Source organism: Nonomuraea sp. NPDC050451 (assembly GCF_044458585.1).
Genome location: NZ_JBITHZ010000009.1, coordinates 283,025 through 338,050, shown reverse-complemented (window position 1 = coordinate 338,050; position 55,026 = coordinate 283,025). Strand labels below are relative to the sequence as shown.

At 70.3% G+C, this 55,026-nt stretch carries 59 protein-coding genes (1 of these 59 running past the window's edge); 29 read left to right on the top strand and 30 right to left on the bottom strand.

The window, feature by feature from the left end:
* Together moeZ and ACIBI9_RS28415 are read right to left on the bottom strand one after the other, a co-directional pair.
* Positions 1-483, bottom strand: partial view of an adenylyltransferase/sulfurtransferase MoeZ gene (gene moeZ / locus ACIBI9_RS28420; RefSeq protein WP_397225980.1) — the beginning only. It extends 699 nt beyond the left edge of the window; only the first 483 of its 1,182 coding nucleotides appear in the window; its start codon is at positions 481-483; its stop codon lies off the left edge, out of view.
* Positions 484-526: 43 nt separating this feature from the next.
* Positions 527-1,429 (bottom strand): alpha/beta fold hydrolase, encoded by a 903-nt coding sequence (locus ACIBI9_RS28415; RefSeq protein WP_397225978.1) that lies wholly within the window; start codon positions 1,427-1,429, stop codon positions 527-529.
* An 844-nt stretch (positions 1,430-2,273) separates the two neighbouring features.
* On the opposite strand from ACIBI9_RS28415, the gene ACIBI9_RS28410 reads away from it, so the two are divergent.
* Together ACIBI9_RS28410 and ACIBI9_RS28405 are read left to right on the top strand one after the other, a co-directional pair.
* Positions 2,274-2,642: a hypothetical protein gene (locus tag ACIBI9_RS28410; RefSeq protein ID WP_397225976.1), complete on the top strand. Its 369-nt coding sequence runs from the start codon at positions 2,274-2,276 to the stop codon at positions 2,640-2,642.
* Positions 2,643-3,035: 393 nt separating this feature from the next.
* Positions 3,036-3,356 (top strand): hypothetical protein, encoded by a 321-nt coding sequence (locus ACIBI9_RS28405; protein ID WP_397225974.1) that lies wholly within the window; start codon positions 3,036-3,038, stop codon positions 3,354-3,356.
* Positions 3,357-3,820: 464 nt separating this feature from the next.
* Here the strand turns inward: ACIBI9_RS28405 and ACIBI9_RS28400 are convergent, their stop codons facing one another.
* From ACIBI9_RS28400 to ACIBI9_RS28390, 3 genes are all read right to left on the bottom strand, one after another.
* Entirely contained in the window at positions 3,821-4,111 is a 291-nt protein-coding gene (locus tag ACIBI9_RS28400; RefSeq protein ID WP_397225972.1) for a hypothetical protein, read from the bottom strand.
* A gap of 376 nt (positions 4,112-4,487) precedes the next feature.
* Positions 4,488-4,811: a hypothetical protein gene (locus tag ACIBI9_RS28395; protein WP_397225969.1), complete on the bottom strand. Its 324-nt coding sequence runs from the start codon at positions 4,809-4,811 to the stop codon at positions 4,488-4,490.
* A gap of 416 nt (positions 4,812-5,227) precedes the next feature.
* The gene (locus tag ACIBI9_RS28390) at positions 5,228-6,094 is read right to left on the bottom strand and encodes a Ku protein (RefSeq protein WP_397225966.1); all 867 of its coding nucleotides are present in this window, start codon (positions 6,092-6,094) and stop codon (positions 5,228-5,230) included.
* 59 nt (positions 6,095-6,153) lie between these two features.
* Between ACIBI9_RS28390 and ligD (ACIBI9_RS28385) the strand changes: the two genes are divergently transcribed.
* The 5 genes from ligD (ACIBI9_RS28385) (at position 6,154) to ACIBI9_RS28365 (ending at position 9,245) form a co-directional block, all read left to right on the top strand.
* Positions 6,154-7,056 carry a non-homologous end-joining DNA ligase gene (gene ligD, locus ACIBI9_RS28385; protein WP_397225964.1) on the top strand — a complete coding sequence of 301 codons (903 nt, stop codon included), beginning with the start codon at positions 6,154-6,156 and terminating at the stop codon, positions 7,054-7,056.
* Positions 7,053-7,937 carry a non-homologous end-joining DNA ligase gene (gene ligD / locus ACIBI9_RS28380; RefSeq protein ID WP_397225962.1) on the top strand — a complete coding sequence of 295 codons (885 nt, stop codon included), beginning with the start codon at positions 7,053-7,055 and terminating at the stop codon, positions 7,935-7,937. Before ligD (ACIBI9_RS28385) ends, ligD (ACIBI9_RS28380) begins: the two co-directional genes overlap by 4 nt.
* Before the next feature lie 44 nt (positions 7,938-7,981).
* Positions 7,982-8,188, top strand: coding sequence for a hypothetical protein (locus ACIBI9_RS28375; protein WP_397225960.1), 207 nt, complete (start codon positions 7,982-7,984; stop codon positions 8,186-8,188).
* Positions 8,189-8,305: 117 nt separating this feature from the next.
* Positions 8,306-8,926, top strand: coding sequence for a TetR/AcrR family transcriptional regulator (locus tag ACIBI9_RS28370; RefSeq protein ID WP_313043020.1), 621 nt, complete (start codon positions 8,306-8,308; stop codon positions 8,924-8,926).
* An 88-nt stretch (positions 8,927-9,014) separates the two neighbouring features.
* Complete coding sequence (locus tag ACIBI9_RS28365) at positions 9,015-9,245, top strand: DUF3107 domain-containing protein (RefSeq protein WP_397225958.1); 231 nt, start codon at positions 9,015-9,017, stop codon at positions 9,243-9,245.
* 491 nt (positions 9,246-9,736) lie between these two features.
* Here ACIBI9_RS28365 and ACIBI9_RS28360 read toward each other — a convergent pair whose 3' ends face one another.
* Positions 9,737-10,375, bottom strand: coding sequence for a ferritin-like fold-containing protein (locus ACIBI9_RS28360; RefSeq protein WP_397225956.1), 639 nt, complete (start codon positions 10,373-10,375; stop codon positions 9,737-9,739).
* A 137-nt stretch (positions 10,376-10,512) separates the two neighbouring features.
* Here ACIBI9_RS28360 and ACIBI9_RS28355 point away from each other — a divergent pair, with 137 nt between their 5' ends.
* From ACIBI9_RS28355 to ACIBI9_RS28335, 5 genes are all read left to right on the top strand, one after another.
* On the top strand, positions 10,513-11,742 hold the full coding sequence (locus ACIBI9_RS28355; protein ID WP_397225954.1) for an RNA-guided endonuclease InsQ/TnpB family protein: 1,230 nt from the start codon (positions 10,513-10,515) through the stop codon (positions 11,740-11,742).
* Positions 11,743-12,087: 345 nt separating this feature from the next.
* Complete coding sequence (locus ACIBI9_RS28350) at positions 12,088-13,902, top strand: DEAD/DEAH box helicase (protein ID WP_397225952.1); 1,815 nt, start codon at positions 12,088-12,090, stop codon at positions 13,900-13,902.
* A gap of 185 nt (positions 13,903-14,087) precedes the next feature.
* Positions 14,088-14,978 carry an alpha/beta fold hydrolase gene (locus tag ACIBI9_RS28345; RefSeq protein ID WP_397225950.1) on the top strand — a complete coding sequence of 297 codons (891 nt, stop codon included), beginning with the start codon at positions 14,088-14,090 and terminating at the stop codon, positions 14,976-14,978.
* Positions 14,979-14,991: 13 nt separating this feature from the next.
* Positions 14,992-15,903, top strand: coding sequence for an oxygenase MpaB family protein (locus ACIBI9_RS28340; RefSeq protein ID WP_397225948.1), 912 nt, complete (start codon positions 14,992-14,994; stop codon positions 15,901-15,903).
* A 509-nt stretch (positions 15,904-16,412) separates the two neighbouring features.
* Positions 16,413-18,086, top strand: coding sequence for an IS200/IS605 family accessory protein TnpB-related protein (locus ACIBI9_RS28335; protein ID WP_397225946.1), 1,674 nt, complete (start codon positions 16,413-16,415; stop codon positions 18,084-18,086).
* Positions 18,087-18,176: 90 nt separating this feature from the next.
* Here the strand turns inward: ACIBI9_RS28335 and ACIBI9_RS28330 are convergent, their stop codons facing one another.
* Genes ACIBI9_RS28330 through ACIBI9_RS28320 form a run of 3 tightly spaced genes read right to left on the bottom strand, consistent with a single transcriptional unit; the run spans position 18,177 to position 20,544 of the window.
* Positions 18,177-19,097, bottom strand: a complete 921-nt coding sequence (locus ACIBI9_RS28330) for a RecB family exonuclease (RefSeq protein WP_397225944.1) — start codon at positions 19,095-19,097, stop codon at positions 18,177-18,179.
* Between the two features lie 51 nt (positions 19,098-19,148).
* Entirely contained in the window at positions 19,149-19,859 is a 711-nt protein-coding gene (locus tag ACIBI9_RS28325) for an MBL fold metallo-hydrolase (RefSeq protein WP_397225942.1), read from the bottom strand.
* 58 nt (positions 19,860-19,917) lie between these two features.
* On the bottom strand, positions 19,918-20,544 hold the full coding sequence (locus ACIBI9_RS28320) for a DUF6758 family protein (RefSeq protein ID WP_397225940.1): 627 nt from the start codon (positions 20,542-20,544) through the stop codon (positions 19,918-19,920).
* Between the two features lie 74 nt (positions 20,545-20,618).
* On the opposite strand from ACIBI9_RS28320, the gene ACIBI9_RS28315 reads away from it, so the two are divergent.
* Entirely contained in the window at positions 20,619-21,014 is a 396-nt protein-coding gene (locus tag ACIBI9_RS28315) for an NUDIX hydrolase (RefSeq protein WP_397225938.1), read from the top strand.
* Positions 21,015-21,087: 73 nt separating this feature from the next.
* Here ACIBI9_RS28315 and ACIBI9_RS28310 read toward each other — a convergent pair whose 3' ends face one another.
* Together ACIBI9_RS28310 and ACIBI9_RS28305 are read right to left on the bottom strand one after the other, a co-directional pair.
* Complete coding sequence (locus ACIBI9_RS28310; protein WP_397225936.1) at positions 21,088-23,877, bottom strand: hypothetical protein; 2,790 nt, start codon at positions 23,875-23,877, stop codon at positions 21,088-21,090.
* A 304-nt stretch (positions 23,878-24,181) separates the two neighbouring features.
* Positions 24,182-25,165 (bottom strand): lysostaphin resistance A-like protein, encoded by a 984-nt coding sequence (locus tag ACIBI9_RS28305; RefSeq protein ID WP_397225934.1) that lies wholly within the window; start codon positions 25,163-25,165, stop codon positions 24,182-24,184.
* Positions 25,166-25,265: 100 nt separating this feature from the next.
* Between ACIBI9_RS28305 and ACIBI9_RS28300 the strand changes: the two genes are divergently transcribed.
* Complete coding sequence (locus ACIBI9_RS28300; protein WP_397225932.1) at positions 25,266-25,982, top strand: hypothetical protein; 717 nt, start codon at positions 25,266-25,268, stop codon at positions 25,980-25,982.
* Positions 25,979-26,521 carry a DUF6529 family protein gene (locus ACIBI9_RS28295; RefSeq protein WP_364850817.1) on the top strand — a complete coding sequence of 181 codons (543 nt, stop codon included), beginning with the start codon at positions 25,979-25,981 and terminating at the stop codon, positions 26,519-26,521. The genes ACIBI9_RS28300 and ACIBI9_RS28295 overlap by 4 nt, the downstream gene beginning before the upstream one ends.
* Here the strand turns inward: ACIBI9_RS28295 and ACIBI9_RS28290 are convergent.
* Positions 26,511-27,443 carry an HpcH/HpaI aldolase/citrate lyase family protein gene (locus ACIBI9_RS28290; RefSeq protein ID WP_397225930.1) on the bottom strand — a complete coding sequence of 311 codons (933 nt, stop codon included), beginning with the start codon at positions 27,441-27,443 and terminating at the stop codon, positions 26,511-26,513. The genes ACIBI9_RS28295 and ACIBI9_RS28290 overlap by 11 nt on opposite strands.
* A 9-nt stretch (positions 27,444-27,452) precedes the next feature.
* A complete protein-coding gene (locus tag ACIBI9_RS28285; RefSeq protein WP_397225928.1) occupies positions 27,453-27,872 on the bottom strand; it encodes a YbaB/EbfC family nucleoid-associated protein in 420 nt (139 codons plus the stop codon).
* Positions 27,873-27,968: 96 nt separating this feature from the next.
* On the opposite strand from ACIBI9_RS28285, the gene ACIBI9_RS28280 reads away from it, so the two are divergent.
* Genes ACIBI9_RS28280 through ACIBI9_RS28265 form a run of 4 tightly spaced genes read left to right on the top strand, consistent with a single transcriptional unit; the run spans position 27,969 to position 30,207 of the window.
* Positions 27,969-28,286, top strand: a complete 318-nt coding sequence (locus tag ACIBI9_RS28280) for a hypothetical protein (RefSeq protein ID WP_397225926.1) — start codon at positions 27,969-27,971, stop codon at positions 28,284-28,286.
* On the top strand, positions 28,283-29,158 hold the full coding sequence (locus ACIBI9_RS28275) for a hypothetical protein (RefSeq protein ID WP_397225924.1): 876 nt from the start codon (positions 28,283-28,285) through the stop codon (positions 29,156-29,158). Before ACIBI9_RS28280 ends, ACIBI9_RS28275 begins: the two co-directional genes overlap by 4 nt.
* Positions 29,136-29,816, top strand: a complete 681-nt coding sequence (locus tag ACIBI9_RS28270; protein ID WP_397225922.1) for a hypothetical protein — start codon at positions 29,136-29,138, stop codon at positions 29,814-29,816. The genes ACIBI9_RS28275 and ACIBI9_RS28270 overlap by 23 nt, the downstream gene beginning before the upstream one ends.
* 19 nt (positions 29,817-29,835) lie before the next feature.
* Positions 29,836-30,207 carry a hypothetical protein gene (locus tag ACIBI9_RS28265; protein ID WP_397225920.1) on the top strand — a complete coding sequence of 124 codons (372 nt, stop codon included), beginning with the start codon at positions 29,836-29,838 and terminating at the stop codon, positions 30,205-30,207.
* Between the two features lie 41 nt (positions 30,208-30,248).
* Here the strand turns inward: ACIBI9_RS28265 and ACIBI9_RS28260 are convergent, their stop codons facing one another.
* Positions 30,249-31,202, bottom strand: coding sequence for an EamA family transporter (locus tag ACIBI9_RS28260; protein ID WP_397225918.1), 954 nt, complete (start codon positions 31,200-31,202; stop codon positions 30,249-30,251).
* 96 nt (positions 31,203-31,298) lie between these two features.
* Between ACIBI9_RS28260 and ACIBI9_RS28255 the strand changes: the two genes are divergently transcribed.
* The gene (locus ACIBI9_RS28255) at positions 31,299-32,519 is read left to right on the top strand and encodes a magnesium transporter MgtE N-terminal domain-containing protein (RefSeq protein ID WP_397225916.1); all 1,221 of its coding nucleotides are present in this window, start codon (positions 31,299-31,301) and stop codon (positions 32,517-32,519) included.
* Positions 32,500-32,967, top strand: coding sequence for a DUF1003 domain-containing protein (locus tag ACIBI9_RS28250; RefSeq protein WP_397225914.1), 468 nt, complete (start codon positions 32,500-32,502; stop codon positions 32,965-32,967). The genes ACIBI9_RS28255 and ACIBI9_RS28250 overlap by 20 nt, the downstream gene beginning before the upstream one ends.
* On the opposite strand, the gene ACIBI9_RS28245 is transcribed toward ACIBI9_RS28250, so the two are convergent.
* Positions 32,951-33,412, bottom strand: coding sequence for a MarR family winged helix-turn-helix transcriptional regulator (locus ACIBI9_RS28245; protein WP_397225912.1), 462 nt, complete (start codon positions 33,410-33,412; stop codon positions 32,951-32,953). The two genes, ACIBI9_RS28250 and ACIBI9_RS28245, sit on opposite strands and share 17 nt — an antisense overlap.
* 160 nt (positions 33,413-33,572) lie before the next feature.
* Between ACIBI9_RS28245 and ACIBI9_RS28240 the strand changes: the two genes are divergently transcribed.
* On the top strand, positions 33,573-34,709 hold the full coding sequence (locus ACIBI9_RS28240) for an Mrp/NBP35 family ATP-binding protein (RefSeq protein ID WP_397225910.1): 1,137 nt from the start codon (positions 33,573-33,575) through the stop codon (positions 34,707-34,709).
* A 464-nt stretch (positions 34,710-35,173) separates the two neighbouring features.
* Here the strand turns inward: ACIBI9_RS28240 and ACIBI9_RS28235 are convergent, their stop codons facing one another.
* The 4 genes from ACIBI9_RS28235 to sigE all read right to left on the bottom strand — a co-directional run bounded on the left by ACIBI9_RS28235 (position 35,174) and on the right by sigE (position 39,141).
* Positions 35,174-35,542 carry a sec-independent translocase gene (locus tag ACIBI9_RS28235; RefSeq protein WP_397225908.1) on the bottom strand — a complete coding sequence of 123 codons (369 nt, stop codon included), beginning with the start codon at positions 35,540-35,542 and terminating at the stop codon, positions 35,174-35,176.
* A 502-nt stretch (positions 35,543-36,044) separates the two neighbouring features.
* The gene (locus ACIBI9_RS28230) at positions 36,045-37,805 is read right to left on the bottom strand and encodes a trypsin-like peptidase domain-containing protein (protein ID WP_397225906.1); all 1,761 of its coding nucleotides are present in this window, start codon (positions 37,803-37,805) and stop codon (positions 36,045-36,047) included.
* Positions 37,806-37,984: 179 nt separating this feature from the next.
* Complete coding sequence (locus ACIBI9_RS28225; RefSeq protein ID WP_397225904.1) at positions 37,985-38,509, bottom strand: anti-sigma factor family protein; 525 nt, start codon at positions 38,507-38,509, stop codon at positions 37,985-37,987.
* Positions 38,509-39,141: an RNA polymerase sigma factor SigE gene (gene sigE / locus ACIBI9_RS28220; RefSeq protein ID WP_192787922.1), complete on the bottom strand. Its 633-nt coding sequence runs from the start codon at positions 39,139-39,141 to the stop codon at positions 38,509-38,511. Before sigE ends, ACIBI9_RS28225 begins: the two co-directional genes overlap by 1 nt.
* A 173-nt stretch (positions 39,142-39,314) precedes the next feature.
* Here sigE and ACIBI9_RS28215 point away from each other — a divergent pair, with 173 nt between their 5' ends.
* On the top strand, positions 39,315-39,953 hold the full coding sequence (locus ACIBI9_RS28215) for an O-methyltransferase (protein WP_394498456.1): 639 nt from the start codon (positions 39,315-39,317) through the stop codon (positions 39,951-39,953).
* Positions 39,954-39,989: 36 nt separating this feature from the next.
* Here ACIBI9_RS28215 and ACIBI9_RS28210 read toward each other — a convergent pair whose 3' ends face one another.
* Positions 39,990-41,393: a leucyl aminopeptidase gene (locus ACIBI9_RS28210; RefSeq protein WP_397225902.1), complete on the bottom strand. Its 1,404-nt coding sequence runs from the start codon at positions 41,391-41,393 to the stop codon at positions 39,990-39,992.
* A 78-nt stretch (positions 41,394-41,471) separates the two neighbouring features.
* Complete coding sequence (locus ACIBI9_RS28205) at positions 41,472-41,639, bottom strand: DUF3117 domain-containing protein (RefSeq protein WP_020545024.1); 168 nt, start codon at positions 41,637-41,639, stop codon at positions 41,472-41,474.
* A gap of 159 nt (positions 41,640-41,798) precedes the next feature.
* Between ACIBI9_RS28205 and ACIBI9_RS28200 the strand changes: the two genes are divergently transcribed.
* The 3 genes from ACIBI9_RS28200 to ACIBI9_RS28190 are packed head-to-tail and all read left to right on the top strand — an operon-like array spanning position 41,799 to position 45,642.
* Complete coding sequence (locus ACIBI9_RS28200; RefSeq protein WP_397225900.1) at positions 41,799-42,596, top strand: PaaX family transcriptional regulator C-terminal domain-containing protein; 798 nt, start codon at positions 41,799-41,801, stop codon at positions 42,594-42,596.
* Positions 42,593-43,369 (top strand): enoyl-CoA hydratase-related protein, encoded by a 777-nt coding sequence (locus ACIBI9_RS28195; protein ID WP_397225898.1) that lies wholly within the window; start codon positions 42,593-42,595, stop codon positions 43,367-43,369. Before ACIBI9_RS28200 ends, ACIBI9_RS28195 begins: the two co-directional genes overlap by 4 nt.
* On the top strand, positions 43,366-45,642 hold the full coding sequence (locus ACIBI9_RS28190; RefSeq protein WP_397225896.1) for a polysaccharide lyase 8 family protein: 2,277 nt from the start codon (positions 43,366-43,368) through the stop codon (positions 45,640-45,642). The genes ACIBI9_RS28195 and ACIBI9_RS28190 overlap by 4 nt, the downstream gene beginning before the upstream one ends.
* Here the strand turns inward: ACIBI9_RS28190 and ACIBI9_RS28185 are convergent.
* The 6 genes from ACIBI9_RS28185 to ACIBI9_RS28160 form a co-directional block, all read right to left on the bottom strand.
* On the bottom strand, positions 45,602-46,123 hold the full coding sequence (locus ACIBI9_RS28185; RefSeq protein WP_397226073.1) for a DNA-3-methyladenine glycosylase I: 522 nt from the start codon (positions 46,121-46,123) through the stop codon (positions 45,602-45,604). The two genes, ACIBI9_RS28190 and ACIBI9_RS28185, sit on opposite strands and share 41 nt — an antisense overlap.
* A 29-nt stretch (positions 46,124-46,152) precedes the next feature.
* Positions 46,153-46,902: a hypothetical protein gene (locus ACIBI9_RS28180; RefSeq protein ID WP_397225894.1), complete on the bottom strand. Its 750-nt coding sequence runs from the start codon at positions 46,900-46,902 to the stop codon at positions 46,153-46,155.
* Between the two features lie 82 nt (positions 46,903-46,984).
* On the bottom strand, positions 46,985-47,569 hold the full coding sequence (locus ACIBI9_RS28175) for a TIGR00730 family Rossman fold protein (RefSeq protein WP_397225892.1): 585 nt from the start codon (positions 47,567-47,569) through the stop codon (positions 46,985-46,987).
* Between the two features lie 11 nt (positions 47,570-47,580).
* A complete protein-coding gene (locus ACIBI9_RS28170) occupies positions 47,581-48,378 on the bottom strand; it encodes a TIGR00730 family Rossman fold protein (protein ID WP_397225890.1) in 798 nt (265 codons plus the stop codon).
* A 201-nt stretch (positions 48,379-48,579) separates the two neighbouring features.
* Positions 48,580-49,635: a succinyl-diaminopimelate desuccinylase gene (gene dapE, locus ACIBI9_RS28165; protein WP_397225888.1), complete on the bottom strand. Its 1,056-nt coding sequence runs from the start codon at positions 49,633-49,635 to the stop codon at positions 48,580-48,582.
* The gene (locus tag ACIBI9_RS28160) at positions 49,635-50,468 is read right to left on the bottom strand and encodes a 2,3,4,5-tetrahydropyridine-2,6-dicarboxylate N-succinyltransferase (protein ID WP_397225886.1); all 834 of its coding nucleotides are present in this window, start codon (positions 50,466-50,468) and stop codon (positions 49,635-49,637) included. The genes dapE and ACIBI9_RS28160 overlap by 1 nt, the downstream gene beginning before the upstream one ends.
* 38 nt (positions 50,469-50,506) lie before the next feature.
* Here ACIBI9_RS28160 and ACIBI9_RS28155 point away from each other — a divergent pair, with 38 nt between their 5' ends.
* Positions 50,507-51,325, top strand: a complete 819-nt coding sequence (locus tag ACIBI9_RS28155) for a hypothetical protein (protein ID WP_397225884.1) — start codon at positions 50,507-50,509, stop codon at positions 51,323-51,325.
* Between the two features lie 7 nt (positions 51,326-51,332).
* Here the strand turns inward: ACIBI9_RS28155 and ACIBI9_RS28150 are convergent, their stop codons facing one another.
* The 3 genes from ACIBI9_RS28150 to fdxA all read right to left on the bottom strand — a co-directional run bounded on the left by ACIBI9_RS28150 (position 51,333) and on the right by fdxA (position 53,573).
* Entirely contained in the window at positions 51,333-51,989 is a 657-nt protein-coding gene (locus tag ACIBI9_RS28150) for a DUF4178 domain-containing protein (RefSeq protein ID WP_397225882.1), read from the bottom strand.
* Between the two features lie 91 nt (positions 51,990-52,080).
* Entirely contained in the window at positions 52,081-53,151 is a 1,071-nt protein-coding gene (dapC, locus tag ACIBI9_RS28145) for a succinyldiaminopimelate transaminase (RefSeq protein WP_397225880.1), read from the bottom strand.
* Positions 53,152-53,246: 95 nt separating this feature from the next.
* Entirely contained in the window at positions 53,247-53,573 is a 327-nt protein-coding gene (fdxA, locus tag ACIBI9_RS28140) for a ferredoxin (RefSeq protein WP_080047500.1), read from the bottom strand.
* Positions 53,574-53,678: 105 nt separating this feature from the next.
* Here fdxA and ACIBI9_RS28135 point away from each other — a divergent pair, with 105 nt between their 5' ends.
* Both ACIBI9_RS28135 and ACIBI9_RS28130 read left to right on the top strand, forming a co-directional pair.
* A complete protein-coding gene (locus ACIBI9_RS28135; RefSeq protein WP_192787934.1) occupies positions 53,679-53,909 on the top strand; it encodes a hypothetical protein in 231 nt (76 codons plus the stop codon).
* Positions 53,910-53,926: 17 nt separating this feature from the next.
* Positions 53,927-54,997 (top strand): ABC transporter substrate-binding protein, encoded by a 1,071-nt coding sequence (locus ACIBI9_RS28130; protein ID WP_397225877.1) that lies wholly within the window; start codon positions 53,927-53,929, stop codon positions 54,995-54,997.
* Positions 54,998-55,026: the final 29 nt, after the last annotated feature.

The window sequence follows — 55,026 nt, the reverse complement described above, 5'->3', positions numbered from 1 at the left end:
GCCCCAGACGTACGGCTTGCCGAGCAGCACAGCGGCGTCGTTCACCATGTAGCGCGTGGCGAAGTTGTCGGTGCCGTCGACGATGAGGTCGTAGCCGGAGAAGATCTCCATGACGTTCTCTGTGGTCAGCGCCGTGTTGTGGATGACGACGTCGACCAGGGGGTTGATCTCGCGGACGGACGCCGCGGCGCTCTCGGCCTTCAGCCTGCCCACGTCGGACTGGCCGTGGATGATCTGGCGCTGCAGGTTGGACTCATCGACGACATCGAAGTCGATGATGCCGAGGGTGCCGACGCCCGCCGCCGCGAGGTACATCAGCGCGGGCGAGCCCAGGCCCCCGGCGCCCACACACAGCACCTTGGCGTTCTTCAGCCGCTTCTGCCCCGCCATGCCCACATCGGGGATGATCAGGTGGCGCGAGTAGCGGCGCACTTCGTCGACGGTCAGCTCTGCGGCCGGCTCGACCAGCGGTGGCAACGACACTTTCTACGCTCCCGTTCCAGGGGGTCCTATCTCACCTTGAAACCTAGCTGGCGAGTGGGGCATTCCCCAATCGAGTCTCACGGATCAGACGGCGTGCTTCCGCCGCCACTACCTGCGGCATCTCCATCATCGCCACGTGACCCGCCGTCGGCAGCAAGACAAGCCGGACCTGGGGGAACGTACGGTATGCCTTCGCGGCCATGGCAGGCCGGACCAAGCGGTCGTGCCTGCCGTGCACGATCAGGGTCGGGGCCTCGACCTTGGCCGCCTGGCGCCACAGATTGTCCTCGCCGCGGCGGAAGTATTCGACAACGATGCCCCTGGCCGACTCGATCATGGCCTCGCCGGAGTAGGGAAGGTCGTCGCGCCTGCGGAGCTCGTCGATCGCGTCGCGCAGGCGTACGGGATGGACGCCGTTGGTGTTGGCCCAGACCATGGACATGGAGGCGTTGATGCGGTGCTCGGCCGGCACCAGGCGGAGCCTGCTCGCCACCCATTCGCCCAGTACGGGCACCGCGGCGGCGGCCACCCGGACCGGACCGTACCTGGGGAGCAGGTCGGGCAGGGCCGGGGAGACCAGGGTGAGCGAGCGGACCAGGTCGGGGCGGGTGGCGGCCACCCGGACGGCGACCGCGCCCCCGAGCGAGTTGCCGAACAGGTGGGCCGGGCCCGTGTGCTCCATCAGCTCGGTCACGGCCCTGGCGTGGCCGGCGACGGTGTAGTCGCCGTCGGCCGGGACGGGCGAGAAGCCCGCGCCGGGGAGGTCGAGGGCATGGCCGGTGACGGTGTCCTTGAGCTCGTCCATGAGGTCGGTCCAGTTGGTGGCCGACCCGGCCAGGCCGTGCACGAAGACGGCCTGCTCGCGTTGTCCCTGGTGGTCACCCGTCGATCGGACGTACACCGAGCCGACCATGCGGCCCGGCCAGTGCGGGACCGGCTCCGCCATAATGCGTCCTCCCTGCCGTTCCTTCTCGTTCCCTCAACGATAACCAGCGCGTCTGGATGGGGTCTGGATTCCATACAGAACCGCTCTTTTCCGACATCAGGTACATACGACCACACAGACCTCATACGTCCCACCGCTGCACCTCGGCGCTCTGCGCGGCACCCGGACCCGGATCGCCGGCGAACATCGCCCGGTTCGGACATATCGCCCTATATCGCCGCTTAGATGTCTAATCGATCTCATGGCATGCCAAGAGTGTGGCAAAAGCCACCGTTCATCGTTTATGGCGCACCAAGGTCGGAAAGCATGACAACCAGCAGCACTTAGCGTGACGCTTGAGGTACACACCGTTAATGGCGGGACTCAGCAACCTCGAACGCACCACCGCCGGGTGCCGCAAAAAGCGGGAGACATTGTTCGGAGGACGCCCAATGGCGCCCTCCGAACAATGACGCCGGGCGTCGGCGAAGCGTCCGGCGTAATGGCCATGGACATGTTCGCGGACTTTCATCGGTCCGAGGGCGGCACCGCAGGCAAGTAATCACCACTCGCAGAACCGGCACGGCCGACGACGACGGGCCAGGCCGGGGCGCGAGCATTGCCATGCGTGGCCACCCTATCAATTGCACCACAATCGGACATATCATGCCATTTCATTGGATAGATCTTTAATGCGAGCAATAAGATTCTTAATGCATAGCAAAATAGGGTCTCTCCAGTTTGCCCGCCCGTCGCCCCGGAAATGACATTCAATGGATGACTCTTCAGCAGCCGTCCAAGACCTGTTTTCAGGTACCCGGAAACGTCGAGAACGGGGCAATCGATCCTTTAGGGGGAAAACGCAATGCCCAAGCTCAAGAGTGTTATCGCAGGCCTCGCCGTCAGCACGGCGCTGACCGGCGGCATGGTCAGCGCGGGCGCGGCCACCACTGCGGTCAGCGCCGACGCCATCAAGCTCAACACCTCATCCATCCTCACCGGCATCGACGACGACTTCGACGACGGCCTCGGCATCGATGACGGCCTCACCAACGGCATCGTCATCGACCGTCGCGACCGCCGTCGCCACCAGCGCTGCCACCGCCGCCACCACGGCGGCGGCTGGGGCGGCTGGGGCTGGGGTCGTCACCGTCGCGGCGGCGAGGTCTGCGTCGTCATCCGCAACGACAACTTCAACGACAACAGGCCCGAGCGCCGGCAGCGTACCTGGTGACAAAACCGTGTGTTAATGGCGGGAGGATGAGCGTCCGCACCTTCGGGTAGGTCCTATCTTCTCGTCTTCCGCGGGGGGTTTAGTGAGGGCTCTCCCGGCCTTATGGCCGGGGGAGCCCTCACTGCGTTGCACGGCGGGACGGGTGCCGACGGAGTCATTCCTGTACGGCGGGCGTACGGGGGTTATATGGGGTGGAATCTTTTGTTTCGACCATGAGGGAGTCTGTGGTCAGCCAAATCAAGGTAGTTCCGGTTTGCTGGTGATTCGTCCGGAAATATGCATCGTGCGGGAGATTCTCTAAGAATCGCCCGTAGCGTTTCCCGTTCCGGCCGGATCTGTATCCGCCGGTCCGGGGGCGTGAAACAGGGCAATCGAACCTTTAGGGGGAAAACAATGCCCAAGCTCAAGAGTTTCATCGCAGGACTCGCGGTCAGCTCGGCGCTGACCGGTGGCGTGGTAGCCGCGGGCGCGGCCACGTCGCCGGCCGGTGCGGCCGTCGAGGTCCAGTCCGCCGCCCCCGTCCTCGCCGGCCGCTGCAACGGCGGTGGCTGGCGCCGGTGCGGCTGGGGCGGCCGCTGGGGCTGGGGCGGTCGCGGCTGGGGCCCCTGGGCCGGAGGCCGCGGCTGGCACCGCCACAACAGGTCGCCGCGGGTCCGGATCGTCATCGTCAACCAGAACCACAACATCAACGGTGGCCACCGTGGCGAGTGGTAAGACTCAGACCTTGAGCTGAGCATTGGCGCGCCCCTGAGGCCGCCGCATCGGCCGGAGTCCCCGAGCGACGAAACTCCGGCCACGCCGAACGAGTGTCCGTATTCATCGGGACCGGCGCCACCCCCGACCGGCGCCACCCAGCGAATACGGGCACTCACTTCTGTTCTCGACGGTCATCGCTCCGTCTCGAGCGGGCCCGAGCACCCACGTCTCCCGCGTCACCGTCCCGTTCCCCGAGAAGAGGGCGGTCCCGGCCCTGGAAGATCTCTTTGGCCGCGTCCGTCTTCGGGCGCCGGCGGTGGAAGACATGTCGAGTGCCCGTATTCGGTGGGCGGACGTCGTCACCGTCGGGGTGGACGTCGGTCCCGGTGAATACGGGCACTCGATCGGCGTGGCCTTCATCGTTCAGGGGACTCCTGGTGCGGCGCGTCCCGCGCCCCGGGTTCACCTGTGCGATGAGCTCTCTACTGCCACGTGGTCTGGTTGTTGTCGTCGTGGTGTTCCATCTCGCGGAGCTCGCGAAGCTGCTCGTTGCGGTTGCGGTTCCGGTTGATGATGATGATCTTGATGCGGGGCATGCGGTGGTGGCGCCACCAGCGGCCGCCGCCCCAGCCGCCCCAGCCGCAGCCGCGACCGCCCCAATTGCCACAGCCGTGGGCCAGGACGGAGGTAGCGGAGCCGACCTGGATCGCCGCCTCGGCCGCGGACGTGGCCGCGCCCACGCCGACCACGCCGCCGGAGACGGCCGTACTCATGGCGAGGCCCGCGATAACACTTTTGAGCTTGGGCATTGCGTTTTCCCCCTACAGGTTCGATTGCCCCGTTCCTCACGTTCCCGACCAATCAGCGAAAACCCGATCGACTGGGAAACGCCCCGGATGATCCTTAACGAATCATCCGCATCATGCATATTTCCGGTTGAAACAGCCAGCAAACTGGAATTGCCGTCATTTGGCCCACCACAGACATCCTCATGATTCGGCGCAAACGCCGCACCTCATATAGAGCCGGACACAACAAGGGCTCCCCAGCCCTAAGGTCTGGAGAGCCCTCGTCGGAAACCTGCCGTGGAGGCGTGGAGAAAGCCCCCTACCGCGAAAGCGCGGTCATCTCCACGCCGTCAGCACACGGTTAAGACCAGGTGTCGTTGTTGTGGTGGTTGTCGTGGTGATCGTGGTGGTGCTCCCGCTCGTGGCGGTTGATGTTGATGTTCCGGTTGTGGACGTTGACGCGGACGCGGGTCTTCTGGTGGTGTCGACGCCAGCCCCAGCCGCCCCAGCCGCAGCGGCGCCAGCCCCAGCTGCCGCAGCCATTGGCGAGGACGGAGGCGGCGGACTTGACCTGAGTGGCGGCGCCGGCACTGGCCGAAGTCGTGGCCGCGCCCGCGGCTACCACGCCACCGGTCAGGGCCGTGCTGACGGCGAGACCCGCGAAAACACTCTTGAGCTTGGGCATTGCGTTTTCCCCCTAAAGGATCGATTGCCCCGTTCTAAGACCATTTCCGGTTATCCCGGAAAGAGGTCCTGGACGTCTGCCGAAGAAGTCATCCACGGAGTGTCATTTCCAGACAGCAGCCCAACAAACGGCACCTAGCCGGTTTTGCTATGCATTAACAATCTTATTGCTTGCATTACAGACTTATAGAACGAAATACCACGACTTATCCGGATATGTCCTATTCGGTGATCGCGACAACCGCGCGCGGAATCGGTCAGGAGGGCAGCACAAAAAATCCCACCTCGCGGTGGGATTCAAGGGACTGGATGCCGAGAGACGAAGTCCAGGGCTCGTCGTAAGAAGCGTCGGCGAGGCCGTCGAAGCGCCTCACCTCACGGAGGCATGCGGAACCGCTGAGAGAGGTTCTGCCGCTGTCAGGCCGTCTTGCGGGTCTTGCGCTTGGCGGGGGCCTTCTCCTCGTCCTTGGACTTGCCGGCCGCCTTCTTGGGCTTGGCTGCCCCGCCCTCCCGCTCCCGCTTGGCGGCCTCCACGCTCGCACGCAGCGCCGCCATGAGGTCCACCGCCGGTCCGGCTTCCTCTTCCTCCCGGGCCGGGATGACCTCCTTGCCCGCCACCTTCGCCTCGATCACCTGCTGCAGCGCCTCGCGGTACGTGTCGTGGTACTCGCCGGGGTCGAAGTCCGACTCCATGGTGCTGATCAGGGACTCGGCCATCTGGAGCTCCTGAGCCCGTACCTCGATGTCCTCCTCGAGGAAGCCGAAGTCCGGCGTGCGGATCTCGTCGGGCCAGAGCATGGTCTCCAGGACGAAGACGCCGTCCCGTACCCGCAGCGTGGCCAGGGACTCGCGCTGGCGCAGCGCCACCTTGACCACCGCCACCTGGCCCGAGCTCTCCAGGGCGTTGCGAAGCAGCACGTACGGCTTCGCTCCCTGCGCGTCGGGCTCCAGGTAGTACGACTTCGCGAAGTAGATCGGGTCGATCTGTTCGGCCGGGGCGAACTGCAGGACGTCGATCCTGCGGGACGTGCTCAGCGGCAGGTCCTCGAAGTCCTCGTCGGTGAGCACGACGATCTCGCCCGTCGGCAGCTCGTACCCCTTGGCGATGTCGGAGTACGGCACCTCTTCGCCGTCCTGCGTGCACACGCGCTTGTAGCGGATCCGGCCGCCGTCCTCGCGATGGACCTGGTGGAACGTCACGTCCTTCTGCTCGGTGGCGGAGTAGAGCTTGACGGGTATCGTGACCAGGCCAAAGGAGATCGCACCTTTCCAGATGCTGCGCATGGTCACTCCTCAGCTGTCATTGGCTCGCCAATGGGCACATACCCGTCATGGGGCAACCAATGCCATACCCCGTCGAACCGATGCTGGCCGTACCTGGGGAACTACCCTCCGATCGCGAGAGGTACGGGCTGGAGGTCAAGTGGGACGGCATCCGCGCCGTCGTCCATCTTGACGGCGGGCTGAGGGTGACGGGGCGGCACGGGGCCGAATACACGCGGAGGTATCCGGAAATATCAGGTTTCGGGATCAAGAACGCGATCATCGACGGGGAGGTCGTCGCACTCGACAGGCGCGGCAGGCCCAGCTTCGAGCGGTTGCAGCACAGGATGCACCTGACCGATCCCGAGCCGGTCATCCTGGAGCTGTACCCCATCACGTACATGCCGTTCGACCTGCTCTATCTCGACGGCACGCCGCTGTTCGACCTGCCCTACCGCGACCGGCGAGCGCTGCTCGACGAGCTGGACGTCGGCGCGCCCCCGTACTTCCCGGGCGACTCCGACCTGCTCACGGCCACCTCCGAGCAGGGCCTGGAGGGTGTGGTCGCCAAGCGGCTGGACTCGCCCTACCGGCCGGGCACCCGGTCCCCTTGGTGGATCAAGGTGAAGCACCTGCGTACCAGGGAGGTCGTGATCGGCGGCTGGAAGCCGGGCAAGGGGCGCCGGGCGGGCGGGGTCGGCTCGCTGGTGATGGGGGCGTTCACCGATCGAGGGCTCGCGTACGTGGGACACGTCGGGACCGGGTTCACCGACACCGTGCTCGACGAGCTCTACCAGCGGATGCGGCCGCTGGAGATCTCGCACAGCCCGTTCAGCAACGCGGTTCCGTGGCGAAATCGGTGGGTTAGGCCGGATCTGGTCGGGGAGGTGGCCTACACGATGTGGACCGACGAGCAGCGGCTGCGCCACCCCGTGTGGCGCGGCCTGCGCCCCGACAAGCTCCCCTCGGAGGTGACGCTGTGAACAGCCCGGCGAAGGTGCCGGTAAAGGTCGACGGGCGAGCGCTGACGCTGAGCAACCTGGACAAGGTCCTCTACCCCGAGTACGGCTTCACCAAGGCCGAGGTCATCGACTACTACAGCCGCGTGGCCCCCGTGCTCCTCCCCCACCTCCAGGGCCGGCCCCTGACCGTCAAGCGCTTCCCGAACGGCGTCGACGGCCAGTCCTTCTTCGAGAAGAACGCCCCCGAGCACACCCCGGACTGGGTCAGGCGGGTCAAGCTCCCCGTACCCGGCAGCACCAAGAACCGCGAGGAAATCGACTTCGCCGTCATCGAGGACCTGCCCACGCTCGTCTACTACGCCAACCTGGCCGCGCTCGAGCTGCACGTACCCCAGTGGCGCGTCGACGAGGACGGCGAGGCGCTGCCGCCCGACACGCTCGTGTTCGACCTCGACCCCGGCCCGCCCGCGACCATCGTCGAGTGCTGCCGGGTGGCCATCATGCTGCGCGAGGTGCTGGCGGCCGACGGGCTCACCGCCCTGCCGAAGACCAGCGGGAACAAGGGCATGCAGCTGTACGCCGACTGGGACTGCCGCGAGGAGCCCTCCGCGTACGCCAAGAGGCTGGCCCGGCTCCTGGAGAAGGCGCATCCCGAGCAGGTGGTCAGCGTGATGACGAAGAAGGCCAGGCCGGGCAAGGTGTTCATCGACTGGAGCCAGAACAACCCGGCCAAGACCACCGTGGCGCCCTACTCGCTGCGGGCCAGGGAGCTTCCGACCGTCTCGACACCGCTGAGGTGGACGGAGGTCGAAGGCTGCGAGCGACCCGAGGAGCTGGTGTTCGCCGCGGCCGACGTACTCGCCAGAGTGGAGAAACGCGGCGACCTTTTCGGCCGGGCGTAGGCTGGTGCCGTCCACACCAAGAGGGGGACCAGAAGATGTCGGAGATGGACATACGCGGTGACGAGCTCTCCTACGACCAGGAGGAGGCAGAGCTGTCGATCGAGACGCCCGAGGCGGACGCCGCCGAGCAGCATTTCGAGATCCGCCAGAGCGCCGGGAGGCAGCGCCGCGAGCTGCCGCTCGACGTCGATCCCGCCGACGCGGCCGACCAGGACCGCGTGGTGGATCTCGACGACGACGAATATCGCTGAGTACGGCTGCGCGACGACCCGTCGGCCTCGTGGAGTGAGGCGATGAACAAATGAACAACTGCCCTACCCGCACGTAGGATGTCCGCACAGCCCGCTGAGAGACCTATGGAGACCCGCGTGACCGCAACCCCGGACGCGAAGCCCCGGGGCACCCGGCTGCCCCGACTCGCCCGCCGCCGGCAGCTGCTGAGCGCCGCGCAGGAAGTGTTCGTGGAGAACGGCTATCACGCGGCCGCCATGGACGAGATCGCCGATCGTGCGGGGGTCAGCAAGCCGGTGCTCTACCAGCACTTCCCCGGCAAGCTCGAGCTCTATCTGGCGCTGCTCGACCTCCACGTCGACGACATGGTCAACCGCTGCCGGGAGGCGCTGGCCTCCACCCACGAGAACAAACTCCGCGTGCAGGCCACGTTCAGCGCGTTCTTCGACTTCGTCTCCACGCAGGGCGAGGCGTTCCGGCTGGTGTTCGAGTCCGACCTGCGCAACGTCGCGCCGGTGCGGCAGCGCGTCGAACGCTCGCTGCAGGAGTGCGCGGAGATGGTCAGCGTGCTCATCCAGGAGGACACCGGGTGCACCAGCGACGAGGCGCACCTGCTCGGCGTGGGGCTGGTCGGCATGGCCGAGGTGAGCGCCCGCTACTGGGTGACCCAGCACGGCTCCATCCCGAAGGACGCGGCCGAACAACTCATGGCCCGGCTGGCCTGGCGCGGCATCAGCGGTTTTCCGCGTACGGCATAACCCGTTCGCTGGGCGCGATCATTTGCGCCTTTCCCGGCTACGAGCCGCCACGATGGGAGTGAGCCAGCCCGTCGACTAGGGAGCCACGATGGAAGTCAAGATCGGCGTACGCTCCGTACACCGCGAACTCGTTGTCGAGACCGACCTCTCCGCTGAGCAGGTCGAAGAGGAGATCAGGAACGCGTTGTCGGTCGAACGTGGCGTGTTCGCCCTGACCGACGTGAAGGGCAGGCGGGTCATGGTGCCGGTGGCCTCGCTCGGATTCGTCGAGATCGGCGAGGATGAGGCCCGACCCGTCGGATTCGGCGGCACCCTCTAAAGCTCCTGATGGAGGGGTACGGCCCACCAGCCGTACCCCTCCCCAGGTTGCACCCCCCGCGGCACCCCCGACGACGCCACACCTGCGACGCACATCACGCCCGACCGCACCCGCCCTGCGCCGCCCCGCCCAAGCACACCCGCCGACGCCCGTCACGCCGGACTGCACGGGCCCCTGCGACGCCCCGCCCGAAGCACTCCGACCACCGGGTGCTGCACACACCCCGGACCACGCCACACCGCCGCCGAGCCGACGCCTCCGAAAGCACGCCCGTGGCCTGCGTCGGCGAGAAGGTGTGCGGGGCGGCGCGAGTGATCGCCCGCGTGGCGGCCATCGCCGATCCAGCGCCTCCGAAAGCGGCCTCCAGGAGGTCTTCGGAGCCGGCCCTCAGGAGGACGCCCCCGGCCGTGCGTCGGCGAGGAGGCGGAGGCCGGCGCGAGCGGCGGGCGGCCGTCGCCGATCCAGTGCCTTCGGAGCCGGGCCGGGGGTGGTCAGAGGCCCAGGGTGGCCATGCGTTTGTTGTGGGCCTCCGTCAATGTCGCGAAAAGTCGGGAAATGTCGGTGGCGCCCTCCCCCGACACCAGCAGCAGCGCCAGCTCGGGCCGCGCCGAGGCCACCTGCTGCCCCTGGCTCAGCGCCTCCCCGACGAGCCGGCGGGCCCACAGCGCCAGCCGGCCGGCGGCCGCGGGCGACGCCTCGATCCCGGCCCTGACCCGCTCGACCGCGAACTGCGAGCGCCCCCCGTCCACCAGCACCTCGTCCACCAGCTTGGCGATCGAGGGATCGAGGTGCCTGGCCGCCTCGCGGTAGAAGTCGAGCGCGATCCCGTCCCCGACGTACGTCTTGACCAGCGCCTGCAGCCAGTCGGCCGGCCTGGTCTGCGCGTGCCAGGCGTCGAGCGCGCCGACGAACGGCGACATCGCCTCGTCCGGATCGGCCCCGAGCTCGGCCAGACGGTCGCGCAGCAGGCGGAAGTGGGCGTACTCGGTCACGGCCAGCTCGCTCAGCCCCGCCCGGTCGGCCAGCGAGGGCGCCAGCGTGGCGGCGTCCTCCGTCATCCGCGCGTAGGCACTGAGCTCGGCGTAGGCGAGAACCCCGAGCAGGTCGACGACTCCTGGAGACTCCGTCATGTGAATTGTGGCACCCGAGCCCCGACCTTCAGGGCCGGAAGGAAGTGCCACCCCTCCTTTCGAAAATATTATGGAGAACGTCGGTGACAGCAAGTAACATGACCGTTGCGTGAGGTTGCTGTGACAGGAGGTGCCCCATGGCCATCCGCCGATCCACCTTCAAGTGTGAAGGCTTGCCCTCCGTGGTGCAGCTCCGGCTCGCGCCTACCCCGTCCCAGACTGAGGCCCTCACCGCAGCCATGCGGCTGTGCCATCAGGCGGCTACCTTCGTCTCGCGCCTGGCTTGGCACGGCCACACCTTCACCATGCTGGACCTGCACCGGCTCGCCTGCCACCCGGTCCGCGCCCCCTTCGCCGGGCTTGGCGCCCAAGCGGCCGTGCGGGCCGTCGCCCGAGCAGCGGGAGCCCACGCCAACCGGCGCGCGACCAAGAAGCGCGCCCATATCTTCCGCCCGCACGGCGCCGTCCCCAACGACGCGCGCATGATGAGTTGGAGCCGTAACGCCCGGACCGTGTCGCTGTGCACCCCCGCCGGCCGCATGATCGTGCCCTACACCGGGCGGCCAGAGGATCTGAAAGCCATCGGAACTCTTCCGATGGGAGAAGCCGACCTGATCCGCCGACGCGGCGTGTGGCTGTTGCAGGTCGCCGTCACCCTGCCTGAACCGCTGGTATGCGAGCCGATCAACGGCTTCCTGGGGGTGGATCAAGGGGTGGCGAACCTGGCAGTCATGTCTGATGGTGCGGTGCTGCCCGGCCCTGCCCTGACCGGTCCGATCGCCGGCAATGGCCACGTCCGCACGCTGCGCGAGCGGCGGCATCGGCAACGCCGACGGTTGCAGAGGAAGGGCACGAGTGTGGCTCGGCGGGTGCTGCGCCGCCTGGCCGGGCGTGAGCACCGGATGACGGCCGACCTCGACCACCGGCTCTCGACACACGTGGTGCGCGAAGCCGAACGCACCGGCCGCGGGATCGCCCTTGAAGCTCTGCAGGGCATCCGCGGACGGGTAAGGGCTCATCGGTTCCAGCGGCGCACCCCGCACGGCTGGGCGTTCGCCCAGATGATCGCGTTCACCCGATACAAGGCCGCGCGAGCCGGGACCGCCTTCCTCTTGGTCAATCCCGCCTACACCTCCCAGGCCTGCCCAGAGTGCGGGTGTGTCGCCAAGGCGAATCGGCCCGCGCGGGGCCGGTTCGTATGCACCGGCTGCGCCCTCGCTGGGCACGCCGATCACATCGCGGCCCGCAACATCGCCGCACGCGGCGCTGCGGGCTGGGCTGTTGTCAACCAGCCACACGCTACCGGCCTCCCTTCAGCCAGACGGGACCGTGAGAGCAAACCACCGGTATCAGCCAGTGGTAGTTGATGGAAGTACGCTGCCTAATCTTCGGGAACATACGTAAGCTCGGCCAGCGTTGTGGTATCGAGTACACTGCTCTGAGAAAGTGCGACCGCACTGTGTAAATTCGGGGGTTTCCCCCGACTACCCCCACTTCCGGGTGCGCGGTCGCTGATGACGCGAGAGGGCTGGCTCTACCGCGAGGACCCACGTTACGAGGGCTGTTTCATGCCCGTCGGTCCCGGCAGGCCCGCCTTCATTTGAGAACTGAGGCAGGCCACGCTGACGACTTTCCGAGACCTCGGAGTCACACCAGAGATCGCCGATGCCCTCGAGACCGAGGGCATCGTCACACCGTTCCCCATCCAAGAGATGGCTCTCCCGCTCGCTCTGAGCGGCCAGGACCTGATCGGCCAGGCGCGCACCGGCACGGGCAAGACCTACGCGTTCGGCATCGCCATGCTGCAGAGCATCGGCAAGCCGCGCAAGAACCGCAAGAAGCCCCGCGGGCTCGTCGTCGTGCCGACCCGCGAGCTGGCCGTGCAGGTCAGCGAAGACCTCGTCACCGCCGCCGGCAAGCTCGGGTCCCGAGTTCTGACCGTGTACGGCGGGCGCGCGTACGAGCCGCAGATCGAGGCGCTCAAGGCCGGGGTCGACGTCATCGTCGGCACCCCCGGACGCCTGCTCGACCTGGTCAAGCAGAAGCACCTCGACCTGAGCCAGGTCACCAGCCTCGTGCTCGACGAGGCCGACCGCATGCTCGACCTGGGCTTCCTGCCCGACGTAGAGCGGATCTTCAACCTGATCCCCGGTCAGCGGCAGACGATGCTGTTCTCGGCGACCATGCCGGGCGAGATCGTCACGCTGTCCCGGAAATACCTCAACCGTCCGACGCACGTACGCGCCGAGCACGAGAGCGGCGAGGGCGAGACCACGCCGCAGGTCCGCCAGCTCGTGTGGCGCGCGCACCGCATGGACAAGATCGAGATCCTCGGGCGGCTGCTGCAGGCCGAGGGCCGCGGGCTCACGATGGTCTTCTGCGAGACCAAGCGGGCCTGCGACATGGTCGCCGAACAGCTCGACACGCGCGGCTTCGCCGTCGCGGCCGTGCACGGCGACCTCGGCCAGGGCCAGCGTGAGCAGGCCCTGCGCGCGTTCCGCAACGGCAAGATCGACGTGCTGGTGGCCACCGACGTGGCGGCCCGCGGCATCGACATCGACGACGTCACCCATGTGGTCAACTACGACTGCCCCACGGACGACAAGACGTACGTGCACCGCATCGGCCGCACCGGCCGGGCCGGGCGCACGGGCATCTCGGTCACGTTCGTGGAGTGGGAGGAGCTGACCCGCTGGAAGATGATCAACCAGATGCTCGGGCTCGAGTTCGCCGAGCCCGAGGAGACCTACTCCACCTCGCCGCACGTCTACTCCGAGCTGAACATCCCCGAGGGCACCAAGGGCGTCCTGCCGCACGCGAGCCGATCGCGTGCCGGGCTGTCCGCGGAGCGCCTCGAGGATCTCGGGGAGACCGGCAGGGCCCGCGTTCGTGGCGGCCGTCGCCGCGACGAGCGCGAAGAGCGCCCTGCCCGTACGCCGCGCCAGCGCCGCCGCACCCGTGGCGGCAAGGAGCTGGCGGAGACCGCAGCCGTCGAGACTCCGGAGGTCGAGCTCGTGGATGCCAGGACGGAGGAGACTCCCGCGATCTTCTCAACGGACGAGATCCAGGCGGCCGCCGAGCCGAAGCGGACGCGTACGCGGAGGGGGGCGGCTTCGTCTGCCATCGAGCAGGCGCTCGCCGAAGCCCCTGAGGCACCGGTCAAGGCCACCCGGTCGCGCCGGACCGCCGCCGTCACGGCCCCCGAGGCCGACATCGTCGAGGAGGCGCCGGTGAAGAGCACCCGCTCCCGCCGGGCCGCCGCCGTCGCGGAACCGGTGCCCGTCGTCGAGGAGGCGCCCGCTCCGCCGGTCGCCGAGCCGGCGCCGAGCTTCCTCGCGACGCCGCCTCCGCCGGTGCGCACGGAGCCGGAGCGGATCGTCCCGCCGAACCCGTTCACGGTGATCTTCCAGTCGCCCGACCTGGCCTCGGACGACGACGACATCGCCCCGTCGGCGGCCACGGAGCGCAAGCAGCAGCGCCGCCAGCCCCGTGGTGGCGGGGGCGGCAACCGCCGCCGCATGGGCTGAGCACCGTCTGAGCACCGTCTGGGAGGCGCGCATCCGCATCGGGTGCGCGCCTTCCGGGTAAGAGGCCCACGGGCCCTCCTGGGGCGCTCTGAGCGCGCTCCAGGGGCCTCCGGGCTCCGCGCGTTCGCCCAGCGTGATGCCCATGACGGTGTCGAGCTGCTGACCTCTGGGTATTGTTGCCCCACGTGAGTACGCCGCGATTCCTCGATCTGCCTCCTGGCGTCGCACCACAGAAGATCGAAACGCCACAGGGCACGTTCGCGGTCCTGGAGGCCCTCCCGGTCAGTGGTGTGATTGAGCGCTGGCCCGCCCTCCTGGTCCCCGGCCTGACAGGCAGCAAGGAGGACTTTCTCGCGGTGCTGATGACCCTGGCCCACTCCGGGCGCAGGGTGATCGCCGTCGATCTGCGCGGCCAGTACGAGACACCGGGCCCCGACGACCCAGCCGCCTACACCTGCCCCGCGCTCGGCGCCGACGTCGACGCGCTCGCCCAGATCATCGGCGGCGGCGACCCCGTTCACCTGGTGGGCCACTCGTTCGGCGGCCTGGTCGCCAGGGAGGCGGTGATCGACGGGCGCACGAGGTTCGCGTCGTTCACGCTGATGGGGTCCGGGCCCTCGGGCATCGAGGGCAAGCGCGCGCTCAACGGCCGCAAGATCATGGAAGAGGTCCAGGCGTTCGGCCTGGAGCACGTGTGGCACCACCGGCTGGAGCCCGAGGCGCTGTCCAACGACGTGTCCGACGAGATCCTGGCCTTCCTGCGCAAGCGCCTGCTCACCAACTCCCCGACTGCTCTGGCGTGCATGGCCGAGCAGGTGCTGAGCATGCACGACCGCACCGACGAGCTGCGCGAGGTCGAGGTGCCCACGCTGGTGCTGTACGGCGAGCACGACGACGGGTGGCCGCCCGAGGCGCAGTCGGAGATGGCGGCCAGGCTCGGGGCCGAGTCCGTGGTCGTGCCCGGCGCCGTCCACTCGCCGGCCGTCGAGGCGCCGGAGACGACGGCGGCGGCGCTGGTGAGGTTCTGGAACGCGGCCGAGAAACACTATTTGGACACCAGGTCCAATGCCATGTAATTCTTTACTTACTATGGCGAACATCGAGGACCTCGTCGTCCAGCCACCGCAGAGCGCGACGTGGCAGGTGCATCTCGACCGGTCGATGTGGGTGGGCGGCGTACGCGGTCTCATGCTGCAGGCGCTGCACCCGCTGGCCATGCGCGGTGTCTGGCAGAACTCCAACTTCCAGGAGGACCCGTTCGGACGGCTGCGCCGCACGGCGGACTTCGTGGGGCGGGTGACGTTCGGCAGCCCGGACCAGGCCGACGAGATCGGCAGGCGGGTGCGCGGCATCCACAAGGCGCTGCGCATCCATGATCCCGACACCGGCCGGACCCACCGGGTGGACGACCCCGAGCTGCTGCTGTGGGTGCACTGCGCGGAAGTGTCGTCGTACCTGGAGGTGGCCAGGCGCGGCGGGCTGGGTCTCACCGAGCGCCAGGCCGACCGTTACCTGTACGAGCAGCGCAAGAGCGCCGCGTACGTCGGTCTGCACCCCGAGGACGTGCCCGGCTCGTGCGCCGAGATGGACGCCTACTTCAAGCAGATGCGTCCCAGCCTGCGCGTCACGGAGGAGGCGGCCTCGACCGTGCGCTTCCTGATGTGGCCGAGGCTGCCGCACGAGCTCAGGCTCCTGTCTCCGGGCAAGCCCGCCTACTTCCCGTTCGGCGCGCTGTGCTACTACACGCTGCCCGACTGGGCCAGGCGGATGTACGGGGCGCTGCCGGAGGTGCCGCGCGCGACGGTCACGGCCACGCTGAGGGCGTTCAGGCTGGGGATGAACTCGCTGCCGGAGCCGGTGCACGACCACGCGTTCATGCCGGCCACGAGGGAGATGCTGCGGGCCGCCAGGGAGCGTCTCGGCGCGGCCGGGTACGACGTGAGCAAGGGGCTCAAGGGCCTGACCGATCCCCGCCGGTGGCCGACGGCGCTGGCCGCCTGACCGGCAGGAGCGTGCCGCCCACCAGCACGACCGCCGACACGCCGGCCAGATAGAACTCGGCGGCCGGCCACGTCACGGTGGCGATGCCCACATGGAACTCGGCCTCGATGTGAGCCAGGGGCCACGGCGATCATGGATGAGTTCAAGGAGATCGGAACTGTTGTGTTTGAGCGTGCATGAGTGTGGTCACGTCACCGCCAGTGTGTGCTTTCGATGGCATGTGTGCACACAAGGGGGCAGTCCTCGCTTGGCGTGCCGCTGTCGCGCCGGAGCCGCTCTGCTCGGGACCCCGCCAGTGGGGCTGCGTTACCGAGACTTGTCGCGCACATGTTCTACCCGGCTGATTCAACCCTTGGTATCGTTACGGCCACGCAACGTGAGATCGAGAAGGGGTGAGTGCTAGTCATGTCGGCGTGCCCATTCGACCGCGATCCTCAGGCGCCCAACCGCGAGGTTCCCTCGCTGGTCGGTCATGGACCACGTCGGCATCACGGCGGAGGTCGGCGAGCATGGCTGAGTTGCGTCCGATCGCCCCGGCTTTCGTGGTGCCCGGCCCGTCCGGCGTCGCCGTGCGCGACCGGCTCAAGCACCTCACCCCAACAGACGAGCAGGTGTTGCGCCTGGTCGGCGTGCATCTGGGCGCGCTGGCCTCCGCCGATCTGAAAGCCCGGTGCGCCGATGGGCTGGGGCACTGCGCCGGAAGCTGGGCGGCCCGCAAGCGCGAGCTGACCGTGCAGTCGTCGGCGCGGTGGGCCGGGGCCATCACCAAAGCGTCACATGATCAGTGGGCGCTGGCCCGCCGCGGCCAGGCCGACCACATACGCGACCTTGAAGCCGCCATCGCCACGATCACCCGCCGACTGTCTCAGCCCGTCGGGAAGAAGGGCACCGGCAAGGAGCCTGGCGGATATCGCTCGGCGCGGGAGTGGTTCGCCAAGTCCCGCCGCCTGGGCGTGCTGCAGGACCGACTGCAACGGCGGCGGGCCGAGCAGCAGGCCGGGCGGGTGCGTGTGGTGCGGGGCGGCAAACGCCTCGCCCGCGCCCGGCACCACCTGGAGGCCGCAGGGCTCACCCAGGCCGAGTGGCGGCAGAGGTGGGAGGCCGAGCGCTGGTTTCTGGCCGCCGACGGCGAGTCCGGCAAACGCTACGACAACGAGACCATCCGCATCACCCCCGACGGCCAGGCGTCGATCAAGCTGCCCGCACCGCTGGCACATCACGCGAACGCGGCACACGGCCGCTACGTGCTGGCCTGCCGGGTGGCCTTCGCCCACCGGGGCACGGAGTGGCGGGATCGTATCGAGGCCAACCGGGCCGTGGCCTATCGCATCCACCTGGACGTTCAGCGGGGACGCTGGTACATCACCGCCTCCTGGCAGATCCCTGCGGCCCCGGCCGCGCCGATGTCGGCTGCGCTCGCCCACGGGGTGATCGGCGTGGACACCAACGCCGACCACCTGGCCGCCTGGCGCCTGGACACCCACGGCAACCCGATCGGCAACCCCCGCCGCTTCACCTACGACCTGTCCGGCAACGCCGAACACCGCGACGCCCAGGTCCGCCACGCCCTGACCCGGCTGCTGCACTGGGCCGGCGCCTGCGGCGTGAACGCCATCGCCATCGAAGACCTCGACTTCACCGCGGACAAGAGCCGGGAGAAGCACGGCCGCCGCAAACGCTTCCGCCGGTTGATCTCCGGCATGCCCACCGGCAAACTGCGCGCCCGGCTGACGTCGATGGCCGACCAGAGCGGGATCGCGATCATCGCCGCCGACCCCGCCTACACCTCCAAATGGGGCGCCCAGCACTGGCAACAGCCCCTCACCACCACCAAACGCACGACCACCCGCCACGACACAGCCGCCGTGGCGATCGGCAGACGCGCCCAAGGGCACCCGATCCGGCGACGGACGGCACCGCCCCCTGCCCACCGGAGCGATGAGCAGGGGCACCGGACCGTCCAGGCCGGACCGGCCGCCCGCGGGCGTGAGGAACCCCGCCCCCGCATCCCCGGACCACGGACACGACCCGTGCCGCCCGGACGCGGCGCGAACGCGGGCGACCAGAACGCTCAACACCGTCCGGAGCGTTCGGCTGAGCACATGCAACTCACGCTCAGCCCAAAGGAACGGTTGAAGAGTGTGCCCAGTAACCGCCCGATAGGTGCCAGTTCCTGGCCATAAGCACCGTTTCCCACGGGAAACCGCGCATCCCCGGCAAATGGCACCGGCCAGGGCGAGCGGTCCCCTCCACCGCTCGCCCCGGCAGGCGGATCACTCGGCGAGGCCGTCCCACGAGTTGCGGTCGGGGGCGGCCGACCGGCCCTCCGGGCAGTGGCGGCGGAAGTCGCACCAGGAGCAGATCGGGCCGGGGTTGGGCGCGAACAGCTCGTCGACCTCGTCCGGCACCGCCGCCGGCCCGACGGTCTGCCGCTCTCCCGATGCGGTGCGCGAAGCGGCGGAACCCTTTTTGGCGGGCGCGGGCACGAGCGCGCGGTAGCGTTCGTCGGCCTCCGACGCCTCCGTGGCGACGTCCTCCGCGCGCCGGATGTGGCGGGCCAGCGACTCCTCGGTGTGCCGCCACTCCAGGATCTCGCCGGTCGGCAGGTGGTGGAGCTCGACCGTACGGCAGGGCGTGCGCATCATCGTGGAGGCCGCGACCGCGTACACGGCCAGGGCGAGGGACGAGCGGGCGTCGTCCTCGGTGAGCGGCCGGCGGCCGGTCTTGTAGTCGACCACGACCAGCTCGTCACCGCGCCGGTCGAGCCGGTCGATGCGGCCGGAGAGGGCCATGACCTTGGTACGGGTCGCGACCGTGCGCTCGACGCCCACCGGGTCGTCGCTGGGATCCAAGGTCGCGACGTAGCCGGAGACGAGGTCGCGGGCCCGGCCCAGCCAGTGGGCCGACTGCTCGACGTCCCTGAACCCCTCGGCGATCCACCCGTTCGTGACCAGGATGGCGGCCGTCAGCGGGGTCCTGCGGTCGTACGGCTCCCGCCACCACCCGGCCAGCGCGTTGTGCACGCTCGCCCCGACGCTGTTGTGCGCCCACGCGGGGCCCTTGGACGGCTGCGGCCGGTCAAGGTAGCTGAACCGGTAGCGGCGGCGGCAGTCGAGCCACGCGTTCAACCGCGACGGCGTGCACGAGTAGAGCCGCCGCGGCATCCCGTCCAGCGGAAGCTGTCCTGCGTTCATCGCCTCCGCTCCTCAGTCCAGGCGGCGGCACTCCCTCGCATTAACAATGCGTCACTCGTCGTCGGGGTCGAGCTTGATCCCGGAGAGCTTGGTGCCGTCGGTCAGAGGGCCGTCGTCCGCGCTCTCCGTACGGGTCAGCGAGCCCGACACCCAGTCGTCGAAGTGCGGCTCGAGGTCGCCGATCGTGACCTCGTCGCCGTGGGCGGCCAGCACCCGCGTGTCGGCCGGCAGCGTGAACAGCCGCCCGCCGATCGAGGTCAGCTGGTCGGGCAGGGCGGGATATTCGCCGCCCAGCTTGCCGGGCCCGTCGGCCTGCAGGGCCTTGCCGGTGAAGACGGCCCCGAGCGCCTCGCAGTAGAGCGACACGCCGCCGGGCGAGATGCCGGGCGTCTCCATGACATCGAGCTGGACGTCGGCCACACCGAAGATGCCGTCGTCCTCCATGTCGATGTCGGGCCAGGTCTCCCGCCAGGTCTCCCGCCACAGCGGCTTGTCCTTGGGGTGCAGGGCGACCACGGCCTCGTCCCGGCTGGCCACCTCGATGGCGGCGGAGACGTGGTCGGGCAGGCCCGCCGTGCAGATGACGGCCAGCACCTCCCGCTCGCCCACCTGCTCCAGGATCTTGTCGGCGTCGCGCGCCGCGTCGATGACGATGACTTCGTCGTCGTCACCGATGATCCAGGTGTTGTTCTCGACCTTGTGCTCGGTGCCGTCGATGTCGACGACGCCCTCGGTCACCACTCGCTCGATACGCGCTGTCACGCCTCCGAACTCTAGCCCGTCTGCATCAGAGCGCGAATCGAGAGCGATGAAAGCGCGCCTAATCCTCGAGCCGAGGCGAGAACGCCCCGAACGGCACGTCCAGCTCGTGATCGCGGGCGTCGAGCAGCGACAGCTCGGCGAGCGCGATCATGCAGCCGGCGTCGGCCGGCCACGCGATGGCCCACAGCCAGTTGCCGAGCGCCTCGCCCGCGTAGACGGCCCGGTCGTCGGCGCCGTCCACGCACCACAGCGCGGTGGGGTGCCCGAGCACGCCGATCTTGGCGTTCGGCGGCCCCGAGTCGAACCCCTCGCCCGGGTCGGGGCCGTCCAGCCCGGCGAACGCCGCGCCGAGCCCGATGCCCGGCTCCTCCGCGATGACGAGCAGGTCGGCGGGGCCTTCCGTCAGCGACGGCCCCGTCAGCGCGACCACGCTGGCCCGCGCGCCGGTGCGCTCGTCACCGACCTCCCCGAAGCCGGTCACCAGCCAGCCGGCGGGCAACGGCCACGGCAGCCACACGGGCACCACGGCGCTCTTCCGGATGGCCTCCAGCGCCGTACCGGTCGGCGGCCATGGAGGCTGGTACGGCAGGACATCACCGTGCGTGTCGCATCGGTACGCGCTCGACCACGCACTAGGCCCGTGAAGCGGGCCAAAGCACCGTGGGCAGGTTGGAGCCGCTCTCACAACTACCCACGGTGCTTTCTCCGGCACCGGCCCGTCAAGGGCGCTTCCCGTTGTACCGTCGTAATCTTGGTCATGTGCGCGTAAATTGTGTCGGCGCGATTATTTTCGACTCCTCTGACCGGTTGCTCCTCATCAAGCGGGGACGTCCGCCGGGCAAGGGGCTGTGGTCCATCCCCGGTGGCCGCCTGGAGCCCGGGGAGACGGACGCCGACGGCGTGCGGCGCGAGGTACTGGAGGAGACCGGGCTGCGCGTGGAGGTGGGCCGCCTGGCGGGCACGGTGGACCGCCCCGGCCTCGGCGGGGCCACGTACGTGATCCGCGACTACCTCGCCACCGTGTCGGGAGGCGTGCCCGTGGCCGGGGACGACGCCGACGACGTGCGCTGGTGCGGCGTGGACGAGCTGGCCCGGCTGCCGCTCGCCGAGGGTCTCCTGGAGTCGCTGACCGGCTGGGGCGTGCTGCCCCGCTGAAAGCTCGCGGTGCAGCAGCCCCCACCGGCCCGGGCCCCGCTGGAGCGGCGCCGCCCGCCCCACGGGCCGGGTTCTACCTGTTCGAGGTGAGGCTGGAGGTCCAGAGGATCAGGTGGTCGGCGTTGTACGTGGTGGAGCGCCCGAGCGCCACGACCTCCGAGCCCGACACGGCCACGGCCGTCAGCCACTGCGCGCCCTGGCCGGCCAGCCGGTCCTTGGTCAGGGCCATGCGGTTCCACGACAGGCCGTCCTGCGAGGTCCAGGCCGCGCTGTCGCCCTCTCCCGGTACGCCGTGCCAGCCCACGGCCACCAGACCCTCGTCCGCCGCGGCCAGGTCGTACACCGCCGCCGCCTGGTCCGCGGGCAGCCAGGCCGTCTGCCAGGTCGAGCCTTCGTCGTCCGAGACCGCCGCGAAGGCACGCCGCGAACCTCCCGACACGGCCGTACCGACGGCCACCAGCTTGTCCTGATAAGTCGTGACCCGTCGTAGCCCGGCCGACGTGGCGTCCGGCGGGACCACGCGCTTGCGCGCGCTCCAGTTCACGCCGTCCGAGGAGTGCCAGACCACGCTGCTCTCCTGGTCGGCCCCGCCCGAGCCGCCCACGGCCACGTAGCCGTCCCCGGTGGCGACGGCGTCGTAGATCCGCACCCCGGAGCCGCCCTGCGGCAGCTTCTTCGACCTGGTGAACTTGCGCAGATCGGGGGTGAACCACATGGCGGCGAACGCCGTGCCCATCTGGTCCTTCGCCTCGCCGGCCAGCACGTAGCCCTTCTTGCCGGCCGTCACGACGTGGGTCTCCAGGTAGGGGGCGTTCGGGTCGCGGGCCAGGTCGCCTGTGACGTTCACCTTCTTCCAGTTCTCCCCGTCGTCGGAGGTGACGAGGAGCGGGTCCGTGAGGGCCACGTTCGTCTCGGTCGCGCCGACGGCCAGCCAGCCGCGGCTGCCGTGCGCCACGTCCTCCAGCGTCTGCTTGCCCGGGCCGCCGAGGCTCATGGACTTCCAGCTCACCCAGTCCCTGATCGTCCACAGGCCCGCGTCGCCGGAGGCCGAGCCGACGGCGACGTAGCGGCCGGCGAAGCTGGCCAGCGCGTTGGTCTCGCGGGCGATCCTGGTCAGGCCCTCGACCTGGCCGAGCTGGACGCGCGAGGCGCCGCCGCGCGGGGGCGCGGCCATGAGCACGAGCTGGTTGTCGACGTCGGACACCGCCTGGTCGCCACCGGCGAACAGGGTGCCGCCGTCGGCGATCGTGAACCCGCGCAGCGTCGCCCCCTGCAGGTTGCCGAGGTCGGCCCGCTTGCTCCACGAGCGCCCGTCGGTGCTGGTCAGCACCGAGTAGCGGCCGAGGCCGGCCTGCGTGACCGCCGCGATGCCCGAGGGGTAGGAGATCAGCGACTCCACGCCCGCGCTCTCGCCGCTCAGGCCGCCGATGGAGCCGCACTGCGACCACTGGGCCCCGGTCGGCGAGCAGTAGACGCGTACGTCGCCCGTGAACGTGGGATGCCGCGTCGGCACCAGCACGAACCTCTTGGGCGACACGGCCAGCGTCCCGGTGCGCGGCGTGGCCTCGGGCAGCTGGAACCCGGTCGCCTGCCAGTCCCGCCCGCCGTCCGCCGATCGGAGCACCCGCGATCCCTCGCCGACCGCGGGGTCTCCGATGGCGACGACCGTGTCGCCCTTGGCGACCACCGCCTTGATCTCGCGTACCTCCAGCTCCCTGGCCTCGACCCGCTCCCAGGTCCGGCCGTCGGCGGAGCGCCAGGCCGCGGGGCCCGTGCCGCCGTCGTCGCCCGTCGTGCGTCCCACGGCCACGAAGCCGGACGCGGTCCTCGCGATGTCGTTGATCTGGTCACCGGACCTGAACGCGGCCAGGCCCGCCGCCTCCACGGCCGTCCAGCTGAACCCGTCGGTGCTGGTCCACAGGCCGCGTTCGCCGGACACGCCGTCGCCGCCGCTGGCCAGCCAGCGCCCGCCGCCGCCGACGACCCGCTGGACCGTGGGGGTGGAGGCGCCGTTCACCTGGCCGAGCTGCCAGGTCTTGCCGCCGTCCGGCGAGAACAGGAAGAGCGGGCGCGGGGTCGGGCTCGTCGTGTCGCTGCCGACCGCCACGACCGCGCGGCCCACGGACGTCATGTCGTTGAGCTTCTGGTTGGCGCCCTCGCCCGCGGCCGGCACGGTGAACAGCTCGTCACCCGAGCGCCCCGTGCCCGCCTCCAGGCGCAGCCCGGGGGCCTCGTCCGAGGTCCACTGCCAGACGAGCACGCCCGCGGCCACCAGGATCGCCACGGCCAGGGTCAGCGCGACGGGGGTGGACCTGTTGCGGCGGCGTACGGGGCTGGACCTGCGTACGGCGGCGGGGGCCGGGCCTCTGTGGTGCCGGCCGCTCGACCCCTGCGGGCGCGCCGCGTCCGTGGCGACGAGGAGGTCCGGCCTCGTGGGGCGGCCCGCCGGCGGGCGCCCGACGCGCCGCACCTCGGGCTCGCCGTCCTGCTCCTCCGCTTGTTCCGGAGCCTCGGGGGCCTCGTCGTACCCGTTCGGCTCCTCGTCCTGCTCGGGGGCCGGCTCCTCCGCGGGCACGGCCTCGACGCGTTCCGGGAGGGGATACACCAGCCGGTACGGCGGCGCGGGCCGGGACGACCGCTCGGGGGCGGGCGCGGCCTCCGCGTCCGGCTCGGACCGTTCGGGCGCCTCCTGCGGCGGGTGGACCGGGGCGCCCGCGACGAGCTTGTCCGGGCGGTTGACGACGCGGCGGGGGCGGCGGCGCGGCTCGACCTCAGGCTCGGCCGTCGGCGAGCTGTACGGCCGACGCCCCTTGGGCTGCTCCTGCGGCTCGTCATCCGGGATGGGGGCGGCGAACGGCGGCATGCCCCAGGGAGAGGTCAGCGGTAAGCCCCTGGCCCGATCGTCGGTGGGACCCGGCGGCGAATGGCTGATCCTCGGCTCTTCGGAGGAATGCGGTTCAGAGGCGCCCTCGGGACGAGGTTCGTCGTCATCCGGCGGTCGCCGTGGCGGTTCGCTGGGGCCGGAGGCCACGCGCCGTACCTCCTATGGGGTCGAACGTCGTACGGGTGGAACGGCGACGCTGGTCCGTTCCACAGGACCAGACCAGCATGACTCAGCCGGAATAGCGAGACCTCTCTAGCGAGATTCCCGGCACCCCAGGACCGATTTATTCCGAAATAGTCTTAATTGACTGTTTTTTGGCTAGATACAACACACCAAACGCATACACCCCGAGCTGCACCACCGTTCCGGACAACGATTCCCAGGGCACCGGGACCTTCCCCTGGTTCAACGCGTCGTCCAGATGCCCGGCGGCGGCGGCCTGCCCGAAGGCCAGCAGGTTGTTCAGCACGTGCAGCGAGACCGCCGACTCCAGCCCTCCGGTACGTACCGTGAGAAAGCCCATGACGACCCCGAACCCGAACACGTCCACGAGCCCCGCCCACGAATACCCGTGCAACGACATGAACAGCGCGGACCCGAGCACGATGGACCAGACCGGATTCCGCAGGTGCGCCCCGACCGCCTGTATGAACCAGCCGCGGAAGACGTACTCCTCGGCGGCCGCCTGGAACGGCACCAGCAGCAGGATCACGATGAGCGCGGGCAGGAACCCCGACCATCCTGCCCAGCCGAACAGGTCGGCGTCCTGGCCGGACACCGACAGCGCGAGCGCCTGCGCGCCCTGCCCCAGCAGCAGGGCCAGCACCGCCAGGCCCGCGCAGCTCAGCAGCCAGCGCCAGCGCAGCCGCCCGGCCACGGACGAGAGCGTGCCGGGGCGCCTGCGCTGGACCAGCGCCGCGGTGCCGTACACGAGGGGCAGCACGGGCGCGAGCGACAGCAACACCACGACCAGCGAGAACACCGGATCGCCGAACAGCTGCCCCTCGGCCTCCAGCGGCGCGGGGATCCCGAGGAGCAGCGACATCACCACGCCGGCCCACACCACCACCGCGCCGATCACGATGAACCCGGTGGCGACGACCAGCGTGCCCACGATCGCCCGCCACGGCCGGGCCGCGGCGTTCCGTGCCAGGTGGTCGTAACGCTCCCCGCTCGGCGTCGGCAGGAACCAGGACGGCGGCTGATACGGATAGACCGGCGGCTGCGTGCCGTAAACGGGCGGCTGGCGCCCTGGATTCTCCTGCATCCATCCATTCTGTCCGCGCGATGCGCAATAGTTCACAGACGGCCCACCGATTTAGGCGGATGCTCGGAGGCGTACGGCATTTCGACCCTGGGAGCAGTTCATGTCAAGGCTGGGACCTGTCATCACCCTCGCGGCGGGAGCAGTGCTCGCCGTGGGGCTGGGTGTCGCCAGCGTAACCGCGACACCGGCGGCCGACGAAGCCGCCAACACCGCCGCGAAGGCACCGTCGGCGGGTGAGACCACCGCGGCCCCGTCCCGCTCATCCGAGGCCGAGGCCGAGGCGGACGCCACGCCCTCGCCGCAACAGACGGAACCGAAGAAGATCGCGAAGGCGGACTATGGAGGCTACGTCAAGGGCAACGGCGGCCTCATCGCGATCTCGATCAGAGACGGCAAGGCCGTCGGCTACTTCTGCGACGGCAAGGCCGAGGCCTGGTTCAAGGGCAGCGAGTCCGACGGCGAGCTGCAGCTGACCAGCCTCGGCGGCGCCAAGGTCACCGCCGAGCTGGGCGGCGGGCGGGCCAGGGGCTCGGTCGCGCTCGGCGGCAGGAAGTGGACCTTCGTGGCGTCCACGGTGGTCAAGCCGTCGGGCCTCTACCGCGCCACCGCGATCGTCAGGGGCGCCAAGCTCCGGGCCGGCTGGATCGTCCTGAAGAACCCGCAGGGCGGTTACACCCAGGTCGGCGCCGCGTTCGAGGGCGACACGCAGGTGCCGATCCCCCAGCTGCGGGGCGACCAGCCCACAGCGCCCGTGACCGTCGGCGACACCACGATCCAGCCTGAGGACGTGGACGGCTTCATCGAGGAGATGCAATGACCGCCGTACCCCAGCAGTCCCGCGGCCTGACCCCACTCCTCGTGCCGCTGCTGGCCGGCGGCCTGGCGGCGCTCGCGCTCGGCGTCTACGGGCGCGTGCACACGCCCACCGGGTTCGCCGTGGGCGTGGCCGGGTTCTCCGGCGCGCTGCCGATGAAGGCGTGGCTGACGACGGGGGCGTTCCTGCTCGCGATCGTGCAGGTCGTCTCGGCCCTGTCGATGTGGGGCAGGCTCGGGATCACCATCCCGCCCGGCGTGCACCGCTGGTCGGGGCGGATCGCGTTCCTGCTCACGATCCCCGTCGCCTTCCATTGCCTCTACGCTCTGGGCCTGCAGTACGACGTGCCGCGGGTGCTCGCGCACTCGCTGCTCGGCTGCTTCTTCTACGGCGTGTTCACGGCGAAGATGCTGGCCCTGCCCAAGCACGACGCGCCCGGCTGGACGCTGCCGGTGCTCGGCGGGCTGGCGTTCACCGCGCTGATCGGGCTCTGGCTGACGTCGTCGTTCTGGTTCTTCACCGCCATCGGCTTCAAGGTGTGAAGCTCTTCGTACGCCTCAACCCGGCGGCCCGCCCCTTGGCCGCCACGACGAGCGCCATCTTGCGCGAGGCCTCGTCGATCATCTCGTCGCCCAGCATGGCCGCGCCGCGCTTCTCGACCGAGGTGTAGTACTCGTACGCCTCCAAGATGAGCTCGGCGTGGTCATAGTCCTCCTGCGCCGGCGAGAAGACCTCGTTGGCCGCGTCCACCTGGGCGGGGTGCAGCACCCACTTGCCGTCGAACCCGAGCGCCGCCGACCTCCTGGCGGCCCGCCTGAAGCCCTCGACGTCCTTGATCTGCAGGTAGGGCCCGTCGATGACCTGCAGGTCGTGCATCCTGGCCGCCATGAGCAGCCGCATGAGGATGTAGTGGTAGGCGTCGCCCTCGACGTAGCCGGGCGGCTGCTCGCCGACGACGAGCGTGCGCATGTTGATCGACGCCATGAAGTCCGCCGGCCCGAAGACCAGCGTCTCCAGGCGCTTGGACGAGCCGGCGATGGCGTCGGCGTTCACCAGGCCGCGGGCGTTCTCGATCTGCGCCTCGATGCCGATGCGGCCCACCTCGTACCCCATGGTCTTCTCGATCTGGGTGAGCAGCGTGTCGAGCCAGACGACCTCGGTCGGGTCCTGCACCTTGGGCAGGATCAGGCAGTCGAGGAACTCCCCCGCCCCCTCGACGACCTCGATCACGTCCCGGTACGTCCACTGCGTCGTGAGGTCGTTGACCCTGACCACGCGCGTCTTGCCGGACCAGTCGCCCTCGCGGAGCGCGGTCACGATGTTCTTGCGCGCCTCCTCCTTGGCCAGCGGCGCGACGGCGTCCTCGAGGTCGAGGAAGACCTCGTCGACGGGCAGGGTCTGGGCCTTCTCCAGGAACCTGGGGTTGCTGCCTGGCACGGCGAGCACGGAACGGCGTGAGCGCATGCGCACACGCTACTGGCCCGGCCAGGTCGATCCCATGCGGGCCTCGATCTCGCGGGAAACCTGCTCGACGCGTTCCTGCACGAAGTCCGCGCCGAGCGCCTCTGGCAGCCGCGGGGTCTGGGCGTCGAGCTCCGCCATCAGGTCGTGGACCTGGCGTTCGGCGTCCCGCTGGGCGGCCCGCATCGCCTCGCCGAGCTCCCGGCCGAGCGCCTCGGCGCCCAGCCGCATGCCGCGCGGATCGACGACGAGCTCCCGCACCCTGCCGTGGCCGTCGGCCACCGCGCTCACCAGGCCACCGGCCGCCTCGCCCGTGCCGGTGATCCGCCCGAGCCTGGCCCGGGCGCCTGCCAGGCTCCGCATCATGGTCTCCGCCTGCGTGAGCAGCCGGTCCAGGTAGTCGCGGTCTTCTTCCATGGACGACGGTCTCACGGGGCCCAGTCTCGCCGGGCGCCCGGAGAGCGTCGGCCGTTTCGAGGATTTTCGAACTGTTCATCCGGAAGTCATCCGCTGCTTAGGCTGGCCCGAATGAACGCAGGCTTCAGCGCGGATCCGCATGCCCTGGAGGCCGGGTCGAGCCGGCTGGCGCAGCATGCCGAGCGCTACCAGGCGGTGCCCCGGCAGCTGGCCGGCCTGAGACTCGGCGAGGCATGGGGGGCCGACGGACTGATCGCGCCTTTCGCCCTGGCGGTCGCGCAGTGCGTCCAGGCGGGGGTGCGGGCCCTGTCCGCCCACGGCGCCATGCTCGACGACACGGGACGCGGCCTCGGCGACACGGCCGCCACCCTGCGGAACGCCGACGCCACCGCCAGGAGCGCCGTCCCCGGGCACGGGGCCGCGACTTGACCTCGAACCTCATCGAAGGGCTGGCCCAGCTGGCCGGCGTCAACCTCCTCGACGTCAACCCCGACAAGGTGGCGGCGGACGCCGCGGCGGTGAACGGGATCGCCCCGGACGTGGCCGCGGCGGCCACCCAGGCCGACTCCACCGTGCGACGCGCGACGGAGGACTACCAGGGGGCCTCCGCGACGGCCCTGGCGGAGAGCTGGGAGAGCGCCGGCGGGGGGCGCATGCTGCAGACCGCCGCCGCGATGAACGTCCTTCCGCCGGTGGTGAACGGCTTCGCGACGGTGGCCTCGGCCGCCAGGCTCGCGGAGATCACGCAGCTCGTGCAGCTCGCGTCCGTGCTGAAGGTGGCCATGGGAGCCGGCGCGCTGGGAGCGGGCGTCGCGGCCGCCAGGGTGGCCACCACGCGCGTGGCGATCCAGCGGATCAAGCACACCTTCGAGCGGGGCGTGGCCACCCGCCTCACCCCGGCGGTCGAGCGCATCACCCGGCGCCTCGAAGACCTGAGCGAACAGGTGGCCGGATCGCGCGGCGGCCTCGGCAACCTCGCGCCCGCCGGGGCGGGCGGCCGGATCAGCCCGTACGCGGGCAGACCGCTCGAGGCGGCCTCTCCGGGGGATCGCGGCATGCGGACGTTCATGGGCTGGGGCAGGAAGGACAGCAGCGGGAAATTCCACGGGGACGTCCCGGACAGCACGATGAACATGACCGACGCGGAGAAGCGGCGGTTCCAGAAGGAACTGCAGGAGAGCATCAAGGCCCGCCAGGAGGAAGAGGCCTGGCTCGGGTTCTCCGACAAGGGGCACCAGGAGAGAATGCGGCGGGAGCAGGAGGCCCTGGACATGATCAATGACGACCTGGAACCGTGGTGAGGACCGGCCGATGCTGGGCGACGACCTGATCGATCGCATTCGTGCTCATGCGGCTCACCCGGACGACGACGAGCTCGGCGTCGCGGCCAACGACCTGCTGCACGAGCTGTTCTCCGGATATCCCGTCGAGAACCTCGCCAGGCTCCTGCACGCCGGGGACGACACGTGCGTGCGCACGGGGACGTGGCTGCTCTCGGAGCTGGGCGAGCGCGCCGCTCCGATGACGGGCGAGCTCCCCGCGCTGCTCGCCCACCCGCTCCGGTACGTACGCTTCTACGCCCTCGACGTCGTGCTGGTGAACGGCCGGCACGGCGACGTGCTCGCGCCCGCCCTGAAGCTGGCCCAGGACCCCGAGGCGGCCGTGCGCTGGAAGGCGCTGTCGTTCCTGGCCGGGGCGTCGCAGGACCAGCTGGCGGCCGGAGCGTCGCGGCTGGAGGACGGCCGGGTCAGGGACCTGACCGAATGGCTGGCCGGAGGGCCGGCGCCCCGTGACGTCGTGGCCCGGCTCGGGGACCCCGATCTCGCCACCCGCCTGTTCGCCGCCGCCGCGGCGGCCCGCCTGGCCGCCGAGGACACCGGCCCCCTGGAGGCCGCCGCCGGCGCGGAGGACAGGGAGATCAGCTCATTCGCCTCGGAGCGGCTCGGGTCCCCGCGCTGAACGGACTACAGTCGAAGCTGTGAGCGACGAAATCGCGGCCATCGAGGAGGGCGCCAAGAAGTCCGGCATCCTCTGGCTCACCCTCGACCGCCCCCGCCTGGCCTGGCACACCTGGCACGAGGGCGCGATCTACCTGGTGACGGGGGGCGAGGAGCAGGCGCTGCCCGGCCTCGACGCGCTCGACCGGGTCCACGTCACTCTGCGCAGCAAGGACAACGGCGCCAGGCTGGTGGAGTTCGACGCCGCGGTCGCGGTCGTCGACCAGGCCGCGGCGGCCGACGCCGTGGCCGCGCTGGCCAAGGACCGGCTCAACGCCCTCGACAGCGAGCACCTCACCGAGCGCTGGGCCCGCGACTCCACGGTCGTGCGCCTCACCCCCGGCCGCCTCTGAGGGAGTCAGCTCCTGGCGACGCGCCCGACCGTCTCGGGGGGTCAGCTCCTGGCGGCGACGGGCTCCGCGTCGAGCTCCGCCGCAGGTGACGGCGAGGGGCTCGCCGTGGCGGTCTGGGCGAGCAGCGCGCCGGACAGCACGAGCAGGCCGCCCACGATCTGGAAGACGCCCAGCGTCTCGCCGACCAGGGCCCAGGCCACCACCGCGCCGCCGATGACCTCGAGCGAGGCGACCGTGGCCCCCACCGCGGCCGACAGCCGCCGCACGGCGTTCACGCCCAGGATGTACGCGATCACGGTCGCGATCAGCACCATCCACAGGTACGCGCCCAGCACCGGCAGCGTCCGGCCGCCGTCCGGCGTGACGGTGGCCGCGAAGGCCTCCCACGGGATGTCCCACGGCCGGGCGAACGGGATCAGCACCACGGCCGCCCCCGCCATCCCCCAGGCGATGAGGCCGAGCGGGTCCACGTCGTCGCCGAAGCTATCGTTCATCAGGAAATATCCGGCGCAACACGCCCCGGCCAGCAGGCCGAGCAGCAGGCCCAGCGCGTCCAACTGCATCCCCTGCCACGCCTCGACCACGATCCCGAGGCCCACGACCGCGACGACCGCCCCGAGGTAGGCCGCCCGTGCGAGCCGTACCTTCCGTACGAACCGCACCCAGGCCACCACCATCACCGGCGCCATGAACTCCAGCAGCAGCGCGATCCCCACCGGCAGCCGCGTGATCGCCACGAAATACAGCGACTGCACCCCGGCCACCGCCATCACCGCATACAGCCCGAAGAACGGCAGCCTGGACCTGGGGATCCGCAGCGCCTTGGGCTTCACCACGGCCAGCACGGCCACCAGCAGCAGCCCCGCGCCCGCCATCCGCGTCCAGACGGCCTCGATCGGCGCCAGCCCGGCGGTGATCAGATATTTGGCCATCGGCCCGGAGAACGCGAAACACCAGGAGGACACGAAGGCGAGTCCCAGCCCCGCATACCTCATCGCCCACCACCTGGCCAGTAATCACCGTTAAGCACGTTTGATACTGACATGGGAGGCGTGCGGGGCGCAATGGGGCAGCACTGTTAGCCTGGCCACGTGAAGATCTTCGTGGGCCGGCTCCCGGGCACCCCGGTCTTCGACCCCGCGGGCGACCAGATCGGCCGGGTCAGGGACGTGGTGGTCGGCCTGCGCGTCGGCCGCCGGCCCAACGTGCACGGCCTGGTGGTGGAGGTGCAGCCGCGCCGCAGGGTGTTCCTGCCCATCACCCGGGTACGCCGCATCGAGACGGGGGCCGTGGTCTTCACCGGGCGGCTCAACATGCGCAGGTTCGAGCAGCGCGCCACCGAGACGCTGGTGATCGGCGAGATGCTGGACCTGGCCGTCGAGCACCAGGACGAGCCCATGACCGTCTACGACGTGGCCATGGAGGAGATCAAGCCGTCCACCTGGGAGATCACCCAGGTCGCCCTCTACAAGGGCAGGCGGCGCGACCCGCGGATCGTCGGCTGGGACGAGGTCTCCGGGTTCGACAGGCTGCAGAAGGACCAGGGGGCGGCCGGGCTGATCTCCGCGTTCGAGTCGCTGCGGGCCGCCGACATGGCCAGCGCGCTGCACGATCTGCCGAGCAAGCGGCGCATCGAGATCGCCCGCGCCCTGAACGACGTCCGGCTCGCCGACGTGCTCGAAGAGCTTCCGCCCGACGACCAGATCTCCATCCTCGGCACGCTGGAGCCCGAGCGGGCGGCCGACGTGCTGGAGGAGATGGGCCCCGACGATGCGGCCGACCTGCTGCACGACCTCCCGGAGGAGCAGGCGACCAAGCTGCTGGCCCTGATGGAGCCCGGGGAGGCCGCCCCAGTGCGGCGCCTGCTGACCTACCCGGAGACCAGCGCGGGCGGCGTGATGACCAACGAACCGGTGATCCTGCCCCCCACCGCCACGGTGGCCGAGGCGCTGGCCCACATCAGGCAGCAGGACCTCACGCCCGCCGTGGCGGCGCAGGTCTACGTGGCCCGGCCGCCCACCGAGACGCCGACGGGCACGTACCTGGGCGTCTCCCACTTCCAGCGGCTGCTGCGCGAGCCGCCGTCGACACTGCTCGGCGGCGTGATCGACCCGTCGATCGACCCGATCAGACCGGACTTCACGCTGCGCGCGGTCACCCGCTACCTGGCCAACTACAACCTCGTCGCCGCCCCGGTCGTCGACGAGCTGGGCCGGCTCGTCGGCGCGGTGACGGTGGACGACGTGCTCGACCACATCCTGCCCGAGGACTGGCGAGAGGGGACCGACGACCATGACGACCGAACGGCTTGACCAGCCCCGGGCCCTGCGCCGCTCGCTGCGGCCGCACTACGATCCGGAGGCGTTCGGCCGCCTGTCGGAGCAGATCGCCCGGTTCCTCGGCACCGGGCGCTTCATCGTCTACATGACCGTGGTCGTCTCGATCTGGGTGGTCTGGAACGCGGTCGCGCCGCCGAACCTCAAGTTCGACCCGTACCCGTTCATCTTCCTGACGCTGATGCTGTCGTTGCAGGCCAGCTACGCCGCGCCGCTCATCCTGCTCGCCCAGAACCGGCAGGGCGACCGGGACCGCATCCAGTACGAGCAGGACCGCGAGACCGCCGACCGCAACCAGGCCGAGATCGAATATCTGACCCGCGAGATCGCGGGGCTGCGCCTGGCGCTGAACGAGCTGGCCACGCGCGACTACCTGCGCGCCGAGCTGGGACGGCTCGCGGAGGAGCTCAAGGAGAGCCGCTGACGTCCAGCCTGGCGACCATCGCGCGGACGCGGGTGATCTCCTCCGGGCCCAGCAGGTCGAGGAACTGGCTCCGGACGCCGCGCAGGTAGGTCGGGGTGGCCTCGGCCAGCCGCTCCGCGCCGGCGTCCGTCAGCACGGCGAACAGCCCGCGGGCGTCGTCCGCGCAGGCCTCCCGCGACACCAGCCCGTCCCGCTGCAGCCGGTCGATGAGCCTGGTCAGGCCGCTGCGGGAGAGCAGGACGCGGCCCGCGAGATCGTTCATGCGCAGCCGCCGCTCCGGCGCCTCGGCCAGCTGCACGAGCACCTCGTACGAGGCCAGCGGCAGGTCGTGGGCGACGAGGAGCTCCGCCTCCAGATGCCGGGTGATGCGCACCTGGGCGCGCTGCAGCATCCGCCAGACCGCCAGCTCCTCGGCGGTCAGGCCCTCGTCGCGCAGAAGAGTCACGGAGTAACCTTAGGACGTTGTTGCACAGACATCTAACAGCACGGATTAACTCAGCGAGGCCTCCGGTTCATACCATGGAGGGGCATCCTCACTGGCGTCCTGCGCCTGTCACACATATACCGACAAAGGAGGGACGGCACTCCCTCGTGCCGACACTTCGATGGCACCTACCCAGGAACTGGTGACGGCAGCTCTCGCCACCGTCATCGACCCCGAGATCCGTCGCCCGATCACGGACCTCGACATGGTCAAGAGCATCGATATCGCTCCCGACGGCGTGGTGCGCGTGGGCATCTTCCTCACCGTGGCGGGCTGTCCGCTGAAGGACACCATCCGCCGCGACGTCACCAACGCCGTCGCCAAGCTCGACGGCGTGGCGGGCGTCCAGATCGAGCTCGATGTCATGAGCACCGAGCAGCGCAAGCAGCTGCAGACCAAGCTCCGGGGCGACCGGGGGCCGGAGAAGGAGATCCCGTTCAACCAGCCGGGCTCGCTGACCCGCGTGTTCGCCGTGGCCAGCGGCAAGGGCGGGGTCGGCAAGTCGTCCGTGACGGTCAACGTGGCCGCCGCGATGGCCTCCAACGGCATGAAGGTCGGCATCGTCGACGCCGACATCTACGGCCACAGCATCCCGCGCATGCTGGGCGCCTCCGAGCGGCCCACCAAGGTCGAAGACATGATCATGCCGCCGGTGGCCCACGACATCAAGGTCATCTCGGTCGGGATGTTCAAGCCGGAAGGCAACACGCCGGTGGTCTGGCGCGGGCCGATGCTCGACCGGGCGCTCCACCAGTTCCTGGCCGACGTCTACTGGGGCGACCTCGACGTACTCCTCCTCGACCTGCCCCCGGGCACGGGCGACATCGCGATCTCGGTGGCGCAGCGGCTGCCCACGGCGGAGATCCTGGTCGTGACGACGCCGCAGATGGCCGCCGCGGAGGTGGCCGAGCGGGCGGGGTCGATCGCCGCGCAGACGCACCAGCAGATCGCCGGCGTCATCGAGAACATGGCCTGGCTGCCGTGCCCCCACTGCGACGAGCGCATCGCCGTGTTCGGGGAGGGCGGCGGCCAGACGGTCGCCGACGCGCTCACCCGCACGCTGGGCTCCCGCGTCCCGCTCCTGGGCCAGGTCCCGATCGACCTCCGGCTCCGCGAGGGCGGCGACGAGGGCAAGCCGCTGGTCCTGACGGAGCCCGACTCGCCGGCGGCTGCCGAGCTCCGCAAGATCGCCTCCGGCCTCAGCAAGCGCTCCACCAGCCTCAAGGGCCTCCACCTCGGCCTCTCCCCCAACCGCTGATTCCCGGCGCCCGTCCTCCGGACGGGCGCCGCTCTCAGCCCCCTCCCTCGGGGCCCTTTACGGCTCCGCAAGGCGAGCATCATCCACGCCGCCCTTGATACCCGCCCTAGGGGTCCTTCGCGGCTGCGCACGGTGGGCAGCACTCGCGCCGTTTTCGGTGCCTCTCCTTCGGGCCCTTTACGGCTACGCACGGTGGGCACCACCCGCCGACCCGGGTGACCGACCTTCCAGGGAGACGCTTACCAGCCTCCCCGGTGCGCCGCCGCTACGGACGGTGGGATCCGCTGGGTGGTGAATGCGTTGACCGAGGCGCGTCCGAGAGGGCGTGGAGGACCCTCAGAGGGCCCTATGAGCGGTTGTGGGCGCCGGTGGCCCCGTGGGACGGGCGGCGGGCCGTTTGAGCCCTCGTGTGCCGTCCGGGACGCGGCGAGCCGTATGGACGGCGACGGGGCCTGTCCGGCCCGTCAGGTCGCCTCTGAGTCGTAAGGGGGAATCTCCCCGTAGCCGAGCTCGTCCACCGGCTCGGGCGTGTACGGAGCCGTCGTGGCGGGCTCCAGCTCCCGGGGCCTGTTGTTGTCGTTCCAGTCGTCCTCGAGGTCGTCGAGCAGGTGCTTGCGGACGAAGTTCCTCGGGTTGAGGTCGGCGGGGTCGAAGTTGGAGAACTCCGGGCCCAGCCCGGAACGCAGGTCGTCACGCGCGTTGTTCGCCATCCGGCGCAGGTTGCGCAGCGTCTTGCCCGCCTGAGATGCGGCCTGAGGCAGCTTGTCGGGACCGAAGACGAGCAGCGCGATGACGATCAGCGCTCCGATCTCCATCCACCCGAGTCCGAACACCGTGAGCTCCTACCGCAGTCCAACCTCTCCGAGGACAACCCCGGCCTATCCACAGACTAAGGGCTCCCGGGGGTAGGTCGGTCGTCTCCCCTTGGTCATATCACCGACATTGCCCCCATACACCCCTCCCGCCCCGGTCAACGCGTCTACCACCCAGCCGGTCGCACCGTCCGTTGCGGCGGCGCGGCGGGGAAGCCGGTAAGCGTCTCCCTGGAAGGTCGGTCACCCGGGTCGGCGGGTGGTGCCCACCGTGCGCAGCCGTAAAGGATCGAAGGACGAACACCAAGAACGGCGCGGGTGGTGACCACCCGCGCCACCGCGAAGAACCCCCAAGGACCGCCACCAAAGAAGGCCCGCATGGTGATCACCCACACAGCAGTGAAGAACCCCAAGGACCGCCACCGAAGACGGCCCGGACAGCGACCACCCGCGCCCCCGAACCCGAAGGACGGCGCGGATGGCACTCGTCATGCACTGCCTCGCGCGGCGCGCCAAGGGGTGGTCAGGAAGGCGTCGGGGTGGGCTCGTCTTCGGTGACCACGGTCAGGGTGGCGGTGCGTTCCTGGCCTGCGCGCTGGTACTTGATGGTGATCTTGGCGCCCGGTGCCTTGCTGCGGATCAGGGCGATCAGTTCGTTCCCGTCCTGCAGGGCCAGCCCGTCGATCTCCAGGATGACGTCGCCCGCCTTCAGCCCGGCCTTGTCCGCCGGCCCGTTGGCGTCCACCGGCTGGCGGCCGCCGCTGGGCGACGACGCGATCTTCACGCCCTGGCCCTTGTAGTCCTTGTCCAGGACGATGCCGATCCTGGGCCGCTTGGCCTTGCCGGTGGTGATCAGTTCCTCGGCCACGCGCCGCGTCTGGTTGACGGGGATGGCGAAGCCCAGGCCGATGCTGCCGCTCTGGCTGTTCACCGAACGGCCGAGGGTGGCGATGGCGGAGTTCACGCCGACGACCTCGCCCTTGCCGTTCACCAGCGGGCCGCCCGAGTTGCCCGGGTTGATGGCGGCGTCCGTCTGGATGGCGCTGATGTAGGCGGGCTCCTCCGTGCCGGAGCCCGTCTCGTCGCCCGCGATGACCGGGCGGTTGAGCGAGCTGACGATGCCCGTCGTCACCGTGCCCGTGAGGCCCAGCGGGGAGCCGATCGCGATGACCGGGTCGCCGACCACGACCTGGTCGGAGTTGCCGAGGGTGATCTCCGGCGTCCCGAACGTGTCCTCGGGCTTGATCACGGCCAGGTCCGAGCCGGGGTCGCGGCCCACGATCTTGCCCGGCGTGGTCTTGCGGTTGTTGAACATGATCCGGATCTCGCCGCCCTTGGCGGCCAGCGCGACGACGTGGTTGTTGGTCACCACGTAGCCGTTCTTGATCAGGAACCCGGAACCGGACGCGCCCTCGGTGGTGGTGCCGGCCTCGATCGAGACCACGCTGGGCAGCACGCGCGCGGCCACGCCCGCCACCGATCCGGGCTCCCGGTTGGTGGCGGCGCCGGTCGGCAGGGGGCCGAGGCTGTAGCCGGGGTCGTTGCCGCCACTCGGCTTGGTGAGCAGGTACGTGCCGACGCTGCCGAGCAGCGAGGCCACCAGGGCGATGGCCACGGCGGTCGAGACGAGCAGGGCCGTGCCCGGCCCGCGCCTGCCCCCCGAGGAGCCCGCGTCCTGGCCGGGAGGCGGTGGCGCCCAGCCCGCGCCCATGGGGAGCGCCTGGCGGGGCGGCGGTGGTGGCGGCGGCGTGTTGCCGCCGGTGGGACCGGACGGGGTCGGGCCGCCGAACACCGGGCTCTCGTAGGCGCGCGTCCCGTTGTCCGGCCCGCCGCCGTACGACGGACCGCTTCCGAACGACGGGCCGCTCCCGTAGGAGGGACCGGTGCTGTAGGAAGGGCCGGTGCTGTCGTAGGAGGGGCTGCCGAACGTGGAGCCGCTGTCGTAGGAAGGGCTGCCGAACGAGGAGCCGCTGTCGTAGGAGGAGGCTCCGAACGACGGGCCGCTGCCCTCGTGACCGTATGAGGGGCTCTCGTAGGAGCTCGGGGAGCTGAACGAGGGGCTGGTGAACGTGGGAGCGCCGGAATTCGGGCCACCGTACGGGGGAACACCCGAAGAGGGGCGGCCCGAGGGGTCGCCCCAAGAGGTGCCGAACGAGGCGGGCGGCTCCGGCAGCCGGCCGGCCTGGTCGGGCGAGTCGTCCGCGGGCAGGAAGTCCGGCCGCCCCTGTGGTTCGGGGTAGTCCGACGGCGTGCGTCCTTCTGTGGGGCGCGTCTCGTCGGTCATCTAAGTCTCACCACTCCTTGGCTCGGCCACCGCAATCCTCGCTCTTGCGGCATACGAGGGTCATAAAGCATTTGTCAGGAATCGCTTGTGACAAATCCCGAACCCAGATCGTATGCCCAGCGCGCTGCCAAGTACGCCAAGTCCAAGTCTCCCAGGCATAGCCGGAGGTCAACCGGAGGTCAAGGAGTGGCTGTCGAGGGCGCGCCCGCCGGCGAGGTACGCGGCTGCTGGAACAGCTCCACCGGCGGCGCCGGGTTGTTCTGTCCGACGCCGGTGGTCGCGAAGAAGGTGCCGAGCGCGACGGCCGCGGATACGACCCCTACGGCCACGTAGGCCGAACGCCGCCTACCGCCGCGACCAGGGCCCGAGACCCCACCAGTGGCGTCCCTCCGCGGGCGGTTGTCCAGCGGAGCGATGGTGTGCGGCCCAGGGATGGGCACCCCGCCGAACGTGCGGGACGGAAAAGGGCGCTCCCTCGGAGGCAGCGGGCCGCCCGGCTCCGCCATCCGGAGCAGGGACATCGTCAGATCTGCCGGCATCGCCGGCCCGTCCAGGGAGCGCAGGCGCGTCTTCAGCGCCCGCATCGACTCGACCTCTTGCCGACAGTCGGCACAGAAGGTCAGATGAGCCAGCGCACGCTCGCGTTCGGTGTGGTTGAGCTCTCCGTCCACGAGCGCGGAAACGCGTTCTCCAAGATGAGCCATCAGAATTCCTCCCCACGGATCACGGTCGGGGGGAGTTGAGAATTACGGGGGGCTCGATGATCGAGCGCCTCCCGCAACTGCGCCCGGCCACGGTGAATACGGCTTCGGACCGTACCCAGCTTGACGCCGAGTGTGGCCGCGATCTCCTCGTAAGAAAGGCCCTCGATGTCACACAGCACGATCGCGGCCCGGAACTCGGGGGCGAGCGCGTCGAGGGCGGCCTGGATGTCGGGCTCCAGGTGGGCGTCGTCGAACGCCTGCGCCGGGGACGGCTCACGGCCACGCAGCCGCTCGGCGGCGTCGTCGGCCAGCCCCTCGAACCTGATGCGCTGCTTGCGCCGCGCCATGTCGAGGAACAGGTTCGTCGTGATCCGGTGCAGCCACCCCTCGAACGTGCCCGGGGTGTAGCTCGACAGCGACCTGAAGACGCGGACGAAGACCTCCTGGGTGAGGTCTTCCGCGTCGTGGACATTGCCGGTCAGCCGGTATGCCAGCCGATACACGCGTGCGGAGTGAGTCCGCACCACTTCCTCCCATGTGGGAGGCGTCCAGTCAGACGACACGGGAGTATCCGCCTGGTGGTCGCTTTCGTCCACCAGAACTCCTCTCTTTGGGACCACCGCTACCGCCATAGTGCCTGGTTTCGTCCCTTCGTGCGCACTGCCTGCCTTCCGGACCGGCAAAGCCCGTTTAAACCTGCAACGCCTTAGGTCCCTCCTGAGTTCCCGTCCTGGCGTGTCTCCCCTAGGCTGCGATCGGTGCCAATCTCGTGGACCAATCGCACGAAAGTGGGGGGAGGCGGCCGATGACCAACCCGGTGGAGGCCACTCTGGCCTATGCGGAGCAGTTCCATCAGGAAGATGAGCTCCTGCACACGGCGCGACAGCGCGGGCTGGAGATGGGGGCCACACCCATCCTTCCCGGCGGCGGGGCGGCACTGTGCTTCCTCGCCACCGCCGTCAACGCCAAGTCGGTCGTCGAGATCGGCACGGGCTGCGGCGTCTCGGGGCTGTGGCTGCTGCGCGGCATGCGTACGGACGGGACGCTCACGAGCGTGGACGTCGAGCCCGAGCACCAGCGGCTGGCCAGACAGGCGTTCGCGGAGGCGGGCTTCTCCGGCGGGCGGGTGCGGCTCATCTCGGGCCGGGCGCTCGATGTGCTGCCGCGGCTGTCGGACGGCGGTTACGACATGGTGTTCGCCGACGGCGCGAAGCACGAGTACGCCGACTACCTCGCCGAGGCGGTCCGCCTGCTGCGCGTGGGCGGCATCGTGGCCTTCGGCAACATGCTCTGGCACAACCGGGTGGCCGACCCCGCGCAACGCGACACCGACACGGTGGCGCTGCGCGAGGTGGGCAAGCTGGTGCAGTCGGACGACCGCCTGCGCTCGGTGCTCATGCCCCTGGGCGACGGCCTGCTGGCCGCCATCAAGATCGCCGACTAGCCCCGGGCGAGCGGGCGCCAGGCGCGGGCGAGCGGGTCAGGCTCGGGTGAGCCACTCCAGCAGGAGGCGGACGCCGAACCCCGTGGCGCCCTTGGTCAGCGTGCCCTCGTCGACCGTGCTGCGCCCGACGCCGGCGATGTCGAGGTGCGCCCACGGCCGCCGCCCCGCGAACTCCCGCAGGAACAGCGCCGCCGTGATCGACCCGGCCCCGAACCTGGACCCGGCCTCGACGTTGGCGAGGTCGGCGATCGACGACTCCAGCGCGGGCGCGTAGTCCTCGATCAGCGGCATCCGCCACAGCCGGTCGTCGCTCTCCTGCCCGGCGTCCAGGAGCTGCTTGGCCAGCGCGTCGTCGGAGGCGTAGACGGCGCCGACGTTGCGGCCGAGCGCCACCGTGATCGCCCCGGTGAGGGTGGCGACGTCCACGATCTCGTCGGGGTCGAGGACGGCGTCGGCATAGGCGAGGGCGTCGGCCAGCACCAGCCGGCCCTCGGCGTCGGTGTTGAGCACCTCGACCGTGCGCCCGCCGTAATGCTTGATCACGTCACTGGGCCGCTGCGCCGTGCCCGAGGGCATGTTCTCGGCGGAGGCGATCAGCCCGGTGACCCGTACGGGCGCGCCCAGCTCGGCCAGTGCGCCGAGCACGGCGATCACCACCGCGCCGCCCGCCATGTCGGTCTTCTGGGTCTTCATGTTCTCGTTGGGCTTGAGCGACAGCCCGCCCGAGTCGAACGTGATCCCCTTGCCCACCAGCACCACGTGCCGGTCGGTGGGCTCGGCGGGGGTGTAGGAGAGCTGGATGAGCCGGGGCGGGCTGGCCGAACCCCTGCCGACGGCGAGGATGCCGCCGAACCCGTCGGCCTGCAGCTGCTCCTCGTCCCAGATCCGCGCGGGCACCCCGACCTCGGCGGCCCGCTCGGCCAGCCACGCGGGGTTCTTGACGGAGGAGGGGGTGTTGGCCAGGTCGCGGGCGAGCGCCACCGCCTGCGCCACGACCTGGGCGCGCCGGACCTGCGCCGCGTCCGCGCCCGCGAAGGCCAGCGCCCGCACCGGCTTCTTGCCCCCGTTGCCGATCTTGAACGAGTACGCCGCCAGCAGCGCCGCCTCGGCGAACGCCGCCACGTCGCCCTCGGGCGTGACCACGGTCAGCGTGTCCCTGCCCTTGGCTCTGCGAGTGAGCGCGGCGCCGGCCTTGCGCAGGGCACGCGGCGAGCCGTCGCCCACTCCGTAGAGCAGGACGCGGCCGACACCGCCGGCCCGTGCCACGGGAACCTCGACGATCTCCCCCGCCTCTCCCTTGGCCTCGTAGTGGGCCAGCAGGTCGGACACCGGCAGGTGCAGCTCGACCTCGGGGCTGAGGGCGGAGTCAAAGGGAACGGCCAGCAGCTCGGCTCCGTCGGGAACCTGGGCGACCACCGACGCAGTGGTCTCAATGGGCACGGATTCTCTCCTCGAACGTCAGCGACCCTGGCGCCGGATTACGCCAGGGTCGTGGAACAGGTGGTCTTTCGGGAGCTCTCAGCCGACGACGTTCTTCAACGCCTCGCCGAGCGCCTTCGCCTCGTCGGCGGAAATCTCCACGACGAGCCGGCCGCCACCCTCCAGGGGGACCCGCATGACAATGCCGCGCCCTTCCTTGGTGACCTCGAGCGGACCATCGCCGGTCCGCGGCTTCATCGCCGCCATGCGTGCATCCCTTCCTGCCTTGGGCTCCCGCGGCCCGCGATTTCCGACCGCCCGTGGGGGTGGTCGGCGCATTCACGTCTTCTGTGATGTCCTATTCTCCCGCATCGAGAGCGCTCATGGGTAACGATCTCCTCCCAGAATGCGTTGTCGAGCCGTGCGATGACGTCCAAACTGGACTTCGTGCACGCTCGCGCCGCTCTGTTCGATCTCTATGGAGACCACCTGCTCCCGCGCGGTGGACAGGCGTCCGTCGCCTCCCTCGTAAGGCTCATGAAACCCCTGGAAATAGCCCCTCCCGCCGTCCGCACCGCTGTGTCACGAATGGTGCGACAGGGGTGGCTGCGGCCCGTGAAACTCCCGCAGGGAGCCGGCTACGGACTGACGCCGAAATGCGTCCGGCGCCTGGACGAGGCCGCGCTCAGAATTTACCGAGCCGGGACGCTGACCTGGCACGGCCGGTGGCACCTGGTCGTCTTCGCGCCGGTGAAGGAGCGGCCGCGCAGGGAGCGGCTCAGAGCCGACCTGGCGTTCCTCGGATACGCGTCCTTGTCGGAGACGACGTGGATCGGTCCACGATCGTCGATCGAGCTGGACAACCTGCTCGACAGCGAGGGGGTGCGGGCCGACAGGTTCGACTCGGCGCTGGAGGGCGACCCTCGGGAGCTGGTGGCGAGGGCATGGGATCTGACGGCCATCGGCGAGGCGTATGAGCACTGGCTCGCCGAGGCTGTCACGCTGATCAGCACACTGCCCGAGGGAGCACCGGCGGACCAGGTGTTCGCCACCAGGAGCAGGCTCGTGCACGGCTGGCGCAACTTCCTGTTCCGCGACCCGGGACTGCCGCCCGAGCTGCTGCCCGCGGGCTGGCCGGGCGAGAAGGCCAGGGCGTACTTCGAGCAGGAGGCCGCCAGGCTGCTGCCCGCGGCCGCCGCGTTCGTCGAGAGGGAGTTACTTTGATCCGCTATGACGTGGCCGACACGGTCGCCACCATCACGCTCGACCGCCCCGACGCCATGAACTCGCTGACCGCCGAGGCCAAGGCCGCCCTCCTCGACGCACTGCGCCGCGCGGCGGGCGATCCCGCGATCAGGGCCGTGCTGCTGACCGGCTCGGGCCGGGCCTTCTGCGCGGGCCAGGACCTGCGCGAACACGCCGACAACCTGGAGGCGGGCCGCGGCCTGGCCGACACGGTCCGCGTCCACTACAACCCGATCGTGGAGCTGATCACCACCATGGCCAAGCCGGTGGTGGCCGCGGTCAACGGCGTCGCCGCGGGCGCGGGCGCGTCGCTGGCCTTCGCCTGCGACCTGCGGGTGGCCTCGGAGAAGGCGAAGTTCGCGCTGGCGTTCGCCGGCATCGGCCTGGTGCCCGACTCGGGCGCCTCGTGGACGCTGCAGCGCCTGGTCGGCCAGGGCCGCGCGGCCGAGCTGCTGCTGCTCGGCGAGCCGCTCGACGCGGCCCGCGCGCTGGAGCTGGGCCTGGTCACGCGCGTGGTGCCCGCCGACGACGTGCTGAAGACCGCCCACGAGCTGGCCGTACGCCTCGCGCACGGCCCGACCCTCGCCTACGCCGCCACCAAGCGGGCGCTGGCCTACGCCGCGACCCACTCGCTGCCCGACTCGCTCGCCATGGAGGCCGACCTCCAGGACGAATGCGCCGCCACCCTGGATCACCTGAACGCCACCCGCGCCTTCCTCGCCAAGGAACGCCCGACGTTCCGCGCCGAGTGACGTCCGCACCGGACCCGGCCGCGCAGCAGGCCGCCGCCGGCGGAAGCGTGCCCGCGTTCGACGCTCTCCGGGCGAGCGCGCTCGGCCTGCTCACCGGCGGCGGGATCGACGTGTCCGATCCGGTCTACGCCGGGCCGCTGGCCAGGCTGAGTGAGACCGCCGGCGGCCTGCTGGCCTCGATGGCGCCCGGAACGCTCTGGCCGGACCTTCCGCCGACCGGTCACCCCGGCAACGTCACCGGCAGCTACGGCCGCCTCCGCCGGATCGCCACGGCGTGGGCCACGCCCGGCACCGCGCAGCACGGCGACGACGCCGTCGCGGCGCGCGTGGTGGACGCGCTCGACGTGCTCCACGAGCGGCACTACAACGAGCGGCTGCCCGAGACGGGCAACTGGTGGTTCTGGGAGATCGGCACTCCCGCGCACCTGAGCCGGTTGTGCGTGCTGCTCGGCGACCGGCTCGATGCCGCCAGGCTCGACGCCTACCTGGCGGCGGTCGACCGGTTCTGCCCGGACGCCGACCGCCGGACCGGCAACCCGCAGGCGAGCGAGAGCGGCGCCAACCGGGCCGACAAGGCCTCCGTCGTCGCCTTCCGCGGCATCGCGGGGCGCAGCGCGGACAAGCTGGCGCTGGCCCGCGACGGCCTGTCGGACGTGCGCGACGGCGGGCTCAGGAGCGTGTTCCGCCACGTCGGGTCCGGCGACGGCTTCTACCGCGACGGGTCGTTCATCCAGCACGAGTGCGTCGCGTACACCGGTTCCTACGGCCTGTCGCTGATCGTCGCGGTCGCCGAGGCGCTCGCGCTCCTGGACGGATCCCCGTGGCAGGTCCGCGATCCGGGCCTGCCCGTGGTGCTGGACGCGGTCGAGCGGTCGTACGCCCCGTTCGTCCACGACGGGCTGCTGATGGACACGGTCAGGGGGCGGGCGGCCACGCGGCAGGCGTTCTCCGACGCCGTGGCCGGACATGGCCTGATCGGCGCCGTCCTGCTGCTGGCCAGGAGCGCGCCCGAGCCGTACGCCGGCCGGTTCAGGGAGCTGGCCAAGGGGTGGATCGAGCGCGGCAAGGCCCGCCCCTACCTGGAGCACGCGGACGTGCCGGAGACCCGGCGGGCGGCGGCGGTGCTGCGCGACGAGAGCGTCGAGGCCGCGCCCGGGCCCGTCGGGCACTTCGTGTTCCCCTCGATGGACCGGATCGTGCACCGGCGGCCCACCTGGTCGTTCGCGCTCAGCCTGTCATCACGCCGGGTCGCCGCGTACGAGGCGATCAACCGGGAGAACCTGCACGGCTGGTACACCGGCGACGGCATGACCTACCTCTACACGAGCGACCTGGGCCACTTCGGCGAGGACTTCTGGCCGACGGTGGACCCGTACCGGCTGCCCGGGACCACCGTCGACGACCGCGAGCGCGCGGACCTCTCCTTCCGCGCCCACTGCCCGCCCGGCGTGTGGGCCGGCGGCGCGGTGCTCGACGGCCGGTACGGGGCCGCCGTCATGGAGCTGATGAGCGAGGGCGCGAGCCTGCGGGCGCGCAAGTCGTGGTTCTTCCTCGACTCGGCCGTGGTGGCGCTCGGCAGCGGCATCACCGGCTCCGACGGGCGCGGGGTCGTGACAGTGGTGGAGAACCGGGCCACGGACGCGCTGCCGCACGTCGGCGACGGCTGGGCGCATCTGCCCGGGGTCGCGGGTTACGTGCTGGACGGCGCTCAGTGCGCCGTGGAGACGCGAACGGGCAGGTGGCGCGACATCAACGCGGGCGACGACACCGGCGGCGCGTTCGAGCCCGTCACGCGGCGCTACGCGAGCCTCTGGATCGACCACGGCGTCGACCCCGTGAACGCCTCCTACGCGTACACGGTGCTGCCGGGCGCGGCGCGCGAGTGGACGCGCAGGTACCGCGGGCGGCGTCCCGTGCGGGTGTCCGCCAACACCGCCGAGCTGCAGGCCGTGCGGGCGCGGGGGCTGCTCGCGGCCGCGTTCTGGACGGCCGGGAGCCTCGGGGGGATCACGGTCGACGCGCCGTGCGTGGTGATCGTGCGGCGCGCCGGCGGGCGGGTGGCCGTGGCGGTGGCCGACCCGAGCCGGACGGTGGACCTCGTGACGATCACGCTCGACCAGCCGCTGGGCGGGCTCCTCAGGGCCGACGGCACCGTCACGGCGCGGACCGGGGAGACGACCGCCGTGACCGTCGAGCTCGGCGGGTCGCTCGGCGCGACCCACACCTTAGAGCTCAGCGCGAACGGGCCACGCAGCCCTCGATGTGATCGTTGACCAGGCCGATGGCCTGCATCAACGCGTAGGCCGTGGTCGGGCCGACGAACCTGAACCCGTGCTTCTTCAGCTCCTTGGCCATCGCCTTGGAGGCGGGCGTGGTGGCGGGCACGTCGGCCATGCTCCTCGGCACGGGCGCGTCCGGGTCGGCGTAGCGCCACACCAGGTCCGACAGGCCCTCGGGGAGGTCCATGGCGGCCCTGGCGTTGCCGACCGCAGCCTCGATCTTGGCCCGGTTGCGCACGATGCCCTCGTCGCCGAGCAGGCGCTCCACGTCCTGCTCGGTGTACGCGGCCACCTTGGCGATCGAGAACCGGTCGAAGGCCGCGCGGAAGTTCTCCCGCTTGCGCAGGATCGTCAGCCACGACAGGCCCGACTGGAACGCCTCCAGGGCCACGCGCTCGAAGACCGCGTCGTCGCCCCTGAGCGGGCGGCCCCACTCGTCGTCGTGGTAGGCGATGTAGGCAGGATTGCCCGCCATGCCCGTCCAGGAGCACCGGATCTGCTCGGTCACGGGCGCCCGTCCCCGTCCTTGCCCTGCGCGGCCCGGGTGGTCTCCGCGTCGTCCCCGTCCTTGCCCTGCGCGGCCAGAGTGGTCTCCGCGTCGTCCTCGGACTCGTCCACCGGCTCGGCGACCTCGTCGTCCTCGGCGGCTTCGACGGTCTCGTCGGGCTTCTCGTCCGGCTTCTCGTCAGCGGGGGGCTCCGCAACGGGAGACACCGTGTCGCGCTCGTCCGAGGCGGCCTCCGGGGCCGGCTCGCCGTCGCCCGGCGGGATCCGCCACTCCGGGTCCTCCGGCGCGCGCCGCAGCTCCGGCGTCTCGTCCCAGGACACCGTGGCGCCGCTGACTTCCACGGGATCGCCGGACTCCGGCAGCTCGCGCGCCACCGCCGGCGCCTCGGGCGCGTGGTCGGTACGCAGCCCCGCCCCCGGCGCGGCGTAGATCTCCTGGCGCGCGTGCAAGCGGCTCGACAGCAGCTCGGAGACCCGCTGCTCCAGCACCGCGATCCGCGTGTCACGCGCGCTGATCGCGTTGGCGGCCCTGCGCAGGGTCTCGTCGACGCTCGCCGTGTGGTAGCCGACCAGGTTGACCGGCAGTTGGAGCGCCATGAAGTCGACCGCCGTCAGCTGTCCGGGCTCGGGCAGGTCGAGAGGCGGCACATCCGGCGGGAACTCGGTCAGCTCACCGCCCCTACCGAGGGAGACCAAGACCACACAGGCCAAGATGGCAATGGCGGCGATGGCGAGAATGACCAGCACATTGGCATCGTACTCATACCATCGGGGCATGAGGTCCCGCACTTGCCGCAGCCTGTGCGTCTCCGGGCGGTGAGTACGCCGGTCAGCCGGTCGCCTCGCCGAGTTCGGCGACGCTGGGCCTGACCGGTTGCGTCCGCGCCTCCAGCCGGGCGAACGCCTCCTCCACCGTGGAGGTCCACGAGATCGCGTCGAAGACGGCGGGCCGGGTGAAGCCCTCGTCGTACAGGTGGTTCATCAGCTCCTTGAGCGGGTCGTACAGGCCCCAGGGGTCGAGGATCACCAGGGGGCGGTCGTGGATGCCGAGCACCCGCGCGGTCCAGATCTCGAACAGTTCCTCAAGCGTGCCGATGCCGCCGGGCAGCACGAGGAACGCGTCGGAGCGGGCGTCCATGATCCCCTTGCGCTCGCGCATGTCGGTGGTGACGATCAGCTCGTCCGACTCCTCGTCCGCCACCTCGATGTCCACCAGCACCTGCGGGATCACACCGATCGTACGGCCGCCGCCCGCGCGGACGGCCGAGCCGATCGCACCCATGCAGGAGACCGTGGCGCCGCCGCTCACCAGGGTGTGACCCCGCTTGGCGAGCTCGGCGCCGACGTGTCCGGCCAGGTCGATGTACTTCTTGTCGATGTTCAGGCTGGAGGCGCAATAGACGCAGATATTCACATTCAGGAAGCCTATTGGGGCTCTGCGTACTGGGCCGCGGCGGCCTCCAGCTCCTCTTCGCGCTGCTTGGAGCGGGCCAGGTCGGCGTCCACGATGATGCGCACGGCCTCGTCCACGTCGTCGGTGACGGTGATCAGGTCGAGGTCCTGGGCGGCGATCTTGCCGGTGCCGAGCAGGGTGCCCTTGACCCACTCGAGCAGCCCGCCCCAGAACTCCGAGCCCATCAGGACCACGGGGAAGGAGGTGACCTTGTGGGTCTGCACCAGCGTCAGCGCCTCGAACAGCTCGTCGAGCGTGCCGAAGCCGCCGGGCAGGGCGATGAAGCCGCACGAGTACTTGACGAACATCGTCTTGCGCACGAAGAAGTAGCGGAACTCGATGCCGAGGTCGACATAGTCGTTCATGCGCTGCTCGAACGGGAGCTCGATGCCGAGCCCGACCGACATCGCGCCGTCCACCTCGCTCGCGCCGCGGTTGGCGGCCTCCATGACGCCGGGCCCGCCGCCCGTGATCACCGCGTAGCCCGCCTCGGCCAGCGCCTGGCCGAGCGCGCGGCCCTGCTGGTAGTCGGGCGCCCCGTCGGAGGTGCGGGCGGAGCCGAAGACCGTGACCGCCGGCGGCAGCTCGGCGAGCTGGCCGAACCCCTCCACGAACTCGGCCTGGATCCGCAGCACCCGCCACGGGTCCATGTGGACCCAGTCGGACGGCCCCTGGCGGGCGAGCAGGCGCTGGTCGTGCGTGGAGCTGGGCACCAGGCGGCCGCGTACGACCGCCTGGCCCTGACGGCGTTCAGGACGTGACTGTTCCATGCTGGTCACGCTAGCCCTCTTCGGGCGAGATGGGCGTCCTGAGCGCGAACACCGCAGGTCAGATCGGTGAACCCAGTCTCTAAAAAATCTTCGGAAAACCAGGGAACCGGATTTCGACCCCCCTGCGTCTAACTGCACGAGGGTGCTGCTCGGGACTGAAAGTGGTCTTCCCCGCCAAATGGCCGGCGAGGAAGGCCACTTTCATATTGTGAGCCAGTCGAGCATGGCCCGCTCGCTCTCGACGATCTTCGTCAGCGACACGTACTCGCCCTGCTGGTGCGCCAGGTTCGGATCCCCGGGACCGTAGTTCACGGCGGGCACCCCCAGCGCGGAGAAGCGGGCGACGTCCGTCCAGCCCAGCTTGGCCCGCGGCGTGCCGCCGACGGCCGCGGCGAAGGCCGCCGCCACCGGATGCGTCAGCCCCGGCCTGGCCCCGGGCGCGGCGTCGACGAAGCTCACCTCGAACCCGTCGAAGACCTCGCGTACGTGCTCCTGCGCCTGCTCGATCGTCAGATCGGGAGCGAACCGGTAGTTGACGGACACCACGCACAGGTCGGGGATGACGTTGCCCGCGACCCCGCCCCGGACGCCGACCGCGTTCAGTCCCTCGTGGTATTCGAGGCCGTCGACCACCGGCAGCCGGGCCTCGTACGCGTTCAGCCTGGCCAGGACCGGCTCGATCCCGTGAATGGCGTTGACCCCGAACCACGACCTGGCGCTGTGGGCCCGCTTGCCCCTGACGGTGACCTCGGCCCGCAGCGTGCCCTGGCAGCCGCCCTCGATCGCCCCGTCGGTCGGCTCCATGAGCACCGCGAAGTCGGCCGCCAGCCAGTCGGGGTGGTCCCTGGCCACGCGGTTGAGGCCGTTGCGCTCGGCCTCGACCTCCTCGCAGTCGTAGAAGACGTACGTGACGTCCTTGTCGGGAGCGGGGACGGTGGCCGCCAGCTTGAGCGCGACCGCCACGCCGGCCTTCATGTCGGACGTGCCGCACCCGTAGAGCAGGTCGCCCTCCACCCGGCTGGGCAGGTTGCCGGCGACGGGGACGGTGTCGAGGTGCCCGGCGATCAGCACCCGCTCGGACCTGCCCAGCTCGGTGCGGGCCACGACCGTCTCGCCCGACCTCTCGACCTTCAGGTGCGGCAGCGCGGACAGCGCCCGCTCGACCGCGTCGGCCAGCACGCGCTCATCGCCGCTCACCGACTCGATGTCCACGATCGCCGCGGTCAGCGCGCGTACGTCCTGTGTGAGATCAAGCATCAGGTGTTCACTCCGTGTTCGCGCAGCACGTCGTTGAGCGCCGCCTTGTCGTGTCGCTGACCCGGCTCCAGGCGCTTGAGCACCAGCACGCACGGCAGGCCGAACGTGCCGCCGGGGAACTCCTTCTGCCGGGTGCCGCCGACGGCCACGCACCACGCGGGGATGTGGCCGCGGGCCAGCTCCTCTCCGGTCTGCACGTCGATCACCGGGATCGAGCCGGACAGGATCGTGCCGGCTCCGACGACCGCGCCCTCGCCCACCCGGGCACCCTCGACGATCATCGCCCGGCTGCCGATCAGCGCGCCGTCCCCGACGACGACCGGCACGGCGTTGGGCGGCTCCAGCACGCCGCCGATGCCCGCTCCACCCGACAGATGGACGTTCTTCCCGATCTGCGCGCACGAGCCGACGGTGGCCCAGGTGTCCACCATGGTCCCCCCGTCCACGTACGCGCCGATGTTCGTGAACGACGGCATCAGCACCACCCCGGGCGCCAGGTACGAGCCCCAGCGGGCGATCGCGCCGGGCACCACGCGCACGCCGTCGAGCGAGCTCTTGAGCGGGACCCGGTCGTGGTGCTGGAAGTCGCCCACCTGCGAGCGCGCCATGCCGAGCACCTTGAAGCTGAGCAGGATGGCCCGTTTGGCGCGTTCGTCCACGACCACCTCGCCACCCTCCAGGCGCGCGGCCCTGGCCTCGCCCCTGTCGAGCAGGTCGACGGCCCCGACGATCAGCCGGCGCGCCTCGGCGTCGGCCGGCGACAGCTCCGCCCGGCGCTCCCACAACTCGTCCACCACCGGGGAAATCGGTGAGGTGGTGCTCACGTCACTCATGGCCACGGAGCTTATCCGCCGCGGGTAGGTTCTTCAGGGTGCGCCTGCGCTTCTCCCGTGGAGTCATCACCATCGCGATCATCGTCGTCGTGCTCGCCGTGGGCATCTCCGTGGGCCTCTTCCACCTGCTGAAGAAGACCAAGCCACTGGCGGTGCCGGAGGCGCACTGCACCGTGCGCACCCCGCTCGGCGAGCGCTATCTCGACTTCGAGCAGGCTGAGATCTCCGCCACCATCGCGGCGGTCGCGGCCCGCCGCCGGCTGCCCGAGCGTGCCCTCGTGATCGCGTACGCCACGGCGCTGCAGGAAAGCAAGATCTACAACCTCCCCTGGGGCGACCGCGACTCGGTGGGCGTGTTCCAGCAGCGGGAGTCGCAGGGCTGGGGCACCAAGAAGCAGCTCATGGACCCGGTCTACGCCACGAACAAGTTCTTCGCCGCGCTGGAGAAGGTCAAGAACTACCGCAAGATCCCGGTGGCCGAAGCGGCCCAGGAGGTGCAGCGCTCGGCGGGCGGCTATGCGTACGCGGACCACGAGGAGGAGGCCAAACTCCTCGCCGCCGCCTTCACCGGGCGTGTCCCGCGCGCCGTCCACTGCTGGTATCCCCCGGGCAAGAAGACCCCGGCGCCGCAGCCCCGTACCGCCGAGGCCCGCAAGCAGCTGGCCAGGGCGCTCGGCAGCACGGCCGTCACCTCGGAGCGGCGCGGCTGGCTGATCGCCGCCTGGTCGGTGTCCCACGCCCAGAAGTACGCGCTGCGCCAGGTCGGCTACGCGGGGGCGACGTGGAAGAACGACATGGCGCTCGAAAACTGGCAGACCGGCGGCAAGGCCGGCACCACCCAGGTCGAGCTCTCGTGAGCAGGGGTCAGGAGGCGCGGCGGACGATGGTGATGGAGCCCGGCGGCAGGGGCTGGGCGTAACTGGCCGTCCACGACTGCCCCTGGATGCGTTCGAACGACAGCAGCCGCCCGTCCGAGGCGCGATAGTCCGCGAAGTCCAGCAGGCCCCGGTCAGGATGGCCGGTGTCGCCCTCGCTCCGGAACGCCGCCGTGCCCCGCTCGATCGGGGAGAACTCCACGCCTTCCATGATCAGCATGCTCTTGGCCGGGACCATCCCCTGCGTGGGCACGTCCGTCCAGAGCTGGACCTCCAGATGGGGCGAATCACCCTCGTGCGCCGCCACCGAGAGCCACTGGAAGCGGCGGGAGCTGTCGCGGAGGAGGTATTCGACCCACTGCTGCCCCTGCCAGGAAACGAACAAGGCGCCGAGCACTCTACGGGGAGACCCGTGCACCTCGATCCGGTCGCCGACCCGGATCGTGCGAGGGTCGGTGTAGTCGGTGCCGGCATGCCCGGGCGCGCTCACCGGCGCCGGCAGCGGGGTCTCGATGGGGGCGACCTCGACCGGCGGCGCGCTCGCACGGCCCTTCCTGTCCTGCCGCATGGTGGCCAGAAAAGCCCCAAGCAGCAGAAGGACGGTGGCGATGCTCAGCCCGAGTACGACCATGGAGGTCATGCTCATCGATCAGCTCGCTCCACTCGCGGTCTGCCTCGGCAAAAGCCCTTATCAATTTATGCGTGTTAGCCGGATTGCCCGGCTATGACGGGCGATCCTACTGGAGGCGGCGCACCGCCGCACCGATCCGCTCATCAGTCGCGGTAACCGCGATGCGGATGTGCCGCTCACCTGCCGATCCGTAGAACTCTCCCGGCGCGACCAAAATGCCGATTTCGGAAAGCTTCCCGACCTGATCCCAGGCGCTCTGCCCATTCGACGCCCAGAAGTACAGACCGGCCGTCGAATGGTCGATGTGCCACCCCGCCCGCTCCAGCGCGGGCCGCAGCAGGGCGCGGCGGGCGGCGTACAGCTCGCGCTGCCGGTCGGCGTGCTCGTCGTCGCCGAGCGCGACCGTCATGGCGGCCTGTACGGGCTGGGGCATGATCATGCCGGCGTGCTTGCGCGTCTCCAGCAGTCGCTTGACCAGGACGGGGTCTCCCGTCACGAACCCGGCGCGGTAGCCGGCCAGGTTGGAGCGCTTGGAGAGCGAGTGGACCGCGAGCAGCCCCTCGTGGGAGCCGCCGCAGACGTCGGGATGGAGGATCGAGACCGGCTCCTCTTCCCAGCCGAGCTCGATGTAGCACTCGTCGGAGGCCACGACGGCACCGCGCTCGCGGGCCCAGGAGACCACCTTGCGCAGGTGTTCGGCAGGCAGCACCCGGCCCGTGGGGTTGCCCGGGGAGTTGACCCAGACCAGGTCGACACGCTCGGGGCCGAGCGCGAGCGTGCTGTCGGAGGCCGTGGCCACCGCCCCGGCGAGCCGGGCGCCCACGTCGTAGGTGGGGTAGGCCAGCTCGGGGAAGACCATCCGCCTGGCGCCCAGGTAGGTGGGCAGCCAGGCGACGAACTCCTTCGAGCCGATCAGCGGGAGCACGTCCTGCTGGTCGACGGTGACGCCGTGCCTGCGCCGCAGCCACCCGGCCGCGGCCTCGCGCAGCGCCTTGGTGCCGTGGGTGAAGGGGTAGCCGGGGCTGTCGGCCGCTCCCGCGAGAGCGTCCTGGACGATCCGCGGCACGGGATCGACGGGCGTGCCGATCGAGAGGTCGACGATGCCGTCGGGATGTGCGAGCGCGCGCTCCTTGTACGGCTCCAGCCGGTCCCAGGGGAAGTCGGGCAGCTTGTTCACGGTTCTCCAGGGTCGTGGGTTGCCGTACGCAAAAAGCGCACGCCGACGGGGCGCATCCGGTCTGGATGCCCCCGTGTACGGCGTGACAGGATCCGCTAGTGGTCCTCACCCTGCGGCGGCAGGGCGGCGACCACCGGGTGGTCCTTGTCGATCTTCCCGACCTTCGAGGCGCCACCGGGCGAGCCGAGGTCTTCGAAGAAGTCCACGTTCGCCTTGTAGAAGTCCTTCCACTGCTCGGGAAGGTCGTCCTCGTAGAAAATCGCCTCGACGGGGCATACAGGCTCACACGCGCCGCAGTCCACGCACTCGTCGGGGTGGATGTAAAGCATGCGCTCGCCCTCGTAGATGCAATCGACGGGGCACTCCTCGATGCACGCCTTGTCCAGGACGTCCACGCAAGGCTGCGCGATGACGTAGGTCACCTCGAGCTCCTTCTTCTCCGCACCATGGCATGACTCTGACCGCGGTTTGCTACGCCCTAGTATTGCCGTGCTTGCCAGCTGGCCAAAACGGAGGGTGGCAAAGTCGTGGCCGCACGTCTCATCATCGCGATCACAAGTCAGGATATAGGTGCACGCATCACCACCCGCAGGCGCGTTCCTGGGGGATTTCGAGATGCGGTGGGCATCCTCGTGTCGTGGGAGAACGGACTACTCAAAGTTCGCAAAAGAGACGGCACAGTAGTGGAGATCCCCGAAGAGACGCTGGTGGCCGCCAAGGTCGTTCCGGCCGCGCCTCCTCGACCTGAACGGATGTAACGGTAAGTATTCGTTGTGTGACCGTACGTACCTGCGCCGCCGCAGCAGCCATCCTCGCCAGCGCCGGATGCGGCGCGTCGTCCACGCACTCCACCGCCGCGCAGCCCAAGAACCTGCCGCCGATCAACGTCCACGCGAGCTCCATGAAGGCCGGCTTCGCCACCATGGACCGGCTGGTCGAGGCGGCCAAGCGCGAGGGCCAGCTCAATGTGATCGCGCTGCCACACGACTGGGTCAACTACGGCGAGATCATCGACACGTTCGCCGACAAGTACGGGCTCAAGGTCAACGAGCTGGAGCCGGCCGCCGGCAGCAAGCGCGAGCTGGACGCCGCCGCGCAGCTCAAGCCCGACGTCTTCGACCTGACCCTGGACGTGGCCGTCTCCGGGGCCGACCGGTTCGCCCCGTACAAGGTGCAGGGCTGGCAGGACCTGCCCGACGACGTCAAGGACCCGTCCGGCGCCTGGTACGCCGCCTACGGCGGCTACATGTCCATCGGGTACGACCCGCGCGAGGTCAAGCCCCCGGCCTCCTTCGCCGACCTGCTCAACCCCGGCTACCGGGTCGCGCTCGACGGCGACCCGCTGCGCTCGGACGGGGCGTTCGACGGCGTGATGGCCGCCTCCATGCGCTCGGGCGTGCCGCAGCCGTCGCAGGGGGTGGCGCTGTTCGCCAAGCTCAAGCAGGCCGGGCGGCTCACCGACCTCACCAAGGCCAACACGGTCATCGCCTGGGACCACCTGAACGCGGCCCGCAGCGCCGCCCACTCCGACGCGTGGAAGGTCACGATCCCCAGGGACGCGCCGCTCGGCGGGTACCACATGCAGGCCATCAACAAGGCGGCCCCGCATCCGGCCGCGGCCCGCCTCTGGCAGGAGTTCCTGTTCTCGAACGAGGGCCAGAACCTCTTCCAGAAGGGTTTCGCCCGCCCGGCGCGCAGCGAGGCGATGCTCATGAAGGGCACGCTCGACGCCGAGCAGGCCGCGAAACTTCCCAAGGCTCCGGGCCCGCCGGTCCTCATGACGATCCCGCAGGCAGACGCGGCGAAGGCGTACCTCCGGCAGGAATGGACGAAGAGTGTCGGATGAGTCCGATGTGACTTGATATGTCGTAGGGA

Coding starts and splice junctions, on each gene's coding strand:
- ACIBI9_RS28415 (WP_397225978.1), bottom strand. CDS start 1,429: ATGGCGGAGCCGGTCCCGCACTGGCCGGGCCGCATGGTCGGCTCGGTG.
- ACIBI9_RS28410 (WP_397225976.1), top strand. CDS start 2,274: ATGCCCAAGCTCAAGAGTGTTATCGCAGGCCTCGCCGTCAGCACGGCG.
- ACIBI9_RS28405 (WP_397225974.1), top strand. CDS start 3,036: ATGCCCAAGCTCAAGAGTTTCATCGCAGGACTCGCGGTCAGCTCGGCG.
- ACIBI9_RS28400 (WP_397225972.1), bottom strand. CDS start 4,111: ATGAGTACGGCCGTCTCCGGCGGCGTGGTCGGCGTGGGCGCGGCCACG.
- ACIBI9_RS28395 (WP_397225969.1), bottom strand. CDS start 4,811: ATGCCCAAGCTCAAGAGTGTTTTCGCGGGTCTCGCCGTCAGCACGGCC.
- ACIBI9_RS28390 (WP_397225966.1), bottom strand. CDS start 6,094: ATGCGCAGCATCTGGAAAGGTGCGATCTCCTTTGGCCTGGTCACGATA.
- ligD (WP_397225964.1), top strand. CDS start 6,154: ATGCCATACCCCGTCGAACCGATGCTGGCCGTACCTGGGGAACTACCC.
- ACIBI9_RS28375 (WP_397225960.1), top strand. CDS start 7,982: ATGGACATACGCGGTGACGAGCTCTCCTACGACCAGGAGGAGGCAGAG.
- ACIBI9_RS28365 (WP_397225958.1), top strand. CDS start 9,015: ATGGAAGTCAAGATCGGCGTACGCTCCGTACACCGCGAACTCGTTGTC.
- ACIBI9_RS28360 (WP_397225956.1), bottom strand. CDS start 10,375: ATGACGGAGTCTCCAGGAGTCGTCGACCTGCTCGGGGTTCTCGCCTAC.
- ACIBI9_RS28355 (WP_397225954.1), top strand. CDS start 10,513: ATGGCCATCCGCCGATCCACCTTCAAGTGTGAAGGCTTGCCCTCCGTG.
- ACIBI9_RS28350 (WP_397225952.1), top strand. CDS start 12,088: ATGGCTCTCCCGCTCGCTCTGAGCGGCCAGGACCTGATCGGCCAGGCG.
- ACIBI9_RS28340 (WP_397225948.1), top strand. CDS start 14,992: ATGGCGAACATCGAGGACCTCGTCGTCCAGCCACCGCAGAGCGCGACG.
- ACIBI9_RS28335 (WP_397225946.1), top strand. CDS start 16,413: ATGGCTGAGTTGCGTCCGATCGCCCCGGCTTTCGTGGTGCCCGGCCCG.
- ACIBI9_RS28330 (WP_397225944.1), bottom strand. CDS start 19,097: ATGAACGCAGGACAGCTTCCGCTGGACGGGATGCCGCGGCGGCTCTAC.
- ACIBI9_RS28310 (WP_397225936.1), bottom strand. CDS start 23,877: ATGCCGCCGTTCGCCGCCCCCATCCCGGATGACGAGCCGCAGGAGCAG.
- ACIBI9_RS28305 (WP_397225934.1), bottom strand. CDS start 25,165: ATGCAGGAGAATCCAGGGCGCCAGCCGCCCGTTTACGGCACGCAGCCG.
- ACIBI9_RS28300 (WP_397225932.1), top strand. CDS start 25,266: ATGTCAAGGCTGGGACCTGTCATCACCCTCGCGGCGGGAGCAGTGCTC.
- ACIBI9_RS28295 (WP_364850817.1), top strand. CDS start 25,979: ATGACCGCCGTACCCCAGCAGTCCCGCGGCCTGACCCCACTCCTCGTG.
- ACIBI9_RS28290 (WP_397225930.1), bottom strand. CDS start 27,443: ATGCGCTCACGCCGTTCCGTGCTCGCCGTGCCAGGCAGCAACCCCAGG.
- ACIBI9_RS28280 (WP_397225926.1), top strand. CDS start 27,969: ATGAACGCAGGCTTCAGCGCGGATCCGCATGCCCTGGAGGCCGGGTCG.
- ACIBI9_RS28270 (WP_397225922.1), top strand. CDS start 29,136: ATGACGACCTGGAACCGTGGTGAGGACCGGCCGATGCTGGGCGACGAC.
- ACIBI9_RS28260 (WP_397225918.1), bottom strand. CDS start 31,202: ATGAGGTATGCGGGGCTGGGACTCGCCTTCGTGTCCTCCTGGTGTTTC.
- ACIBI9_RS28250 (WP_397225914.1), top strand. CDS start 32,500: ATGACGACCGAACGGCTTGACCAGCCCCGGGCCCTGCGCCGCTCGCTG.
- ACIBI9_RS28240 (WP_397225910.1), top strand. CDS start 33,573: ATGGCACCTACCCAGGAACTGGTGACGGCAGCTCTCGCCACCGTCATC.
- ACIBI9_RS28230 (WP_397225906.1), bottom strand. CDS start 37,805: ATGACCGACGAGACGCGCCCCACAGAAGGACGCACGCCGTCGGACTAC.
- ACIBI9_RS28225 (WP_397225904.1), bottom strand. CDS start 38,509: ATGGCTCATCTTGGAGAACGCGTTTCCGCGCTCGTGGACGGAGAGCTC.
- sigE (WP_192787922.1), bottom strand. CDS start 39,141: ATGGCGGTAGCGGTGGTCCCAAAGAGAGGAGTTCTGGTGGACGAAAGC.
- ACIBI9_RS28215 (WP_394498456.1), top strand. CDS start 39,315: ATGACCAACCCGGTGGAGGCCACTCTGGCCTATGCGGAGCAGTTCCAT.
- ACIBI9_RS28205 (WP_020545024.1), bottom strand. CDS start 41,639: ATGGCGGCGATGAAGCCGCGGACCGGCGATGGTCCGCTCGAGGTCACC.
- ACIBI9_RS28200 (WP_397225900.1), top strand. CDS start 41,799: ATGACGTCCAAACTGGACTTCGTGCACGCTCGCGCCGCTCTGTTCGAT.
- ACIBI9_RS28185 (WP_397226073.1), bottom strand. CDS start 46,123: ATGGCGGGCAATCCTGCCTACATCGCCTACCACGACGACGAGTGGGGC.
- ACIBI9_RS28170 (WP_397225890.1), bottom strand. CDS start 48,378: ATGGAACAGTCACGTCCTGAACGCCGTCAGGGCCAGGCGGTCGTACGC.
- dapE (WP_397225888.1), bottom strand. CDS start 49,635: ATGCTTGATCTCACACAGGACGTACGCGCGCTGACCGCGGCGATCGTG.
- ACIBI9_RS28160 (WP_397225886.1), bottom strand. CDS start 50,468: ATGAGTGACGTGAGCACCACCTCACCGATTTCCCCGGTGGTGGACGAG.
- ACIBI9_RS28150 (WP_397225882.1), bottom strand. CDS start 51,989: ATGAGCATGACCTCCATGGTCGTACTCGGGCTGAGCATCGCCACCGTC.